This is a genomic window from Streptomyces sp. NPDC030165 (genome assembly GCF_055573595.1).
Window position 1 is genome coordinate 1 of record NZ_JBVIBD010000017.1, and the last position, 57,671, is coordinate 57,671.

The 57,671-nt window shown below is 70.7% G+C and carries 47 protein-coding genes and 2 pseudogenes (1 of these 49 running past the window's edge); 22 read left to right on the top strand and 27 right to left on the bottom strand.

Annotated features, from left to right (window positions below; genetic code table 11):
• Together ACZ4Z1_RS28335 and ACZ4Z1_RS28340 are read right to left on the bottom strand one after the other, a co-directional pair.
• Positions 1–1,729 (bottom strand): condensation domain-containing protein (locus tag ACZ4Z1_RS28335; protein WP_468489471.1); only part of this gene is annotated, 1,729 nt, incomplete at its 3' end.
• A gap of 16 nt (positions 1,730–1,745) precedes the next feature.
• Positions 1,746–10,562 (bottom strand): SDR family NAD(P)-dependent oxidoreductase, encoded by an 8,817-nt coding sequence (locus tag ACZ4Z1_RS28340; RefSeq protein WP_468489472.1) that lies wholly within the window; start codon positions 10,560–10,562, stop codon positions 1,746–1,748.
• A gap of 978 nt (positions 10,563–11,540) precedes the next feature.
• Here ACZ4Z1_RS28340 and ACZ4Z1_RS28345 point away from each other — a divergent pair.
• Positions 11,541–12,302 carry a 3-hydroxyacyl-CoA dehydrogenase gene (locus tag ACZ4Z1_RS28345; RefSeq protein ID WP_468489473.1) on the top strand — a complete coding sequence of 254 codons (762 nt, stop codon included), beginning with the start codon at positions 11,541–11,543 and terminating at the stop codon, positions 12,300–12,302.
• A 198-nt stretch (positions 12,303–12,500) separates the two neighbouring features.
• On the opposite strand, the gene ACZ4Z1_RS28350 is transcribed toward ACZ4Z1_RS28345, so the two are convergent.
• The 4 genes from ACZ4Z1_RS28350 to ACZ4Z1_RS28365 all read right to left on the bottom strand — a co-directional run bounded on the left by ACZ4Z1_RS28350 (position 12,501) and on the right by ACZ4Z1_RS28365 (position 15,724).
• Positions 12,501–13,544 carry a ketoacyl-ACP synthase III family protein gene (locus ACZ4Z1_RS28350; protein ID WP_468489474.1) on the bottom strand — a complete coding sequence of 348 codons (1,044 nt, stop codon included), beginning with the start codon at positions 13,542–13,544 and terminating at the stop codon, positions 12,501–12,503.
• A gap of 545 nt (positions 13,545–14,089) precedes the next feature.
• Positions 14,090–14,467: a hypothetical protein gene (locus tag ACZ4Z1_RS28355; protein ID WP_468489475.1), complete on the bottom strand. Its 378-nt coding sequence runs from the start codon at positions 14,465–14,467 to the stop codon at positions 14,090–14,092.
• A 684-nt stretch (positions 14,468–15,151) separates the two neighbouring features.
• Complete coding sequence (locus ACZ4Z1_RS28360; protein ID WP_468489476.1) at positions 15,152–15,391, bottom strand: hypothetical protein; 240 nt, start codon at positions 15,389–15,391, stop codon at positions 15,152–15,154.
• 108 nt (positions 15,392–15,499) lie between these two features.
• Positions 15,500–15,724 carry a hypothetical protein gene (locus ACZ4Z1_RS28365; protein ID WP_468489477.1) on the bottom strand — a complete coding sequence of 75 codons (225 nt, stop codon included), beginning with the start codon at positions 15,722–15,724 and terminating at the stop codon, positions 15,500–15,502.
• Between the two features lie 766 nt (positions 15,725–16,490).
• Here ACZ4Z1_RS28365 and ACZ4Z1_RS28370 point away from each other — a divergent pair.
• Complete coding sequence (locus ACZ4Z1_RS28370; RefSeq protein WP_468489478.1) at positions 16,491–17,408, top strand: hypothetical protein; 918 nt, start codon at positions 16,491–16,493, stop codon at positions 17,406–17,408.
• Between the two features lie 539 nt (positions 17,409–17,947).
• Here ACZ4Z1_RS28370 and ACZ4Z1_RS28375 read toward each other — a convergent pair.
• A complete protein-coding gene (locus ACZ4Z1_RS28375; RefSeq protein ID WP_468489479.1) occupies positions 17,948–20,230 on the bottom strand; it encodes a catalase in 2,283 nt (760 codons plus the stop codon).
• 696 nt (positions 20,231–20,926) lie between these two features.
• Between ACZ4Z1_RS28375 and ACZ4Z1_RS28380 the strand changes: the two genes are divergently transcribed.
• The 3 genes from ACZ4Z1_RS28380 (at position 20,927) to ACZ4Z1_RS28390 (ending at position 23,979) form a co-directional block, all read left to right on the top strand.
• Positions 20,927–21,256: a hypothetical protein gene (locus tag ACZ4Z1_RS28380; RefSeq protein WP_468489480.1), complete on the top strand. Its 330-nt coding sequence runs from the start codon at positions 20,927–20,929 to the stop codon at positions 21,254–21,256.
• A gap of 276 nt (positions 21,257–21,532) precedes the next feature.
• Positions 21,533–23,062, top strand: a complete 1,530-nt coding sequence (locus tag ACZ4Z1_RS28385; RefSeq protein WP_468489481.1) for an amino acid permease — start codon at positions 21,533–21,535, stop codon at positions 23,060–23,062.
• A gap of 116 nt (positions 23,063–23,178) precedes the next feature.
• A complete protein-coding gene (locus ACZ4Z1_RS28390; protein WP_468489482.1) occupies positions 23,179–23,979 on the top strand; it encodes a GNAT family N-acetyltransferase in 801 nt (266 codons plus the stop codon).
• A gap of 64 nt (positions 23,980–24,043) precedes the next feature.
• On the opposite strand, the gene ACZ4Z1_RS28395 is transcribed toward ACZ4Z1_RS28390, so the two are convergent.
• The 8 genes and pseudogenes from ACZ4Z1_RS28395 to ACZ4Z1_RS28430 form a co-directional block, all read right to left on the bottom strand.
• Positions 24,044–24,604 (bottom strand): cysteine hydrolase family protein, encoded by a 561-nt coding sequence (locus ACZ4Z1_RS28395; RefSeq protein WP_468489483.1) that lies wholly within the window; start codon positions 24,602–24,604, stop codon positions 24,044–24,046.
• 164 nt (positions 24,605–24,768) lie between these two features.
• Positions 24,769–25,344 (bottom strand): annotated as a pseudogene (locus tag ACZ4Z1_RS28400) (transcriptional regulator).
• Positions 25,344–25,607, bottom strand: a complete 264-nt coding sequence (locus ACZ4Z1_RS28405) for an acyltransferase (RefSeq protein WP_468489484.1) — start codon at positions 25,605–25,607, stop codon at positions 25,344–25,346. Before ACZ4Z1_RS28405 ends, ACZ4Z1_RS28400 begins: the two are co-directional and overlap by 1 nt.
• Positions 25,608–26,060: 453 nt before the next feature.
• Positions 26,061–26,858: a glycosyltransferase family 2 protein gene (locus tag ACZ4Z1_RS28410; RefSeq protein ID WP_468489485.1), complete on the bottom strand. Its 798-nt coding sequence runs from the start codon at positions 26,856–26,858 to the stop codon at positions 26,061–26,063.
• Entirely contained in the window at positions 26,855–27,484 is a 630-nt protein-coding gene (locus ACZ4Z1_RS28415; RefSeq protein ID WP_468489486.1) for an SAM-dependent methyltransferase, read from the bottom strand. Before ACZ4Z1_RS28415 ends, ACZ4Z1_RS28410 begins: the two co-directional genes overlap by 4 nt.
• Positions 27,481–28,254 carry a PIG-L deacetylase family protein gene (locus tag ACZ4Z1_RS28420; RefSeq protein WP_468489487.1) on the bottom strand — a complete coding sequence of 258 codons (774 nt, stop codon included), beginning with the start codon at positions 28,252–28,254 and terminating at the stop codon, positions 27,481–27,483. The genes ACZ4Z1_RS28415 and ACZ4Z1_RS28420 overlap by 4 nt, the downstream gene beginning before the upstream one ends.
• Positions 28,251–29,252, bottom strand: coding sequence for an acyl-CoA dehydrogenase family protein (locus tag ACZ4Z1_RS28425; RefSeq protein ID WP_468489488.1), 1,002 nt, complete (start codon positions 29,250–29,252; stop codon positions 28,251–28,253). Before ACZ4Z1_RS28425 ends, ACZ4Z1_RS28420 begins: the two co-directional genes overlap by 4 nt.
• 338 nt (positions 29,253–29,590) lie before the next feature.
• Complete coding sequence (locus tag ACZ4Z1_RS28430; RefSeq protein ID WP_468489489.1) at positions 29,591–31,099, bottom strand: SulP family inorganic anion transporter; 1,509 nt, start codon at positions 31,097–31,099, stop codon at positions 29,591–29,593.
• Between the two features lie 556 nt (positions 31,100–31,655).
• Here ACZ4Z1_RS28430 and ACZ4Z1_RS28435 point away from each other — a divergent pair.
• On the top strand, positions 31,656–32,060 hold the full coding sequence (locus ACZ4Z1_RS28435) for a MerR family transcriptional regulator (RefSeq protein WP_468489490.1): 405 nt from the start codon (positions 31,656–31,658) through the stop codon (positions 32,058–32,060).
• 147 nt (positions 32,061–32,207) lie between these two features.
• On the opposite strand, the gene ACZ4Z1_RS28440 is transcribed toward ACZ4Z1_RS28435, so the two are convergent.
• Positions 32,208–33,092 (bottom strand): helix-turn-helix domain-containing protein, encoded by an 885-nt coding sequence (locus tag ACZ4Z1_RS28440; protein ID WP_468489491.1) that lies wholly within the window; start codon positions 33,090–33,092, stop codon positions 32,208–32,210.
• Between the two features lie 114 nt (positions 33,093–33,206).
• On the opposite strand from ACZ4Z1_RS28440, the gene ACZ4Z1_RS28445 reads away from it, so the two are divergent.
• Positions 33,207–33,998, top strand: a complete 792-nt coding sequence (locus ACZ4Z1_RS28445) for an alpha/beta fold hydrolase (protein WP_468489492.1) — start codon at positions 33,207–33,209, stop codon at positions 33,996–33,998.
• A 66-nt stretch (positions 33,999–34,064) separates the two neighbouring features.
• On the opposite strand, the gene ACZ4Z1_RS28450 is transcribed toward ACZ4Z1_RS28445, so the two are convergent.
• Together ACZ4Z1_RS28450 and ACZ4Z1_RS28455 are read right to left on the bottom strand one after the other, a co-directional pair.
• A complete protein-coding gene (locus tag ACZ4Z1_RS28450; protein WP_468489639.1) occupies positions 34,065–34,655 on the bottom strand; it encodes a TetR/AcrR family transcriptional regulator in 591 nt (196 codons plus the stop codon).
• Between the two features lie 60 nt (positions 34,656–34,715).
• Positions 34,716–35,489: an MBL fold metallo-hydrolase gene (locus tag ACZ4Z1_RS28455; RefSeq protein WP_468489493.1), complete on the bottom strand. Its 774-nt coding sequence runs from the start codon at positions 35,487–35,489 to the stop codon at positions 34,716–34,718.
• Between the two features lie 386 nt (positions 35,490–35,875).
• Here ACZ4Z1_RS28455 and ACZ4Z1_RS28460 point away from each other — a divergent pair, with 386 nt between their 5' ends.
• Positions 35,876–36,616, top strand: coding sequence for a class I SAM-dependent methyltransferase (locus ACZ4Z1_RS28460; RefSeq protein ID WP_468489494.1), 741 nt, complete (start codon positions 35,876–35,878; stop codon positions 36,614–36,616).
• A 425-nt stretch (positions 36,617–37,041) separates the two neighbouring features.
• Here ACZ4Z1_RS28460 and ACZ4Z1_RS28465 read toward each other — a convergent pair whose 3' ends face one another.
• The gene (locus ACZ4Z1_RS28465; protein WP_468489495.1) at positions 37,042–37,791 is read right to left on the bottom strand and encodes an SDR family oxidoreductase; all 750 of its coding nucleotides are present in this window, start codon (positions 37,789–37,791) and stop codon (positions 37,042–37,044) included.
• Positions 37,792–38,040: 249 nt separating this feature from the next.
• Between ACZ4Z1_RS28465 and ACZ4Z1_RS28470 the strand changes: the two genes are divergently transcribed.
• The 5 genes from ACZ4Z1_RS28470 (at position 38,041) to ACZ4Z1_RS28490 (ending at position 42,081) form a co-directional block, all read left to right on the top strand.
• Positions 38,041–38,853, top strand: coding sequence for a helix-turn-helix transcriptional regulator (locus ACZ4Z1_RS28470; protein ID WP_468489496.1), 813 nt, complete (start codon positions 38,041–38,043; stop codon positions 38,851–38,853).
• A 275-nt stretch (positions 38,854–39,128) separates the two neighbouring features.
• Positions 39,129–39,380 (top strand): BBE domain-containing protein, encoded by a 252-nt coding sequence (locus ACZ4Z1_RS28475; RefSeq protein WP_468489497.1) that lies wholly within the window; start codon positions 39,129–39,131, stop codon positions 39,378–39,380.
• Between the two features lie 446 nt (positions 39,381–39,826).
• A complete protein-coding gene (locus tag ACZ4Z1_RS28480; protein ID WP_468489640.1) occupies positions 39,827–40,324 on the top strand; it encodes a SigE family RNA polymerase sigma factor in 498 nt (165 codons plus the stop codon).
• Positions 40,317–40,742, top strand: coding sequence for a hypothetical protein (locus tag ACZ4Z1_RS28485; RefSeq protein WP_468489498.1), 426 nt, complete (start codon positions 40,317–40,319; stop codon positions 40,740–40,742). Before ACZ4Z1_RS28480 ends, ACZ4Z1_RS28485 begins: the two co-directional genes overlap by 8 nt.
• Before the next feature lie 79 nt (positions 40,743–40,821).
• Positions 40,822–42,081 carry a mannosyltransferase family protein gene (locus ACZ4Z1_RS28490; RefSeq protein WP_468489499.1) on the top strand — a complete coding sequence of 420 codons (1,260 nt, stop codon included), beginning with the start codon at positions 40,822–40,824 and terminating at the stop codon, positions 42,079–42,081.
• A 63-nt stretch (positions 42,082–42,144) separates the two neighbouring features.
• Here ACZ4Z1_RS28490 and ACZ4Z1_RS28495 read toward each other — a convergent pair whose 3' ends face one another.
• A complete protein-coding gene (locus ACZ4Z1_RS28495; RefSeq protein ID WP_468489500.1) occupies positions 42,145–43,668 on the bottom strand; it encodes a carboxylesterase/lipase family protein in 1,524 nt (507 codons plus the stop codon).
• 335 nt (positions 43,669–44,003) lie between these two features.
• On the opposite strand from ACZ4Z1_RS28495, the gene ACZ4Z1_RS28500 reads away from it, so the two are divergent.
• From ACZ4Z1_RS28500 to ACZ4Z1_RS28510, 3 genes and pseudogenes are all read left to right on the top strand, one after another.
• Positions 44,004–44,549, top strand: a complete 546-nt coding sequence (locus tag ACZ4Z1_RS28500) for an STAS domain-containing protein (RefSeq protein ID WP_468489501.1) — start codon at positions 44,004–44,006, stop codon at positions 44,547–44,549.
• Between the two features lie 61 nt (positions 44,550–44,610).
• Positions 44,611–45,020: pseudogene (locus ACZ4Z1_RS28505) on the top strand (DNA alkylation repair protein); the annotation flags it as partial.
• 184 nt (positions 45,021–45,204) lie between these two features.
• Positions 45,205–45,606 carry an STAS domain-containing protein gene (locus ACZ4Z1_RS28510; RefSeq protein ID WP_468489502.1) on the top strand — a complete coding sequence of 134 codons (402 nt, stop codon included), beginning with the start codon at positions 45,205–45,207 and terminating at the stop codon, positions 45,604–45,606.
• 235 nt (positions 45,607–45,841) lie between these two features.
• Here the strand turns inward: ACZ4Z1_RS28510 and ACZ4Z1_RS28515 are convergent, their stop codons facing one another.
• Positions 45,842–46,327 (bottom strand): carboxymuconolactone decarboxylase family protein, encoded by a 486-nt coding sequence (locus tag ACZ4Z1_RS28515; RefSeq protein ID WP_468489503.1) that lies wholly within the window; start codon positions 46,325–46,327, stop codon positions 45,842–45,844.
• A gap of 246 nt (positions 46,328–46,573) precedes the next feature.
• Between ACZ4Z1_RS28515 and ACZ4Z1_RS28520 the strand changes: the two genes are divergently transcribed.
• The 3 genes from ACZ4Z1_RS28520 (at position 46,574) to ACZ4Z1_RS28530 (ending at position 48,381) form a co-directional block, all read left to right on the top strand.
• Positions 46,574–47,512, top strand: a complete 939-nt coding sequence (locus ACZ4Z1_RS28520) for an RNA polymerase sigma-70 factor (RefSeq protein ID WP_468489504.1) — start codon at positions 46,574–46,576, stop codon at positions 47,510–47,512.
• 90 nt (positions 47,513–47,602) lie between these two features.
• Positions 47,603–48,019, top strand: a complete 417-nt coding sequence (locus tag ACZ4Z1_RS28525; protein WP_468489505.1) for a VOC family protein — start codon at positions 47,603–47,605, stop codon at positions 48,017–48,019.
• Between the two features lie 203 nt (positions 48,020–48,222).
• Positions 48,223–48,381, top strand: coding sequence for a hypothetical protein (locus ACZ4Z1_RS28530; protein ID WP_468489506.1), 159 nt, complete (start codon positions 48,223–48,225; stop codon positions 48,379–48,381).
• A gap of 61 nt (positions 48,382–48,442) precedes the next feature.
• On the opposite strand, the gene ACZ4Z1_RS28535 is transcribed toward ACZ4Z1_RS28530, so the two are convergent.
• The 5 genes from ACZ4Z1_RS28535 to ACZ4Z1_RS28555 all read right to left on the bottom strand — a co-directional run bounded on the left by ACZ4Z1_RS28535 (position 48,443) and on the right by ACZ4Z1_RS28555 (position 53,086).
• Positions 48,443–49,000 (bottom strand): aKG-HExxH-type peptide beta-hydroxylase, encoded by a 558-nt coding sequence (locus ACZ4Z1_RS28535; protein ID WP_468489507.1) that lies wholly within the window; start codon positions 48,998–49,000, stop codon positions 48,443–48,445.
• 395 nt (positions 49,001–49,395) lie between these two features.
• Positions 49,396–50,367: a JmjC domain-containing protein gene (locus ACZ4Z1_RS28540; protein WP_468489508.1), complete on the bottom strand. Its 972-nt coding sequence runs from the start codon at positions 50,365–50,367 to the stop codon at positions 49,396–49,398.
• Positions 50,342–51,628, bottom strand: a complete 1,287-nt coding sequence (locus ACZ4Z1_RS28545; RefSeq protein WP_468489509.1) for an MFS transporter — start codon at positions 51,626–51,628, stop codon at positions 50,342–50,344. Before ACZ4Z1_RS28545 ends, ACZ4Z1_RS28540 begins: the two co-directional genes overlap by 26 nt.
• 2 nt (positions 51,629–51,630) lie before the next feature.
• Entirely contained in the window at positions 51,631–52,803 is a 1,173-nt protein-coding gene (locus ACZ4Z1_RS28550) for a 2,5-dihydroxypyridine 5,6-dioxygenase NicX family protein (protein ID WP_468489641.1), read from the bottom strand.
• Between the two features lie 118 nt (positions 52,804–52,921).
• Positions 52,922–53,086, bottom strand: coding sequence for a hypothetical protein (locus ACZ4Z1_RS28555; RefSeq protein ID WP_468489510.1), 165 nt, complete (start codon positions 53,084–53,086; stop codon positions 52,922–52,924).
• 393 nt (positions 53,087–53,479) lie between these two features.
• On the opposite strand from ACZ4Z1_RS28555, the gene ACZ4Z1_RS28560 reads away from it, so the two are divergent.
• Positions 53,480–54,412, top strand: coding sequence for an LPXTG cell wall anchor domain-containing protein (locus tag ACZ4Z1_RS28560; RefSeq protein ID WP_468489511.1), 933 nt, complete (start codon positions 53,480–53,482; stop codon positions 54,410–54,412).
• A 196-nt stretch (positions 54,413–54,608) separates the two neighbouring features.
• On the top strand, positions 54,609–55,811 hold the full coding sequence (locus ACZ4Z1_RS28565) for an FAD-dependent oxidoreductase (RefSeq protein ID WP_468489512.1): 1,203 nt from the start codon (positions 54,609–54,611) through the stop codon (positions 55,809–55,811).
• A 244-nt stretch (positions 55,812–56,055) separates the two neighbouring features.
• Here ACZ4Z1_RS28565 and ACZ4Z1_RS28570 read toward each other — a convergent pair whose 3' ends face one another.
• Complete coding sequence (locus ACZ4Z1_RS28570) at positions 56,056–56,805, bottom strand: TioE family transcriptional regulator (protein WP_468489513.1); 750 nt, start codon at positions 56,803–56,805, stop codon at positions 56,056–56,058.
• 58 nt (positions 56,806–56,863) lie between these two features.
• Between ACZ4Z1_RS28570 and ACZ4Z1_RS28575 the strand changes: the two genes are divergently transcribed.
• On the top strand, positions 56,864–57,671 hold the 5' portion of the coding sequence (locus ACZ4Z1_RS28575; RefSeq protein ID WP_468489514.1) for an erythromycin esterase family protein. Its footprint extends 395 nt past the window's final position; only the first 808 of its 1,203 coding nucleotides appear in the window; its start codon is at positions 56,864–56,866; the stop codon falls past the right edge of the window.

Sequence of the window (57,671 nt, forward strand, 5' to 3'; positions counted from 1 at the left end):
ACTCACTCCGCGCCACACACAAACCCACCAGCACACCCGGCCCCACACCCAACCCACGCAAAAACCGCGCCAGACGATTCGCCCGACCGTTCAACCCCCCATACGTCAACGAAACACCCTCGAACTCCACCGCCACCGCACCCGGAGAACCCGCCACCACCTCCTCGAACCACCCATGCACACACCGCTCCCCCGACACCCCGGACACACCGGACGCATTCCACTCCACCAACACCCGCCGACGCTCCGCAGCGTCGAGCAAACTCAGTCGGGAGATCTTCGTCTCCGGTTCGGCGGTGACGGCGGTGAGGAGGGTGGTGTAGTGGCCTATGAAGCGCTGGATCGTTTCCCGGTCGTAGAGATCGGTGTTGTATTCGATGACACCTGTCAGGCCTTCGGGTGCCTCCCGGAGTTCGAGGGTGACGTCGAATTTGGTGATGTCGAAGTCGAAGTCGACGAGGGACACGTCGACCTCGCCGAGCTTCGACTCACGCCCGGTGCGCTCCTCCTGGAGAACGAACATCGTCTGGAATACAGGTGAGTGGGCCAGGCTGCGTTCCGCCTGGAGGGATTCCACCACGGCCTCGAAGGGCACGTCCTGGTGGGCGAACGCCTCCAGTGCGGTCTTCTTCACCCGGGCCAGGAGTTCGGGGAATGCCGGGTCGTCCGAGACGTCGGTACGCATCACGAGGGTGTTGGCGAACAGGCCGATGAGATTCTCGACCTCGATACGGTTGCGGTTCGCGACGACCGTGCCGACCGCGATGTCGGTCTGCTGGGTGTAGCGGTGCAGGACGACGGTGTAGGCGGCGAGCAGCGTCATGTACAGGGTGACGTCGTACCGCTCGCTGAGACCGCGCAGGCTCTTCAACAGCTCCGGCGGGCAGGTGAAGGTCTCGTGGGAGCCCTGGTACGTCTTGACCGCAGGACGCTCGCGGTCGGTGGGCAGGCTCAGCCGCGGGTCGACGCCGGCGAGTTGCCGCTTCCAGTAGGCGACCTGGCGTGCCTGCACCTCGTTGCCGAGCCACTGGCGCTGCCAGTCGGCGTAGTCCGCGTACTGGACGGGCAGCGGTTCCAGCGGCGCGGCGCCGCCTGCACCGCCCGTGCCGCCCTCGCGGTACGCCTCGTAGAACGCGGCCGTGTCACGGAAGAACACACCGACCGACCAGCCGTCGGACACGCTGTGGTGCATCGTCACCAGTAGGACGTGCTCCTGCTCGGACCGGCGCAGCAGCCGGACCCGGATCAGCGGGTCGTGTTCGAGGTCGAAGGGGGCGACCGCTTCCCGTTCGCAGATCAGGGGCAGTTGCGCCGGGTCCGCCAGGTCCTCCTCGCGGACCGTGAAGTCCGAGCCGTCGCCGATGTGCTGGTACGGCACGCCGTCGTGGCTCACCAGGCGGGTGCGCAGCACCTCGTGGCGCTGGACCACCGCTTCGAGCGCGCGGATCAGCGCGTCGCGGTCCAGGCGGCCGCGCAGCCGCACCGCCATGGGGATGTTGTAGTACGCGCTCGTTCCGTCCAGTTGCGCCAGGAACCACAGGCGCCGCTGGGCGAAGGACAGGTGCAGCGGGGTGTCCGCCGAGCGGGGCAGCCGCGGGACGACGTCGAAGGCGGAGACGTCGACGCCCTGCTTCTTGAGCAGTGCGAGCAGGGCGCGCTGCCGCTTGGCGGGCATGGACCGGAACTTCCGGACCGGGTCCAGCTCGCCGCCCTGATGGAGGGTGTCCATCATCCGTCCCCTTTGCCTAGTTCTCGGTGACCAGAGCGTCGAGCTCTTCGTCGTCCATGCTTTCGACGAGGGCGATGCTCTTGAGGATGTCGTCCGCCGGCCGCGTGCCGGCGGGTCCGGCCGGTGTACGGCGCTCCAGTTCCGCTGCCATCTCGGCGAGCCGGGGAGCGTCGAAGACGGCCCGGACGGGCAGTTCCACGCCGGTCTGCTGCTTCAGCAGATTGATCAGACGGCCCGCCAGGAGGGAGTTGCCGCCGAAGGAGAAGAAGCTGCTCTTCCCGTCGAGCTGGTCGGCCGCGACGCCCAGCACTTCCGCCCAGGCCGCGGCCACGGTGTGCCGGGCGCCGGTGTGCCGGGGGTCTGTCTGTGCTCGCCCGGGCTGCGCGGTGCTGCCCGGCAGGCCGGAGACGGCTCCGGACGGGGCGGTGGTGTCGCTGCCCGAAGGGGCCGGGTGGGCGGCCGGTACGGGTCCGGCCCAGTGGCTCTCCGCCGCGAAGGCGGTGGCCGGGACCGGCGCCAGGCGCCGGCGCGCCGGGTGGAGCCCGTGCCACGGCACCTTGGCGCCGCACACCCACAGCTCGGCGAGGCGTTCCAGGTCACCGTCCTCGATGAGCGCGGCGAGGAACGCCTCGCCCCGGCGCCCGTGGAGCACCGCGCCCAGCGGACCTGCGTTGTCCTCGGCGTTGCCGCGGTGCGCCGGGACGGCCGCCGTGGTGACCGCTCCGTCCGGGGCCGCGGATCCGCAGTCCTGGGCGAGCTGGTACGCCAGCGCCTCCCGCAGTTCCTCCCGGGTGCGCGCGACCACGGCGAGCCGTTCGGGTTGTGCCTCACGGCCCAGCTGTGTGGTGTACGCGATGTCCGCCAGGGAGGTCGTGTCGTCGCGCTCCAGGAAGCCGTGCAGGCGCTGTACTGCCGTACGCAGCCGCTCGGAGTCCCTGGCGGACAGCAGCACCAGTTGGGGCCGGGTGTCCTGGACGTCGGGCGGGGCCGCCGCGGCCTGCGGCGGCTCCTCGATGACCAGGCTGACGTGGCTCCCGCCGGCCGCCACCGAGTTGACGAGCGCCCGGCGCGGCACCGGGCGGCCGTCCGTGCCGGCCGTACCGCCGGGCTCCCAGGCCGTCGGCCGGTCGCACAGCCGCAGGGGCGTGCCGTCGAGGTCCAGGTCGGGGTTGGGGCTGCCGGCCGCGACGAGGGGCGCCAGCTGCCCGTGCCGCAGCTGCAGGACGACCTTGGTGAGCTGGGCGATGCCGGAGGCCGCCTCGGGGTGCCCCAGGTTCGACTTCACGCTGCCGAGCGCCACCGGCCCGGCCACGCCGCCGAACACCTCCCGCAGGGCACGGAACTCGACCGCGTCGGCCAGCGGGGAGCCGTTGGCCGCGGCCTCGACGTATCCGACGGACCCGGGTTCGACGCCTGCCCGCTCCAGCGCCTGCCGCATGACCTTCACCTGCGTGCGGTGGCTCGGTGACATGAACCCGCTGGCCCGGCCGCTGTGCGTCGAGGCGGTGCCCTTGATGACGGCGTGCACCGTGTCGCCGTCGCGCAGCGCCGCGTCCAGGGGCTTGAGCAGCACGGCACCGACGGCCTCGGCGGGCAGGTAGCCGTCGCCGTCGCGGAAACTGCGGCTGCCCGGGTGGCTGCCGAGCAGCTGCAGCTCGGACAGGGCCAGGTACTTGTCCGGGTGGACGTTGAGGTTCACGCCGCCGGCGACGGCCAGTTCGGTCTCCCCGCGCCGCAGGTCGGCGCAGGCGAGGTGCACGGCCATGGCGGACGACGTGCACATGCTGTCCACGGCCAGGCTGGGCCCTTCCAGCCCGAAGAAGTACGAGACGCCGTTGGCGATCAGGTTGTACGACGCCGCCGCGGTGACCGCCGCGAGCGCCGGGTCCGACGCGTCCGCCCGGTACATCTGGTAGGCCGCCCCGACGTACACACCGACGCGCCGCCCGTAGCGCCGCTCGATGGCGTCCTGGGTCACGCCGCTCTGCTCCAGAAGGTGCCAGACGGTCTCCAGGAAGAGGCGCTGCTGCGGGTCCATCGCCTTGGCGTCGCGGGGCGAGATCCCGAAGTGCAGCGGGTCGAACCGGTCGATACCGTCGAGGAACCCGCCCCACTGGCGGGCACCCGCGCCGGAGGTGTCCCAGCGGTCGGCCGGCACCTCGGTCACACAGTCCTTGCCGTCCCGCAGGTGCGTCCAGAGCGTGTCGAGGTCGTCGGCCTGCGGGTACCGCCCGCTGACGCCGATGATCGCGATGTCCCCGACGGTACGGTGCGCGGCGGCCTGCTCCGTGGCCATGGGACGAGAGGCCGCACGAGGCGGGGCAGGGGCGGGTGAAGCGGTCGGGGCCGGGGGCTGTGTGACGGGGGCGAGCGGGGGCACGGGGGCTTCAGCCTTTGCGGTACCTCCGGGCGTTCCGGTCGATCCGGTCGGCTCGGCCGCTGCCCGCTCCGCGGGCTCGCCGAGCAGCGTGCGCAGGGCCTGCGGGTGTTCGGCCGCGAAGTGCTCGGCCAGCTCACGGACCGTCTGCACCTCGAAGAGCAGGGTGCGGGACAACGGGCCGAACGTCTCCTCCAGCTGGGCGGTCACGCTCACCGCAAGAACGGAGTCCATGCCGTACCGGTCCAGCGGCGTTTCGACGTCCAGGCGCTCGGGCCCCACCTTCAGGACCGCCGCCAGCAGCCGGCGCAGGTGCCCTACCGACCGGTCCGCCAGCTCCCGGTCCGGTCCGGGACGGGAAACCGGTACGGATGCGGGGGCGGATACCGCGGCAGGTGCTGACGCGGCATCGCTTCCTCGCTCCGAGCTTCCGCGCTCGGAGCTTCCGTACTCGAAGCGTCCGTGCTCGAAGCGTCCGTGCTCGGAAGTGTGCGCGCCGAGCCGGGACAGCACGGTGCCGCGGCCGCCCACGACGACGAGCAGCCTGCCCTCCGTGAGGTCGTTGTCGCGCGGGGCCAGGGCACAGCGCAGGGCCGTCAGCCCGCGTGCGGTGTCCAGGGTGGCGAGACCCGCTTCGCGCAGGTTCTCCCTGACCGTCTCGTCCCCCATGCCGCCCTCGTCCCAGAGCGGCCAGTTGACGGACACGGTCCGGCCGCTGCGCAGGCCCGTGTCGACGAGGAGGTTGCGGTGGGCCGCGTAGGCGTCCATGAACGCGTTGGCCGCGGCGTAGTCCGCCTGCCCTGCGCTGCCGAACGCGCCGGAGATCGAGGAGAAGCAGACGAACGTGTCCAGCGGCTGGTCCCGGCTCAGCTCGTCGAGATGGACCAGCCCGGCCACCTTGGGCGCGAGGACCCGCCGCAGTTCCTCGGAGGTCTTGCGGAGGATGAGTTTGTCATCGACGATGCCGGCGCTGTGCACGATGCCGGTCAGCGGGCCGTGGTTGTCGGCGATGTGCGCCAGTACGCGGGCGACCGAAGCGCGATCGGCCACGTCGGCGCGCTGGTAGTCCACGGTCAGCCCGGCCGCGCGCAGCGCCTGCAATGCGTTCCGCTTCGCGCCGTCGAGCGGTGACCGGCCGGTCAGCACCACGGTGGCGTGTCCGGTGGACGCGGCGATCTCCTGCGCCACGATCCGGCCGAGACCTCCGGCGCCTCCGGTGACGAGGTAGACGCCGTCCTCCTTCCACGGCACGGCGGCGGGCCGGCCCGCGGGGATCTCCTCCAGGCGGCCGACATGCCGCCGGCCGTTTCGGTGCCGTACCTCCGGTTCGGCGCCGGATTCCGCCTCGGACATCAGCCGGGCGGCGACCGTGACCGGTGAGCTGCCGTCGAGGCACTCCACGTACTGCGTGTGCAGGAGCGGGTTCTCCAGGCGGGCCGTCTTGAGCAGTCCCGCCAGGCCGCCGAAGCAGGCGAGACGGTCCCGCTCGGCGGCGTCCACGCCGGTGCCGCCGACCACCGCGACCTGGAGCAGCGTGGGCCGTCGCGGACCGCCTTCGAGTACATCGCGTACGAGCGTGAACAGGCGCGCCGCGGCCTCGGTGTACCGGGCGTCCAGCGAACCGTCGGCCGGTACCGCGACGTGCAGGTGAACGCCGTCCGGCAGTGCCGCACGCAGGGCGTCCTGATCCTCCGCCGTGAGGTGCCCGACGGCCATCACATGGTGTTCCGCGAAACCGTCCGCGGGGATCCGCTTCTCACCGTGCGCGGACTCCTGCCCGACCCACACGGGGCGCAGCAGGATGAGTTCGTCGGGCTCTTCCCCGACTCCGCCCGGCCGGTGGGCAGCCGTGACCGGTTCGTCCGGCGCCGGGGACGGTGCGAGCGGCAGCACGGCCGCGTCGTCCGCGTCGAGGTCGATCCAGCACCGGTCACCGGCGAAGGGGTAGCCGGGCAGGCTGATGCGCCGGGCGGGCGGGCCCGCGGGGTGCAGCGTCTCCCACTCCACGGCGGCGCCGTCGGCCCACAGGTCCAGGAGCCCGCCGTACACGCCGCGCCCGGTCCAGTCCGCCACGGCCGCCCGCACGGTGTCGTCCGCGCCGGCCGGCTGCTCCCGGCGCCTGCGGGCCGTGCCCCGTGCCCACGCGCCCGGCCGTCGCGGGTCGGCGAGGAAGGACTCCAGCCGCTGCCTGGCGTCGTCGAGCGAGGTCGCGGCGAAGGCCAGCCGCTCCTCCAGCGCCATCCGGCCGACCTGGAGGGTCCATGCGACGTCGTGCAGTACGTCGTCGGTCAGCTCCGCAAGGCGGACGAGCAGCCGTCGGGCCTGTTCCGCGAGCTGGCCCTCGCTCTGCGCGGAGAGCACGAACAGCGCGGGGCGACCGCTCCGGGCGGACGGAAGCGCGGCAGACGGCAGCGCGGCCGGGGCCGGGAGCGAGTCCGGGATCCCGGCGTGGGCCCGGGCCTCGTATTCCGCGATGATCACATGGGCGTTGGAACCCCCCGCGCCGAAACCGGACACCCCCGCGATCCGGGGAACGGTCCGGCGCTCGCCGTCGATCTCCAGTGTGGGCCGGTGCCATGGTTCCAGGCGCCGCTGCACCCGCACAGGGGCGCGGTCGAAGTCGATGCGCGGGTTGAGCGTGTCCGCGTGCAGACTGGGCACCAGCTCGCCGTGCCGCATCTGGAGGAGCACCTTGGTCAGGCCCGCGATGCCGGCCGCGCTCTCGCAGTGCCCGATGTTCGACTTCACCGAGCCGACCGGGCAGTTCTCCGGAAGTGCGCCCCGCCCCTGGAAGGCCCGCGTCAGACCGGCGATCTCCAGCGGGTCCCCGAGCGCCGTGCCGGTGCCGTGCGCCTCCAGGTAGCTCAGTGCCCGCGGATCGACACCGGCGCTCCTGAGCGCCTCGGCGATGACCTCGCCCTGTGCCGCCGCCGAAGGCACCGAGTAACCGGATGTCCGGCCGCCGTGATTGAGCGCGGTTCCCTTGATCACACCGTGGATGTGATCGCCGTCGGCCTCCGCCCGCGCCAGCGGCTTGAGTACCACGGCGCCGACGCCCTCACCGGGCACATAACCGTCGCCGCCCTCACCGAAGCTGCGGCAGCGCCCGTCGCTGGACAGGAATCGGCGCTGACTGAGCAGCACGTACTTGTTCGGGTGCGAGCTGATGTTGACCCCACCGACGAGCGCCGTCCCGCACTGGCCGCTCTTGATGGCCTCGCAGGCCAGGTGCAGGGCGGTCAGCGAGGACGAGCACATGGTGTCCACGGCGATGCTGGGGCCGTTGAAGTCGTAGAAGTACGACACCCGGTTGGCGATGGTGGAGGCGCTGCCCGACAGCGCGAGCGCCCGGCCGCGCTCCTGCGCCTGCGCGCCGTACAGCTGGTAGTCCTGGTACATCACGCCGACGAAGACGCCCACCTTGCCCGACGGCGCGACGGAGGCGGCGGCACCGTCCGGATCGGCCGCGGCGCGGGCCAGCAGTTCGCCGGTGTACCCGGCGTCCTCCAGCGCGTGGTGGGCGCATTGGAGGAACAGCCGCTCCTGGGGGTCGAGGTACTCCGCCTCGTGGTGCGAGATGTGGAAGAACAGCGGGTCGAAACGGTCGATGCCGTCGAGAAAGCCGCCCCACCGGCCCGTGGAGGAGCCGCCGATGTCGGCGTACCGGCGGTGGTCCCAGCGTTCCGCCGGCACCTCGCGGATGCAGTCACGGCCCGAGCGGAGGTTCTGCCAGAACTCGCCGAGATCCGCCGCTTCGGGGTAGCGGCCGCTCATGCCGACGATCGCGATGTCGGTGACGGGGGTGGACGGGGTGGCGGCGCCGGGGTGGGCGGTCGCGGGCCGGGGCGCGGCCGACGCGTTCTGTGGCGGCGTGGCCGGGGCGGCGGCCGCCGGGCTCGCGTGCGGGGTACGGTCCGCGGTCTCCGGGGTGTCCGCCAAGGCCCGCGTGCTCAGTCCGGTCAGGTCGGCGCACAGCCGGCCACGCTCGTCGAACACGGTGACGTCCAGCCGTGCGGAGGCCGCCCGGGCATCGCTCCCCTGCTGATGCCGGACCCAGGCGTACGCCCGTTCCCCGGTGGCGGCGAGCGCTTCCACATGGCGCAGGGCGAACGGCAGGGCAGCGCGCGCCGGCCGGCCGGCCGCCCCTTCCGGCGTCAGCCACAGCCCGATGGTGGCCTGCAGAGCACCGTCCATGACGCTCGGGTGCAGCGGACAGTCGTCCAGCCGCTCCGCCGCGCCGGGCAGCCGGAGCTCCGCGAGCACCTGCGCCCGCCCTGCCTCGTCCGTGCCCATGTGCAAGGCGGCCAGGGACCGCTGTGCCGGGCCGTAGTCCATGCCGACCCGGGCGTACAGCTCGTACACGTCCGCGGCGGGGACGACCCGTTCGGCACAGAACGCGCGCAACTCCTCCAGCGGCGGCAGGACGCGTACGCCGGTGTCCTGGAGGCTCGCACGTCCTTGGCTGCACAGTGTGCGCTCCCCGTCGTCACCGACGCGGTGGATCGCGTACTCCCAGCCGTACCCGGGCAGCGCACGAACGTTCACGCGCACGTCCAGCCCGTCCGGACCGCAGGTCGCCGGGCGCAGCCACACCACGTCGTCGAGCCGGACACGTCCCGGGGCCCCCGCGTCCAGGGTGCTCGCGACTGCCGCCCGCGCCATCTCCAGCTGTACGACGGCGGGGAGAACGCGGTCGCCGCGGACCTGGTGGTCCCGCAGGAAGGGTTCGTCGCCGGTGAACCGTGTTCGGTAAGCGGTGCCGTCGTCGTCCGGTACGGCGCTGTGCAGCATCGGGTGCGGGCGGGTCTCCGGGGAGCGCGCGGCGGAGGTGTCGGGGTCCGCCGGCTGCTCGTGCGCGGTGCCGGCCAGGTGCGCGGCGAGCGCCTGCACCGTGCGGTACTCGGCGAAGACAGCGGGGGTGAGCGCCGTCGCGTACCGGTCGTTCAGCCGGGCTGCCAGGTGAGCGAGGCCGGTCCGGTCGAAGCCGAACTCCTCGAACTCGGCGTACGGGTCCACCTCCGCGACCGGCACCTCCAGTACGGCGGACACGTCGTCGGCCAGCGCGGCGCGGACGGTCGCCACGGACGGCCCCTCCTCCGTGGTACGTGCCACCGCCTCCGGAGTCGCGGCAGCGCGTACGGCCGTCCCGCGCCGCTCGGCCACGTACTCCGCGAGCCACGCCGCGACATCGGCGATGGACCGGTACTCGAACATCAGCGTCGGGGACAGCGGCACCGCCAGCCTGTCCTCCAGGTCAGGCACCAGGGACACCAGGTCCGCCGAGGCAAGCCCCAGCTCGTAGAAGCCGCCGTGCAGGTCGATCTGCGCCGCGGGGACCTCCAGGCGCGCCGCGATCAGTTCCCGCAGCAGGTCCGCGAGGGCGGAGCCGGTGGCGGGGGTGGTCGGCGCGGTGCTGGTGGGGGTGGCGGTCATGGCTGGTGCGGTGGCCGAAGACGCCGTGCCGGCGTCAGCACCGGCCCGGGGCTGCGTCCCGGCCGCAATGCCCGGGCCAGGCTCCGTCTCCGGCACCGCACCCGGAACCCTGCCCGCGCCCGCGTCCCCGAGCCCACCGCCCCTGCCCGGCCCGCCCGCGTCCGGTCCACTGCGGACATCGAGGGCCGACTCGGCCCGTACCCGTTTGGCCACGAGCCGGCCCACCTCGGCGATCTTGGCCCCGGTCTCGTCGTAGAACTCCACCGCCAGCCGCATCAGTTCGTCGTCCCGGTGTGCCGACGCCGCCGGCACCCTGACGTAGCAGCGCCTGCCGAGGGGCGCTGCCGCCCGGAACGACTCGAACACCAGCGGCAGGTAGAGCTCCTGGCGGCCCTCGCCCTCGCTGCTTTCGCGCAGCATGTGCATCCCCATGCTGCCGCCGAGCAGTCCGGCCTCGAAGAGCGCCGGGTGGAAGAGGAAACCGTCCGCGCTGTCGTGGTGGGCCGGGTCGAGCTCCAGCTCGGTGATCCGGTCGTCGCGGCGCTGGTGTACGACGCCGCAGGCCTTCATCAGGCCGGAGTGCACCAGTTCGTGCTCCCGGAGCCAGGTGTGGAGGTCGGCCAGCGGGGTGCGCCGCTCCACCGCGCCGAGCGGGAGCGGAAGGCGGTCGTGGAACAGCGGCGGGTCGTGCCGGTGCGCTGCGGCGACCGCGTGCAGGACGTCCACGGTGTCCTGCGGGCGTCGGCTGCGCACTTCGATCCGCAGGCCTCCCGTCGGTGCGGGGCGCCCGGTCACGGTGGTCAGCACCCGCTCGCCGGGGGCGGCGACCAGCGGCGCGAGGATGGTGAGATTGCGCAGCTCGACGTCGCGTACGGCGTGGCCGTGCCGGGCGAGGACCTGGAGCACGAGGTCCACGTAGCCGACGCCGGGCATGAGGTGGCGCCCGTACACGACGTGCCCGTGCAGGAGCGGGTTGTCGGCGGTGACGGTGAAGGTCTCTTCGAACGTCGGCGATTCGGTCATCTCTATCCATCCAGAACAGCGTGGAACCGGCGGTGGAGCCCGGCACCGGCCCGACACCGGGCCAGCCTGGGAAAACTGCCGGAGCCATGGGAAAACTCCGGGTGCAGAAGAAATGGTTCAGCGCGCGGATGGACATACAAAACGAATCTGCCGACTCGCTGTGAGACACGCATGGCTATGCGCCCTCGTCGAGAAGGAGATCACGCGCGCAGGGCACCGCGAAGCCCTGGACGCCACAGAAGTAAAGGGAAAGCGGCACGACAGTGAAGAACCGTCGGCAAACCGCTATAACTCACCGAAAAGCATTGCGTCTCCCCCCGCAACTCCCCCGTCGCAGGCGGGCCCCGGCTCACATCGCCGCTGGACCGCCGCGGCTGGGACCGGTGCTCATCCGCACTCGTCCCTGCCGCCGTCGGTCACGCTATCGAAGATCAATAGACGGATCAATACACAGAGCGTGATGCCGTCGTCACACTCCAAGGATTGCCTGGAAGTGAGCCTCTGACGGCACGGCAATCACCCGATTTCTACGCCTTCCGCGCCGTACGCACACACGGACAAATGCCACCGGCGCTGTTCTGTGGACGCATGGTGTGGGAAAGTCTGACCGTGTTCGCCGAAATGCGGGTCGCCCGACGGTGGCCCGCACAAAGCGGGGAACCACGGACCGCCGTATCGTTCGGTTCGGCCCCGCGGCGCCCGCTTCTGCCGGGCCACTCGCCGTCACGTCCCCGATTCACCGCGGTGCGGTCATCCGCGTACGCCTCGGCCCACCGTACGAGCCGAAAAACCGGGCGGCCGGAGATTCCCGACGGGACCGGATGAGCGCCGGTCACCCGGCTCACCCCGCTCCCGTGACGGCGTGACACCAAGCACCCCGCCCCGGCTCACTCCCCCTCCCGGCCCGTCTCGCACATCCTCACGCCTCACACCACCCCACACACCCCACCTCGCCACCACACACGACAGGAGCAACACGTGCGGATCGAAGGAAGCGTCGCGCTGGTCACCGGCGGATCGTCCGGCCTCGGCCTGGCGACGGTGCGCGAACTACGCGACCGGGGCGCGAGCGTGGTCATCCTCGGCCGTTCGGCACGCGGCAAGGACGTCGCCGCGGAACTGGGCGAGCGCGTCGTCTTCTCCCCCGGGGACGTGACCAGCGAGGAGGACGTCACCGCGGCGATCGGGATCGCCGGGGACCTCGGCACACTCCGCATCGCCGTGAACTGCGCCGGCATCGGCAACGCGTTCAAGACCACCGGCAAGAACGGCCCTTTCCCCCTGGAAGCGTTCAGCAAGGTCGTCCAGGTCAACCTGATCGGCAGCTTCAACGTCACCCGCCTCGCCGCGACGGCCATGAGCCGTACGGAGGCGGCGGACGGCGGGGAACGGGGCGTCATCGTCAACACCGCGTCCATCGCCGCCTTCGACGGGCAGGTCGGCCAAGCCGCCTACGCGGCCTCCAAGGGAGGCATCGTGGGCATGACCCTGCCGATCGCCCGGGACCTGGCCTCGTCGGGAATCCGCGTGATGACCGTCGCACCGGGGCTGTTCCACACCCCGATGTTCGACGTGTTCCCCGACTCCGCCGTCGAGGCGCTCGGCCGGCAGGTACCCCACCCGTCACGGCTCGGCGACCCCGCGGAATTCGCCTCGCTCGTCGCCCACATCGCGGAGAACCCGATGCTCAACGGCGAGACCATCCGCCTCGACGGCGCCCTGCGGATGCCTCCCCGGTGACCGGAACGGCGGGACCGGGCCCCGGCCTGGGCCGGGACGGAGCCCTTCGAACCCGGGCGAGGCCCGTCAAGGTCGGGTCGGAGCGGGTCCTGGCCGGGGGCCGGTCCGGGCTCAGGGAGCCGGTCCGGGCCCGCCCCGGCCCCTTCACACCCGACGACTCCGGCAAGCGCCTTCGCCCCCGTACGACCGCCGGCGCTCCTACCCCTTTGCCCACTCAGGCTCAGCCACAACCTCCAGCACCGCGCAGCCGAAGGTGAACCCCTGCCCGAGACCGGACAGCACGACCTTGTCACCCGGCCCGACGGCCTTGGTCTCCAGCAGGTGCGCGAGTCCGGCGATCTGGTCGCCGGCGCCCAGGTGGCCGAGTTCACGCCCGTACTCCCACGTCGTCTGTGCGATGTCGACGCCGAAGTCCCGCTTGACCGCGTCCCAGTCGACCACCGACCGCCCGGCGACCGGATACACGAACCGGGCGACGTCCTGGAGCCGGACGCCCGCTTCGCCCATCGCCTCCTCCATCGCCGCGCGCTGGCCGGCGGCGATGGAAGCGGCCAGCTCCGGCACGTTCGCACCGGTGCTGAGGTACTCCCTGAGGCGCTGGCGCATGTCGATCGGCCACCCGTGCTCTCCCGAGACGGTGGCCCACGGCCGTGTGCCCCGGTAGGCGCCCTCGTGGGTGGTGTCGGCGATCACCACCGAGGACAGCAGCCGGGCCACGCCCGAGCCACGCGTCAGCACCAGCGCGGTGGCACCGTCACCCCGCGGTCCTCCCTTGTCCGAACGGAACCGGTCGAACATCGGCAGGTGGTACTTGTCGCTGGTGGTGATCAGCGCGGCGCCGGGCGCCGGCCGGGCCGCCACGTGCGCCGCGACCAGGTCGATCGCGCCCATGCCACCGTTGGACGCCTGGTGCAGCTGCAGCGCTGAGGCCCGCCCGCCGACCGTACGTGCCTGGACGTACGCCGCCGGGGACCAGTGGTCCAGCCCCTGGAATCCGGAGCTGGTGACGTGCGCGACGAGCGTGAAGTCCTCATGGGCGACGCGGCTACGGCTCAGGGCGAGCCGCGCGGCCTCCACCGCCATGTCCGCGTGACTGGTGTCGTCCACGACGCTGACGCTGAGCAGGTCGTCGGCCTCGCACTCCGCGGCGTCGTAACGCCCTTCGGCCACGGCCTGCCGTACGGACTCCCGGCGCCCCGGCCGCACCGCTGCCGCATCGACGTAGACGTCGTTCCAACGCATCTTCGCTTCTCCCTGCTCGCCCCGGCCGGGGACTGCGGCCGCGGAAACGAAGGAAGCGCGAAGCGGACGGCCCGTCGACGCGGTACGTACCGCACGGCGGACGCGTCACCCAGCCGATCTATTGATCAGCGAACTCCCCCGACCCGCGGCGTCCTCGGCGCACATACGCCTCAACCCAGGCATGTATCAGGTGTGTTCGGACACCTCGCCCCGCCACACCCCTTGATCGTTCCGTAACGTAACACGCGCCCCGGCGGGTTGGCAGCCCACCGCGATCACGAGCGGCGCACGCCCGCAAGGGCCTGAACGGGCCAGATCCGGACGTCAGGGACACCCCAGTTCCTCGTGCCGCGAAGCAATCGCCCAACCACTGTCACTGCCCGTCGTCGGTGGGCCGGCGTAGCGGCATCCGCACTCACACATGCACCGGCCAGGACCCCGGAGCCCCGGAATGGACCGGCCACCCGGCCGAAGAACTTCCAGCCGGGCAGTCAGGCCGAGGGCGGCCCCCGTAAGTACGCCCGCCGATGACGACCCATCACCCACTACTTGGCATTTCTGGCACTTGCCCCCTTGAGCAGGAATACCGTGCGCAGCGAAGGAAAGAATCCCCTGCCGCCGCTGCCGGTATCGCCGGACGCACCGGTACCGCCGTGGGCCTCGTCAGCGGCGACGAGAGCGTACGCGCCGGCGAGGGTTTTCAGCGCCTTGCAGGACCGGCCCCCGTGTTTGGCCTTGCCGATCGCGGTGGCCTCGCGGGCGATGGCCCTGAGGAGTTCCTCACGCGCGACCGCCGCGGGCGCCTGGCGAGCGGTAGTCACCACCAGACCCGCTTCGGCCGGCTCGGTCTGCCGGCCGGCGAAGGTTTCACCGGCCTCTTCCGTGAGCGGCTTGGCCTTGGAGTCGGACTTCTTCTTGGCCATGCTGGTTCCTTCTCTTCTCACCTGGCGATGCTCGGCTCGTCGGCAGTCGCGTTACTGCGGAGGTTCAGGGCCCGCCTGCGGGTCCTGTCAGCGGGGCTTGTCGTTTCCCGGCGCGGCAGCGACGGCGGCAGCGTCGGTTACGAGGAGGAAATGCGTGGCGTTCCAGTCAGTCACGGTCGCGTATCCGGCCGTTCACCGGCCCACGGCTCGGACGCGCCCTCCACCCCAGGGATTCGCGGAGGTCACCAGCAGTTTTCCCAACCACCGGGATACCTATGCCTTCTCGCGCATTCCGTCCCCACCGAGAACGCACATCGGCCCGACGCATAGGGACACAGCGACGGACATGTTCGAGGCGACGAATGCTCCACCTGGGACGTACCTTTCGGATCGACCTGAAGCAATCCGAACAACACGCCCAGGGACTCTTGTTCGGCCGCCCCTTGACCTCAGGAAGAGAAGCCCGTGATGTATGGACGGCCCGCAGGCGTCCGGCCTGTCATGCCTCAGCACGACGGCGGCTCCCCGCCCCCTGACAGAGGGGGCGGGGAGCCGCCATTCGGCGTTCATCCAGCAAGAACACCGCGATCCGGCCCCTGAGGGGCCACCGCCCGGCTTCCCCGGTGGGCGGGCCGGCGGAAAAGCCGGAACGGACAGGGCCTCACTCAGTGCGGGCCCGGGACGTCAGAGCTTGGTGATGGTGAGCGTCCACGAACCGTCCGCGTGCGGGCCGACGCACGTGAACTCCTTGATGGGCCACGAGTGGCCGTCCTTCATGCACTCGTCCGAGCTGGGCTCCTTGTACTGATCATCGATCATGAACCCCGCGGGACGGGGAACATCGGCCTGGGCGGCTCCGGCAGCGAGACCGGAGAAGGCCAGCAGTCCGGCACCGACCATTGCTGCGCGCTGGAACTTGCGCATGTATCTCTCCCTTGCGTACGTGCATGGCGAGCAGGCGGAAAAGAGTGCATCCGCGCCTGCTCCGGTGATCATCTTCGGAAACCGGAGTCACGTTCCACTAACAGACGGCTAACGCGACGCACAGCAGCGCACTTGTCGCCGGCGGCCGTGGGCCAGGTCCGCACCGCGCTCGGCGAGGAGCTTGCGGAAGCCGTGGCGGAGCTTGTCGGCAGGCCGATGGGCGTAGGCGTCGTTGTACAGATCCACAGCATCCTTGCCGTAGACCGGTGAACAGGTCACCCAGTGGACGTTCTGGTCGTTGCCACCGCCGTTGTATCCGCCGGTGTTTCCCACGAGCTTCGGTCACCGGGAAGATGCCGTGGGGCTGCTGGGCAGCTGATGTCTTGTGACGGTACTGCGGCACGAATATGCGGTACTTCGACTTCACCTCCAGGGCACAGTGTCCGGCGGTCAGGACAATGTCCCGGGCCACGGGATCGGACGACGCTGCCCGTGCAGGAAGTGGCCGTGTGACCCACCGCCGACTCGCTGGAGAAGAATGTCCCCACCATCGGGTAGCCGTCGAAGTGCCGGCCCTCCTTGGTGCCGCCGCGGCGGACAGCGTCGCGTCAGGGGCCTCACCTCGCACGGCGTCGACAGGAATGGCCCGATCCATACGTTCCGCCGTCCAGAACTTCTCTTCCTCGCTCAGGCTCGGAACCGGTGAGGGAGGCTCAGAGGGCGTCGGCACCGATGTGGTGGGTGATGCAGTGGAGGTCCCGGAGGGCGTGGACTGGTCAGCAGTCGTGCGCGTGACGACCGGTGCCGCAGGTCTCGACGTGGCGGTGGACGACGGAGCGACCGTGCGTCTCTCCGGCACGGTTGGCGAGGCGGAGTGAGTGAGAGCAATGGCTGGGCCTGCGCCGGACATGCCCGCGCACAGCCCGAGTGCGAGAGCCGGGATCCATCTGGAACGGAACACGTGGCGTTCTTCTCTTGTCAGCCGGACGGGTCCGAAGCCCCCGGGAACCACACATCTGTCCGACTCGTGGAGCGATATCGTAAACGCCACAGCAGCGCCCGACAGGTACGGGAAGCCGGAAGAGAGACAGGCCAGGCGATGAAGCGACACCATGCGGCAGCCACCGCGGCACTCACCCTGCTGTGCGCTCTGGCGGCCGCTCCGGCTTCGGCAGCTTCCGCGACCGGTCCCCGGCCGCTGCCGTACGGCAGCACTCAGACCGTGCGCCCCGGTGACACATTGAAGGTCACCCTGAACTACGGATGGTCCGCCAACGGCGATCGCGTCATGTCCAAGGCGTTCACCGGGCTCGGAACCCTGCGGATGCATACGCCCGTAGCCACTGCCACCGTCACCGTCGCCTGCGGGACGAAACCAGGGGTGTATCCCGTCGGCATCGTCGGCCCCAAGGGGGACCCGAACCAGAAACCCGACCCCTGGGCCAAGGTCCGCGTGGAGCAGGTCGACGCCGTCGCACTGCGCGCCTGTCGCGCCAAGGTGAAACACCTGCCGCCGGTGAACCCCGAGGAGAAGTGGGGTGCTGACACGACGTGGCCCCAGTCGCCGTGGGATGTCCGCACCTTCCGGCCCGGTAGCCGGATCACGGTGACCGACAACGGCAACGAGGGGGCCGACGGGCTGATCACCCTGCACTCCCCGGCCTTCACCGGCAAGCCGGTGCTACGAGGAGCCCGCGCCGTGCTGACAGCGCCCGCGACGATCAAGTGCGGTCTCAAGCCCGGCGTGTACCCCGTGTACCAGCACAAGGCGATCACCGAGAAGGTCGAGGTCGAGCTGTGGGCCCGGTTGCGTATCGCCACCGACAGCCGGCAGGAAGCGGACGGCTGCCGTACGAGCGCCGGGAAGAAGACCGAGCGGGAAGCGCTCGCCTCGGCCGGTACTTCCGTCGGCGGCAGCGCTGTCGCCTGGGGTGGGGGTGGTGCCGGGCTCGCCGCGGCGGGCGGCGCCTTCTACGCCTTCCGGAAGCGCGGCGCACGGCGTACCGGAAGCTCCTGAGGTACCCAGCAGGGCCGATCGACCTCCGTTCCGGACCTGTCGCCGACCCGGTCAGCCGACGCTGCGCGAGGTCCGCGCCGATCGCGGCCCCGGCAGGCACGGAGCGGACGGAGGCAGGGGCTCTGGCTCGCCCCGGCCGATCAGGCGGGCTCAGGGAGACGTCGGCCTGTCCCCTCGGGGGCGCGCGGGCTGAGCGCGGACGGCAGGTACGGTCTCTTCACCTCCCTGGCGTCCAACCTGGTGCCGGGCGACACCAACCGCCTGTACGACGCCTTCGTCCGGGACCGGGCACACCGAGCTGATCACCACCGTCCAGAACACCGAGAGCCTGTCATCAGTGTGGGGCGGACCCATTTCCTCTCCGTGGACGGTCTCGGCACCACCGCGCTCTTCGACGGAGCCGGCAGGGTGTACGCGGTGCCCCTGCCGGCTGGTCCGTGACCTCGCACCAGCCCGCTCTCACCGGCCTCGACCAGCTCCCACCAGCCTCAACCACCCACAACTGGTCCCGACAATCTCAACCGGCCTCAATCCGGCCCTCAGACAGCAGTCCCGAATCGTTCCCACACGCGATGGCTGCCCAAGAGCCGCGTAATGCCCTCCAGGGTGGCGGGCCCGCTGTCACCGACCACGACGCCGGGTGCGTCCGTCGGGACGCCGGCCGTTGTGAGGACGGCATCGGCGCCTGACCAGCCGCCGATGGCCTTGCCGTGCCGGAAGGCCTCGGCCACCAGGAGTGCGACCCGCGGGTCGGTGGCGGCGGCCCGCTCGCCGGCCGGGCCGGCAGCCGCCTTGGCGTCCCGGGCGCCGAGGGCGTCCTTGCCCATGCCGGGTGTCCCGGCCACCAGGACGGCGTCGAACTCCACGGAGCGGGCGGTGACGTACGTACGCTGCACCGTGACGGCGCCGCCGCCGGAACCGAGCTGCCCGCCGGTCGGGGCGATGACCAGCGGGACCATGCCCGCGTCGAGCACGGTCTGCCGTACCGCGCGGACGCCGTCGAGGTCGCCGGCCGCGTCGGTGACGATGCCGATGATCCGGCCGTCCGTCGGCCAGACGGCGCCGACCTGGGACAGCGCGGGGCTGGGCTCCACCGGGGCGGCCGTCCCGGTCGGTTCGGGTGTCGGCAGGCCCAGGCCCGCGGCGACCTGTGCGCACAGCTCGGTGTCGATGTTGGCCAGGACCTTCAGGCCCCGTTCCTTGACGGCCTGCTCGTAGCACTTGCCGAGTTCGAAGGTGTACGCGCCGATGATGTGCTCGCGCTCCACCGGCGTCATGCTGAGCCAGAAACGGCGGGGCTGGCTGAAGTGGTCGTCGAAGGACTCCGGGGCCTGCCTGCCCTTTCTGCCCGCCGGCACCTCGACCGGCGTCTCGATGTACGCGCCGGTGTCCGCACCCGCCACGAACGGGCAGCCGCCGTCCAGCGAGTTGGGCCGGTACGGAGCGACGCCCCGGTGCACCGCCGTCTGGTGGAAGCCGTCCCGCAGCATGTCGTTGACGGGGGCGTGGGGACGGTTGATGGGCAGCTGGGGGAAGTTCGGCCCGCCCAGCCGGGTGATCTGGGTGTCCAGGTACGAGAAGAGCCGGCCGGCCAGCAGCGGGTCGTCGGTGACGTCGATACCGGGTACGAGGTGGCCGACGTGGAAGGCCACCTGCTCGGTCTCGGCGAAGAAGTTCGAAGGGTTGGCGTTGAGGGTCAGCAGGCCGATCGGCTGCACCGGGGCCAGTTCCTCGGGGACGATGTTCGTCGGGTCCAGCAGATCGATACCCTCGAACATCTGATCGGACGTGTCGGGGAAGGACTGGATGGCCAGCTCCCACTGCGGGAAGGCGCCGGCCTCGATCGCGTCGGCGAGGTCCCGGCGGTGGAAATCGGGGTCCACCCCGTTGATGATCTGCGCCTCTTCCCAGACCAGCGAGTGCACGCCCAGCTTCGGCTTCCAGTGGAACTTCACCAGGGTCGTCGCACCTGCGGCGTTGACCAGCCGGAAGGTGTGGACGCCGAAGCCCTCCATCATCCGGTAGGAGCGCGGGATGCCGCGGTCTGACATGTTCCACAGCGTGTGGTGGGTCGCCTCGGTGTGCAGGGTGACGAAGTCCCAGAACGTGTCGTGCGCGCTCTGCGCCTGGGGGATCTCCCGGTCGGGGTGCGGTTTGCCGGCGTGGATGATGTCCGGGAACTTGATCGCGTCCTGGATGAAGAAGACCGGGATGTTGTTGCCGACCAGGTCGAAGACGCCTTCGGAGGTGTAGAACTTCGTCGCGAAGCCGCGGGTGTCGCGCACGGTGTCGGACGAGCCCCGGGAGCCGAGGACCGTCGAGAACCGTACGAACACCGGCGTCTCCACGCCCTCGGCGAGGAACGCCGCCTTGGTGACGCCCGTCGCCGACCCGTACCCCTGGAACACGCCGTGCGCCGCCGCGCCGCGGGCATGCACCACACGCTCCGGGATGCGCTCGTGGTCGAAGTGCATGACCTTTTCCCGCAGGTGGTGGTCCTGCAGCAGCACCGGTCCACGAGGGCCGACCTTCAGGGAGTGGTCGGTGTCGTACAGCCGGGCGCCCTGGGCGGTCGTCAGGCGGTTGTCCCGCTGCGCGACGTCGGCCTGGTCCACCCCGGTGGCCTGCCCGGTCGGCGAGAACGTCTCGGGGCCACGCTGGTCCGGTTTGGGCGGCAGCGGGCCGCGTGGCTCGACCGGTTCGTCCACCGGTGGCGACTCCGGGCCGGGCTTCCCCGGGATGCCCTCTTCCGGCCCGTTCGTGCCCCGCAGGGCGCCGGTGACCTTGTCCGCGGCGTGTTTGAGCGGGTTGTCAGCGTCCATCGGCGGTTCTCCTTCGCGTCGAGCGGGCCGTCGGTGACGCCGGCACGTGGCCCGCGACGCGCGCAAACCGCTCGGCGGTGCAGCCGACGGCCGGCTGCCCAGCGCCCGCAGGGACCACGGAACGGAGCCTCACCGGACGGCACGCAAGCCGAGCACAGTCGAGCAGTGAACTTTTGTTCCACGCGTCGCCATGTGTGCCACGTACGCGCGGGATGTATCCCTGCCGTACGGCCAGTCGTGCGGCGGGGCGGTTGCATGGCGTGGACGGTCGTACGGTGCGGGACGTCGTGCGCTGCGGGCAGTCGTCCGGCGTGGACAGTCCCATGGCGCGGGCCTTCGTACGTATGTGGACAGACGTACGTTTACGGGCGGTCGTACAGCGAGGGCATCCCCCGGACGGCACCCGCTCCCCTACGGTCGGCGGCACCGACGGTCGGCGGCGCTACCCTGCCTCGCCCCGCCCGCACCGGCCGCCAGGCAGCCCACCGCCGCCGGGCTGTCCCCACCCAGCGGACTACTCCGACGGTTTACCCCGCCCGCTGGCTGCCGCGCCCGTCGTACCGCAGGGTCAACCCGGTGCTGGACGACAACGTCCCGCGCCCGCCGTAGGTTCTCCGTCGAAAGCCTCACCCGTGCCGGGAACCGACTCCCCGGCGGCTGCGGGTGCGGGTTGTACCGATCAAGGGGGAATGCCTGATGCGTGTGCGACATGCGGTGCTGACCATCGTCACGGCGGCGGCCGTCGCCGTCCCGGCGCTGCCGGCAGCGGCGAGCGAAGCGGCTCCGTCCCGGGCGACGCTGAAGATCAAGTGCCACACCAACTGGAAGAACCGCACCTCGGCGAACGTCTGGTGCGACGGTCACGGTCCGGCCCGGTACGGGGCGAGCATCCAGTGCAAGAAGGGCTCCCACGTCCGCCAGCTCAACTACGGGCCGGGCCCTTGGCAGGGTGATCGCCGAGGCATCAGCATGTACTGCCCCGGAGGCGGCTACAAGCGCGTCAAGCAGTGGGGCTGGCCCGCCTGACGGAGAACCGGTCGGCACCGACGAGAACAGCGGGTCCGTACACCGTGGCGGTGTACGGACCCGTCCGTCATGCACAAGCGCTGCGCGAACGACCGGCCGAGCGCATGCCACATGGCCGAAATCCGCGTCTGAGCGCCCGGGACAACCATGGGCCCTCTGGTCAAGCGCCTCGCCCGGCACTTAAGTACCTGACAGGCATGCACTACCGGCCAAGAACGGCAACCACGGCCTCTACGGGCCGGGCTGTACGCCGGCGGAGAATCCTGTGGAGACCCGATGCGTACTTCGGCAAGGACCCGGCGCCGACGGCCGGGGCCGCTGAACGACGGCGCGGAGGACGCACGCACCCTCCAGTCGCTGGGCTACACCCAGCAACTGAACCGCCGCATGGGCGCTTTCGGCAATTTCTCCGCCTCCCTTTCAGCGATCTCCATCATGTCGGGGACCTTGCTGCTGTTCGGCTACGGCCTGAACTCCGGCGGCCCCGCGGTGATCATGTGGGGATGGCTCGCCGTCGGGCCGCTGGTGCTGTGCCTGGCGGCGGCCCTGGCGGAGATCACTTCCCGCTACCCCACCAGCGGCGGCCTGTACTACATGGCGCGTCAGCTCGGCGGTGAGCGGTGGAGCTGGTACACCGGCTGGCTCAACCTCCTGGGCCTGCTCGGCGGGATCGCCGCCCAGGACTACGGCATCGCGACCTTCACCACCGCCTGGGCGAACCTGCAGTTCGGTTACACGCCGACTCCGGGCTCTCTCCTGGCCCTGTACGCGGTCGTCCTCGCACTGCACGCGGTCCTGAACCTCTTCGGCGCCCGGCTGCTGAACTTCTTGACGTCCCTGAGCGCGTGGTGGCACCTGGCGGGCGCCGTCGTCATCACCGGTGCCCTGACGCTGCTGCCCGCGCACCACCAGCCGGCCGGTTTCGTGTTCTCCGAGTTCACCGACAACACCGGCTGGGGCGCCCCGATTTACGTGATTCTGCTGGGTACGCTGCTCCCGGTCTTCGCCCTGGCCGGCTATGACACCTCGGCCCACCTGAGCGAGGAGACCAGCCGGGCCTCTGCCGCCGCGGCCCGCGGGATCGTCCGCTCGGTGGCGGTGTCCTGGATCGCCGGCGGCATCCTGCTGACGGCGCTGCTGTTCGCCGTCCAGAACTACGCCGCGACCCTGGCCGGGCCGACCGGCGTACCCGTCGCCCAGATCTTCCTGGACGCTCTCGGCGTGGCCATGGCCAAGGTTCTGCTGTTGGTGGTCATCGTGGCACAGTTCCTGTGCGGTTACACGGTGACCGCCTCCGCCAGCCGAATAATCTACGCCTTCGCCCGGGACGGCGCCCTGCCCGGATCGGCGCGCTGGCGGAAGGTCAGCCGCCGCACCGCCGTCCCGGCCGACGCCGTCTGGCTGGCAGTCGGTGTCGCCTTCGTCCTCGCACTGCCGTCCCTGTATTCCGCCACGGCATTCTCGGCGGTGACCGCCATCTCCGTCGTGGGTTTCACCCCGGCGTACGCCATCCCGGTGCTGCTGCGGCTGCGCCACCGCGACCGGTTCACCCCCGGACCCTGGCACCTGGGCCGCTGGAGCCGGCCGATCGGCTGGGTGGCGGTGGTGTGGGCGGCCGCGGTCACGGTGCTGTTCTTGCTGCCGCAGGCCAGCCCGATCACCGCCACGAGCTTCAACTACACCCCCGTCGCCGTGGCAGTGGCTCTCGTCATGGCCGCCCTGTGGTGGCGCATCGGGCGCCACTCCTACCGTGTTCCCAGCTCGGACACCCCCGCAGCAGCCGACCGGTTCGAAGCCGGCATCTGACGGCGGAGAACCCGCATGTCGCACGTCGCAAGTAGAGTCCTCACTGACCCGGCGGCGCCCGGGCAGTTGACCACCTGCTCAGGGGCGCCCGCGAACTCGACGTTTCAGGGGGTACGGTGACCGGTCTCGCGGAGTCCGTCGAATCGGTACAGCAACTCGCCGTGGCCTGGCGTGCCATGGTGCTCGACCGCGACGCGGGCGCGGATGTACGTGACCTCCCGGGCATCGCCGTTCGCTGGGCCGACTGCCGGTTCGCGTTCTGGAACTGCGTCACCTTGACCGACGTGGGCGCAGGGGCAGAGACCCTCAGGCACCGTCTGGGCCAGGCGGCGGACATCATGCGGACGAAGAAGCACCCGGGCTTTCTGTGGCTCTTCGAGGGCCTTCTCGACGACGAGGCTCGCTCCACGGTGCAGGCAGCGGCCGAACAGGCGGGCTTCCAGTACGCCTTCCCCGGTAGGGGCATGGCCGGAGACCTGCTCCCGGTTCCCGAGCCGGCCCACCCCGACCTGACGATCACGCGCGTGAGCACCGAGGAGCAGTTGCAGGCCTACGCGGACCTCAACTCGCGCGCGTACGGCTTCCCGTTGGAGGAGGGCCGCGACGGTCTCACCGGTTCCGCGCTCTGGAAGAACGAGGTGTACGCCTACCTGGGCATGCGAGGCGGCATACCGGTGGCGTGCGCCGCTACGGTCGAGGCGGAAGGCCGCCTCTTCGTCGTACTCGTCGCCACCGACCCGCAGTGGCAGCGCAGGGGTTACGGCGAGGCGGTCACGCGCAAGGCGCTGTACGAGGGCGCCCGGGCCACCGGGCTGACCCGCGCCACCTTGCACGCGACCGCCGCCGGGGCTCCCGTATACCCGCGTATCGGATTCAAGCCGAATTCACCGATCCGCTTCTACAGCCTGGCGAACTGAGCTCGTTCCTCGGCCTCTGCGACTCGGAGCCGGCCGCCCGTGCGGGCGTCCGGCTGGTCTCCCGCTACCGAGGTGCGACCGCCTCGACCCAGTCGTCGACGGGGAGGACATCCGCCCACTGCGGGAAGAGGCGCTCGGTGAGGACCCGGTGCACCTCCGGGTCGGTGTCCAGGCAGGCGTCGGAGAGGACGGTGAGGCCGAAGTCCATGTCGTTCGCCTGGCACAGGGTGGACAGCACCACAGCGCTGGTGGCGATGCCGGTGAGTACGAGGCTGTCGATACCGCGTGCCCGCAACACCACGTCGAGGTCGCTGCCCGAGAACGCGCTCGCCCGTCTCTTGGTGACCACCACGTCGCCCGGACGAGGCGCGACCTCGGGGTGGATCTCGGTGCCGGGGGCGCCCTCGACGTAGAGGCCGGCCCGTGCGATGGCGGCGAGCGGCTTGTTACGCGTGCCGACTTCCGGGAAGCCGGGGCGTAGCGCGATGACCACGTAGATCACGGGTATGCCCGCCGCCCGGGCGCCGTCGATCGCCCTGCGCAGGCGTGGCAGGTATCCGGAGCCGTCGTCGGCGATGTCCACGATGGCCCGTTGGACGTCCATCACGAGAAGGGCGCTGCTCATGTCGCCTCCAGGAACGAAGTAATCCGACGTCTGTGCGGGCCGGATGCTGGCGTTCGAATCCTATGTGGGCATGGCGCGGTGACGGCGCGTCCGCCTTGGCAAGGGGAGAGCACAGAGGACACAGCCGGCAGTTCGCGCGACACGTAGTGAACGGTGGCCGGCGGTCAGGCGGCCCAGCCGAGGGAGGAGACGTTGCTGTACGCGTCGTAGTCCGAACCGAGATCGGGGATCAGGTCGTCCCAGATCCGGTCAGGGACTCGGCGTCGTCGGCCGGCCACGCGTCCGCGGCCGCGTCCCAGTAGCGCGGGCGTACGGTCAGGCGGCGGGTGGCCAGGTCGCGTCGGTAGCGGGCCTCGACACGGGCCCGGTCGACCGGGTTGATCTCGATGCGGGTCCCGCCGCGTGACATCAGGCGGCGTTTGAGGCCGGTGGCGACGTTGCGGCGGCGCAAGTCCCAGTAAGCGTCGTCCAGCTTCTTGCGGTTGGCCGTGTCGGGGGAGCGTTCCTCGGCAAGCCAGGCGTAGAGAGTGCGGACACTGACGTTGATGCCGGCGCGTTCCATGGCCGCGTAGCCGGCTTCGGAAGTGGTCAGGTAGCGCAGGCGGGCCGCGATACCGCGCTCGGAGTGGGGGGGAGGACTGCAGGCCGGTGACCATGCGCTCGATGCCGTGACCGAGGGCGTCGCCGCCGCCGATGCCCTCGGCCGCATACCGGCCCAGCTCCATCCACCGCCCCGCCATCAGCGCACCCCGTCAGGCATGACGGCGGTGTACCGGACGGGTTCGCCGTCGCGGTCGGTCTTGACCTTCATCTCCCCCAGCCCTCGGCCTTCGGTGAAGACGGTGCGCCAGTCACCGGTGACGTGCAGTTCGTCGGTGCCCATGACGCTGATGACGGTCAGCCCGGCCTGGCGGGCCTTGTAGGCGCGGTTCCACAGGTTGGCGAAGGCCTGGGAGCGAACGATGTGCATCCAGTCGGGGCGTTCGATCTCCCGGTTGTGCACCGACTCCCCCAAACAGGGCCATCACATCAGGGATCGCCCGTTGGGTCAGCGCGGCCGTCGCGGCATCCGCGTCACCCTCGGCCTGGTCGAGTTCGGTGCGCACCGCACGCGTGATGAGCTGCTCGGTGTCGGCCTGGGACCGGGCGGCGGAGCGGGCGCGGCGCTGGGACTGGTGACGCTGCGCGTTCCCCGCCGCCAGCGCGGCCGGGCTCGTCGCCGGCTCCGGCTCAGCTGCCGGTGCTGGAACAGGGGCTACGGGGCCGGCACGGCCGGGGAGGCCACGCTGGGGGCGGTAGGCGCCGGAACAGGGGCGGGGTGGATCCGGGCCAGGCCCTCCGGCAGTTGCAGGTACTTCAACCGCGCCGGCGGTGCCGGGTCGAACGCCTCTCTACGCTCGGACGCTCACCCTCGGACATCCCCTCACCGTTTCAACATTGGGCGTCCATTGGGCGTTCATTTGGCGCAGGTTACGGACTCCGATTCACCGAGCCCGTGGCGGGACAGCTGATGCGCCGGAGCCGGTGTCGGAGCCAGGTGCTGCAGGTAAGTGCCGAAGCCGTGAGGAGCGCGAGGGGTGGTACGTCCGGAGGTGAGGACGGGGCAGTGGTCGGTTCTGAGGATGCGGGCACCGGTGCGCCGCAGTGCGGTCACCAGGGCGTGGTCCTCGCTGTGGGTGCGGGCGGGGAAGCCGTGGGCCCGGTGGTAGGCAGGGGCCGCCACGCCGAAGTTGGCACCGTGCACGTGGGGATGGTTCCAGTTGCGACCGTGTTCGGGGCGGTCGGCGAAGTAGTGGGTGTCGTGGTGTCGGGCGACGGTGGTGCTGAGGGTGGGGTGAGGGGCGATGCGTATGGTGCCCAGGACGCAGTCCCACCCGGCGCCGGCCTGCTGCGTCTGATAGGCCAGCCAGTCGGCGGGGACGAGGGTGTCGGCGTCGGTGGTGGCGATCCAGGCCCGGTCGGCGGCGGGCCCCAGAAGATCGAGGCCGTGTGCGACGGCGGCGGCCCGGGCCGCGCCGACGTTGCGCCGGGCGAGCTGGACGACGTGGGCACCGTACCTGCGGGCGAGGGAGGCGGTGTCGTCGAAGCAGGCGTCGGCGGCGACGACGGTGACCACCGGCAGATTCTGTGCGAGCAGCTCGGGATGGTGGGTGGCGTTGTGCAGGGCTCGGAGGGTGGCGGGCAGGGTCGCTGCTTCGTTGTGGGCGGGTACGGCGACCACGAGGGCGGTGGGAGGGGCGGGCGGGTGGTTCACACCAGCCCCTCGGCTGCCGCGGGAGTGGGGGTGGCGCCGCCGTCGGGCAGGCGTCGGGTGAAGGTCTGCAGCACGAAGTCGGTGTCGTCGAGCCGGGTGACGGGGGCGAGTTCGGGTACGGCGGTGAGCAGCGGAGCGAGCTGCGCTCCGGTACGCGAGTGCTCTGCGGCCGGGTGGTTCCAGTGCACGGTGATCAAGGTCGCGCCGGGCTGGAGGCTGTCGACGGTGCGGGAGACAACCGTGTGCAGGGTGGCGTCGTCGAAGTAGTACAGCAGCTCGGAGAGAACGACGAGGTCGAAGGTGCCTTCGGGCCACTGGTCCGGAATCGCCAGGGGGCGCACTTGGACGTGCGCCTGGTCGCGGTTGCGGGCGGCGGCTGCCTGGACGGCTGCCGGCACCCGGTCGGTGGCCAGCACTTGGTCGCACCGTTCGGCCAGGAGCCGGGTCAGCACGCCGACGGAACAGCCCGGCTCGAAGGCCCTGCGGTAGCGGCGGCGGGGCAGTGCGGCGACGGTCAGGGCGTATTTGCGCTGCTCGTACCACCGGTCCGCCAGGTGCCAGGGGTCGGCGGAGCCGGCGTACATGGTGTCGAAGTAGGACGGGGGTGTGGCCTGGCTGGTGCTCATATGAAGACCGTCTCGAAGGGGCGGGTGTGGTGGGCGAGTTCGGCGGGCGGCAGGATCACGGACGCGGGGCCGGGAGTGGGGGCGGCCCCGGGGCCGGGGCTGAAGGGGGTGATCTGGCTGGTGAACCGGCGGATCGCTGCCTGCTTGCGGGCCTGGGCCCAGGCGGGCAGGGGCAGGCGGCGGGCGGTGGACCAGGGCACTCGCGGGTCGCCGGGCGAGGCCCAGTGCCACATCCACACCGGGTAGTGCCAGCAGGGCGTGCCGGTCTGCCGGGCGGCGGCCGCCGCGGCCCGCCCGGCCGCCTCGTGGTCGGCGTGCAGGTCGCCCGTGAACGGTGCGACGCACAGCCGGGCGCCGGTCTGCCGCAGCACCGCGCCGAGCTGCCGTGTCAGCTGCCTCTCGTGGGCGCCGACGTCCGTGTCCGGGATGTGCAGCCGGTACGTACGGTGATCGCGCAGGTCGAGGTCGCCGAGGGCGCGTTCCAGCTCGGCCGCTCGCAGCGCGGCGATCCGGCCCGCGGGAAGGTGCGGGTGCGAGCCTTCCCCGTCGGTGACGGTCACGAGCCGGACCGCGCCGGTGAGCCGCGCCATCGTGCCGCCGAAGCCGAGGACCTCGTCGTCGGGGTGGGCGGCGACCACCACGACGGGCCCGGACGGCGGCCGTACGGCGGGCAGCTGTGCCAGGCCGGCCCAGGCGGCCCAGTGCTCTTCCGGGGTGCCGGGGGCGTCGATGGCTTCGGCGGCCGCCTCGCGGTCGAAGGTCTCGGTCATCGCCGCGGCCGGGCTTCCTGCGCCACCAGGGCGCCGAGCTCGGCGAGGTCGCGGTCGGCGTGGTGCTGGCGGATGTAGACCGCCAGGTCGGCGGCGTTACGGGCGTGACGCGGGTCGTGGCACAGGGGTCCGGCACCGGTCGCCCGCCCGACGCGGTCCAGGACGTCGCGGCAGGCGCGCTCTGCTACCGCCCTGACGCGCAGACTGCGCAGCCGGGCGGTGCCCTCGGTATCGAGCGGGTCGGCATCGATGGCCTGCGCCGCCTCCCTCAGCACGCTGTGCGCGGCGTGCAGCGCCACGTCCACCGCGCCCAGGTGCGCGGCGGTCAGCGGGTCCGTGGTGCGGGCGCCGTTCTGGAGGGTGTCGGCGACGGCCCGTGCCCCGCCGAGCCAGCAGGCGGCGACCCCGATCCCGCCGTGCTGGAAGCCCGGCCGGTCCACGTAGGCCCCCACCGCGCCGACGGGCCCGGCCGGTACCGCCGTGAACCGCACGTCGGGTGTGTCGCTGCCGGCCATGCCGATGGCCTGCCAGGTCCCCTCCACCGGCGCGTATCCGGGGTGGTCGGTGCGTACGGCGAAGAGCCGGCGCCCGTGCGGGGTGTCGGCGGTGACCAGGGCGTGGGTGCACGAGTGCGCCCCTGAGCAGTACGCCTTGATCCCGTCCAGCAGCCACTGGCCGCCCTCCTGGCGCGCCCGGAGGCCCGTACCCGGTGGCTGCGCGGCCCACACGCCCCAGCGCTCACCCGGGCCGGGCGGGGCCGCGCCCAGTTCCTGGAGGATGGCCGTGGCGTCGGCGTGGCCCTCCGCCAGGCGGGCCAGCGACAGGTCGGTGCGCCCGAGCGCGTACAGGGCGGCGAAGCGCTCCTGGGTACGGCCCGCTCCCGGCAGGGGCAGGTCGTGGGCTTCGGTCTCCACCCAGGTACGGAACCGTTCAGCCACCGAACGCCGCACTTCTTCGGCGTCCGGGACGACGCGTCCGATGTCTGCTCCCACAGTCACTTCTGGTCTCACCTTTCGCACAGCGTGCCGGTTCGGCGGTCGCCTCCGGGGAACGGCCGCCTCCGGGAAATGGGTACGGCCTGCACTGTGTGACCGGCCGGTCTGATCCCGCTTACCCGGCGAGTGGTCTCTTATCCGGTGCTTTCGCTCAGGGCTCGGAAGTATCAGGGAACTGCCGAAGCGGAGACGGACGCGATGGCGGCGGTGGAGGCGAAATCAGTGACGGTGGCGAAAGCGGGGGCGGTGGCGGTGGCGGTGGCGAAAGGGGTGGTGGTGGACCATACGAAAGGCCGCCGCGGGGGGCGTGTTCCTGCGCGGCGGCCTTACGGAGCGGGCGATCAGTGGCCGGTGAGTTCGCCGCTGAGTTTGCCGTGGAGGCGGGCGCTCGGGGCGTTCAGGCCGGTGATTTCGACGGTCTTGCCGCGCTGTTTGTACTTGGTTTCGATGGCGTCGAGGGCGGCGACCGAAGAGGCGTCCCAGATGTGGGCGGCGGAGAGGTCGATGACGATGCGGTCGGGGTCGGTGGCGTAGCGGAACTGGCCGACGAGGTCGTTGGAGGAGGCGAAGAAGAGTTCACCGGTGACCGCGTACACGACCGTGCCGTCGTCGGGACCGGGACTCGGGGTGACTTCGGCCAGGTGGGCGACGCGCCTGGCGAAGATGACCATCGCGGTGACGGAGCCGACGACCACGCCGACGGCGAGGTTGTGGGTGGTGACCACGGCCGCGACGGTGATCAGCATGACGGCGATCTCGCCGGCGGGCATCCGCTTGAGGGTCTTCGGCGCGATGGAGTGCCAGTCGAACGTCGCGCAGGACACCATCACCATGACGGCGACCAGGGCGGCCATGGGGATGTCGGAGACGATCGGGCCGAAGACGACGCACAGCACCATCAGGAACGAGCCGGCCAGGAACGTGGACAGGCGGGTGCGGGCGCCGGAGACCTTCACGTTGATCATCGTCTGGCCGATCACGGCGCAGCCGCCCATGCCGCCGAGGAAGCCGGTGACGATGTTGGCGATGCCCTGGCCGATCGATTCGCGGGTCTTGGAGGAGCGGGTGTCGGTGATGTCGTCGACGAGCTTGGCGGTCATCAGCGACTCCATCAGGCCGACCAGCGCCATGGCGAGCGCGTAGGGGGCGATGGTGGTCAGGGTGTCCGCGGTGAAGGGCACGTCCGGCAGGCCGGGCACGGGGAGGGAGGAGGGCAGATCCCCCTTGTCGCCGACGGTGGGCACGGCGATCCCGGCGGCGACCGTGATCGCGGTGAGGATGCCGATGGACACCAGCGGAGCCGGGATCACCTTGGTGACCTTGGGGAAGAGCACCATGAGCGCGAGCCCGCCGACGATCAGCGGGTAGACGGCCCAGGGCACGTCGTGCATCTCGGGCACCTGCGCCATGAAGACCAGGATGGCCAGCGCGTTGACGAAGCCGACCATCACCGAGCGCGGGACGAACCGCATCAGCTTGGCCACGCCGAGAGCGCCCAGGGCGATCTGGAAGACGCCGGCCAGGATGACGGTGGCGATCAGATGGCCCAGGCCGTGTTCGCGGTTCATGGGGGCGATCACGAGGGCGACGGCGCCGGTCGCCGCAGAGATCATCGCCCGGCGCCCGCCGACGACCGAGATCGTCACGGCCATGGTGAAGGAGGCGAACAGGCCGATCGCCGGGTCGACCCCGGCGATGACCGAGAACGAGATCGCCTCGGGGATCAGGGCCAGGGCCACGACCAGGCCGCCCAGGATCTCGGTACGCCAGACCTTCGGGTCGGACAGCCAGTCGGGCTTCAGGCCGCGCAGGCACGCGGCCGGGGAGGGTGCGGAGGCAGCGGAAGGCAAGGGCAAGGAACCTGTCGTGCTCGGGCACGTCCCCGCAGACCTGGCGGCCGGGGCGCGCGGAAGGAGGAGGAAGGGGAAGGAGGGGGACGAGGGGAAGGAGAAGGGTGCGTAGGGGCCGGCCGGTCGGCGCCCCGCCGGGGGCCCTGCGGTCGCGGGGCCTGAAGTCCGGGCAGGGACGCAGCCGGATTGCCCGGCAGCGCCGGCTCACACCTTGAAGCGAGCCGGCCCTCGGCAGTGCCGGCTCACGCCCTGGGGCGAAAGGGTCACGGCGGGCAGGCAGCGGCGCGGGGCGTCATGGACATGCGCACGCTCTCTCCTGCACAGGTTACGGTCTTCGCCGGGGCATCGTCCGCATCGTCCCGGGGACATCATCGGCCCCGACCCGGCTGACGGGCACGGAGCCGCCGCCCCGCGTCGCCGAGGCGATGCGGCAGGCAGCCGATGCCGACGCCCCCCACTCTACCCTGACGTTAGGGTAGAGATCGATGTGATGAGGGATCGAAGACCGGCGTGGGCCGCCTGTGGCCTCGAAGGTGCGGAAAGGACGGGCGCCCGCGTGAGCAGCGAGCACATGCAGATCGGCGAGGTCGCCGCACGGACCGAGCTGTCCCTGCGCACCATCCGGCACTACGAGGAGACCGGCCTGGTCATCCCCTCGGCCCGCTCCCAGGGCGGCTTCCGCCTCTACACCGAGGCCGATGTCGCCCGCCTGATGGTCATCCGCCGCATGAAACCGCTCGGCTTCACCCTCGACCAGATGCGCGACCTGCTGGCGGCCACCGACCGCCTCGATGCCGACGGGGAACTGACCGGCACCGAACGGGAAGCCCTGCTGGAGCGGGTCCGCGGATACGAGCGGGACGCGGCCGAGCAGGTGGAAAAGCTCCGCACCCAGCTGGCGCGGGCCGAGGAATTCGCCGCCACACTCCGCGAGCGCCTCACGTCCTCCCCCCGTCCGTGACGGGCCCCTGCCCCGGTCCGTGACGGCCCCTCCCCCGGCCCGCGAGCGCCGCTCACGGCCACCGCTGTGCCGCCTCGGCACTCTCCGTACGGGTCGTTCCGCGCGGCGTACCGCTCCGCCATAGCCGGCGCGGACGCGTCCCGCGGTTCACACAGGCCGTGTCCCGTCGGCGGTGGCAGTGCGCCACGCGCTCGGCGGCTGTCCGGTGCCGCGCTGGAAGAAGGTGGTGAAATTCGCGGCGTCCCGGAACCCCAGGCGGGCAGCGCACCTGCTCACCGGCAAGTCGGTGTGGGCGAGCAGTCGTTTGGCCTCCAGCAGGATGCGCTGGTCCAGGAATGCCTTGGCGCCGACGCCCGTGGCGGCGCGGGCAGCCCGGGTCAGTGTCCGCCGGTCGTAGCCCAACGCCACGCCGTACTCCGCGACCTGGTGCCACTCGCCGAAGTGCTCTTCGACCGCAGCTCGGTAGCGGAGGAAGACATCACCGTGCTTCCCGCCGCCTACGGGGGCGGTGGCGCCCTCAGGGGGCAGCACGCGTGCGACCAGGGCCGCCAGGAGGTGGGCCAACAGCGGGCGGGAGGCCAGCCGCGGTACCCGTACTGCCAGGTCGTGCTCGCGCCGCAGGTGGTCGGCCGCAAGCAGGGCGAGCGGTTGCACCTGCGGTTCCAGGTGCCAGGAGGCGGGTGCGGCGAGGTCCTGTGCGGGAGTCGGGCCCAGGTCGGACAGGAAGCCGGGGCGGAAGAGGATCAGCGGGCCGTCAACGCCGTCGACGTCGCTCCAGCGGTGCACCGTCCCCGGCCGGATCCACACCACGCTCCCTTCTCGCACGGCATACGTCTCGAAGTCCGCCATGTGCTCGCCCCGCCCGGAGGCGACCAAGGCGAGCACATGGAAATCCGGCCGCTGCGGCCGGGTACGGCGGCGTGCGCCGTCCATCTCCCGCAGCCGCGCGAAGCTGAGGACCTCTACACCGTATGCCGCCCCGGGGGCCGGTACGTAGTGCAGTTGGCGCACGGCGGTGAGTCCGCTTTTCACAAGGGCCGCGTCGCTTTCCACCGGGAGACATCTGCCCAACGACTGTAGCTTCGGGCGCACCCCACCGGGGCCGAGAAAAGGCGCGGGAATGAGAAAGGCGCGGGAATGGCGGAAATGACAAGTACAGTGCAGGTGGCGGGCGGCACGATCGAGGTCCGTTCCAAGGGGCGCACCGGGCCGGCGCTGGTGTTCGTCCACTACTGGGGCGGCTCCGCCGCCACTTGGGACACGGTCGTCGAACGGCTTCCGGCCGAACGGGCCACGGTCCGCTTCGACCAGCGCGGCTGGGGCGCGTCACAGAGGCTGCCCGGCCCCTACGCGCTGAACCAGCTCGCCGATGACCTCATATGCGTGGTCGACGCCTTGGACCTCGGCCCGTTCGTGCTCGTCGGCCATTCGATGGGCGGAAAGGTGAGCCAGCTCGTCGCGGCGCGCCGGCCCGCGGGGCTGGCGGGCCTGGTCCTGGTCGCGCCCGCGCCGCCGGAGCCGCCCGCCCTGGTGACCGCGGAGTACCGGGAGGCGCTCTCTCACGCGTACGACTCGCCGGAGGCCGTCGGGCAGGCGCTCGACCACGTACTGACCGCCGTGACGCTGCCGGAGTCGCTGCGGGCCGCAGTCGTACGCGACAGCGTCGCCGCCCGCCCCGAGGCCCGGCGGGAGTGGCCCCTGCGGGGCATCGCGGAGGACATCACGAACGCGGCCAAGGCGATCGACGTGCCGGTGACGGTGGTGGCCGGGGAGAACGATGCCGTGGAACCGCCGCAGCTACTCCGGGAGCACCTGCTGCCGTACATTCCACACGCTCAGCTCAGCACTGTCCCTGGCGCCGGCCATCTGCTGCCCCTGGAAGCGCCCGAGGCACTCGTAGCGGTTCTGCGCAGCGCCACCGCCTCTCTGGGCAGCTGACCGCCCCCCTGCGCGCGACGGCGCCGACGCGACGGGGCGGCGCAGCCGGACGGAGGACGCCGCGCCTCACTTCGCGCGTGCGGTGCCGGCCGCGGCGAGCACCGCCAAGGCGCTGTCGCGGGCCGGGCGGGCGGCGTTCGCCCCCAGGAGGGAGGAGGTCACCATGGCCCCTTCGACCAGTATGTGGATCTGTTCGCCGACGCCGCGTGCGTCGGTGTAGTCCTCGGCGAGCTCGGTGAAGTAGTCACGGAGCAGGGCCTTGTGCTCCTGCACCGCTTCGGCCACGAGCGGGTGGCGCTCGTGGCCCTGCCCGCCGAGCTCGGCCCAGGCGTTGACGAAGGCGCACCCCCGGAATCCGGGCGTCTCGACGGTTTCCTGCAGGCAGTCGAACGCCGCGAGCAGGCGTGCCCGTGAGCCGGCCGGGGACGGGGCGGCCTGCTCGACGGACTCGGCCAGCTGAGCGCGGAGTCGCTGCCCGTACGCCTGCAGATAGGCGGCGACCAGGTGGTGCTTGGAGGGGTAGAGCTTGTAGAGCCGCGCGAGCGACACCCCGGCCTGGTCCCGGACCTGGGTCATCCGCACCGCGTGGATGCCGTACTCGGAGTAGAGCCCTTCCGCGGCCCGCAGCACGCGCGATCGCCCCTCGTCACACTCCACCGCCGTCAACTCCGGGCCTCCTTCTCCGCTAGAACGCTGGTTCTAGTGTAGCGGTGCGGTCTACGGGGTGAACCATTCGCCGGGAGGCGTGACCAAGGAGGTGACGCCCAGCTCCTTCGCGCGCTTCTCGAAACGTTCGACCGCCTGCGGGGTCTCGACGTAGATGGGGGGCTTGTGCAGCGTGCCGTAATGAATGGGAACGGCGACGCGGGCGCCCAGGATATGGGCCGCGACCGCGGCCTCCTCCGGAAGCATGACGGCATGGAAGGGGCTCGGCGGCTGCAAGTGCGGAAGTTCGACCACCGGACCGTTGATGGGGACGAACGCGATGTCCACCGGACCGAACCGGCGGGCGATCGACCACCAGTGGCCATGGAAGACGGTGTCTCCGCCATGGAAGACGCGCAGGCCGTCGCAGTCGACGACCCAGCACAGCTGCGGATCCCCCAGCTCGTCGACGGAGGGTCCCGCGCCGATACGGAACGGGCCGACGCTGCGCTCCTCCCACGGCCGCACGACCTCGGTCGCGACACCGTGCTCACGGAATGAACCCTCCGCCTGACAGGTCCATTTGAGGTCGTCATCCGGTCCGGTGACCGGCTCGGGCCGGTACACGGGCGCACCGGCGGCGAGCGCCTTACGGATCGCCACCGGGTCGGCGTGGTCGGAGTGCAGGTGCGTCACCAACGCCGCCGCCGTCTCCCCGGGGCGGGAGGCCGCGGGGAACCTCTCGTCCGAGAACAGCGGCGAGGCGTCTTCGATGAGGTCGATGACCAGCGTCCGGCCGGCGTGTTCGAGCTCCGCGCCGGCCCATCCCAAGCGTCGCAGTCGCACAGCCTCGTCTCCTTGCGTCACGGTTCGGTCCGGCGCGGCTCGCCCGGCCCGGGCATGCCGGGTCCGGGCGGACTCCGCTGGAACCAGCGTTCCTAGAACGGTCGTTCTTACGGTAGCAGAATGGCCGTTCTAGCGGGTGGGGGCGGCCTGTTCGCGGCGCCAGGGTGGTCGGCTGCCCCTGCGGCACCGCCACCCGGCCGGAGCGATCTGGGCGGCGTACGACGTCCGCCCGCACCCGCCCGCCCGTACGGGACACCGGAACGACGTCCGCATCTTTGTGGCTTCTGCCAGTACGAAGGCCCGCCGCCGGACGGGGAGACTGCCCGCCACGGGCCGGCCGAGGCAGAACGCGACGCAGCACGGCGAAGCACAAGGAGGACAACACGGTGAGCGTGCAGCAGTATGACGAGATCGGTGAGGCGTTCGAGGGCTTCAAGGCCCTGCCACTGGCGCACTACGCGGAGGTGCCCGGCTTCCTGGCCATGGTCGGGGACGTGCGCGGCAAGTCGGTCCTCGACCTGGCCTCCGGCACCGGCTTCTACAGCCGGGAGTTCAAGCGACGCGGCGCCGCGGAGGTGCTCGGAGTCGACATCTCCGGCGAAATGGTCCGCGTGGCGCGGGAAATGGAGGAGCGCCGGCCGCTGGGTGTGCGCTACGAGGTGGGCGATGTCTGTGACCTGCGGCCCTTGGAGCAGCGGTTCGAGGTCGCCACGGCGGTCCAGCTGCTCAACTACGCGCAGGACACCGCCGCCATGGAGCGCATGTGCCGCAACGTGCACCGGAGCCTGGCGCCCGGTTCCGAGTTCTTCCTGCTCAACCAGTCACCCGACTACCGGTTCGACGGGCCGTCCATGCGCAAGTACGGCTTCCTCACCGAGTTGACCGGCGAGCATGCCGAGACCGGACCGCAGGTGAGGACCACGGCGCTGCTCGACCCGCCGGTCTCGTTCACCTCCACCTGCCCGCGCCGCGAGGTCTACGAGCAGTGCCTGCGGGCAGCCGGGTTCGACGAGGTGGCCTGGGTCCCACTGGAGGTGTCCGGCGCCGGTGTACGCAGGTTCGGTGCGGACTTCTGGGCGGACTTCCTCGCCAATCCCCCGCTGGAGATGCTGCGCTGCCGCGCCTGACGACGGCTCCCCTGCTCAGGCTTGAGCCCGGCTCTGTCGACAGGGCGGATACGGCTGCATGGTCCGGAGCGCGGGAATCCCGGATACTGCGGCCATGAATCTGCCCAACCCCTCGTGCGATTACTGTGGCTGCCTGGACTGCGTCGACTGCTTTCCCAGCCTGCGGAGCGTACCGAGCGTGCAGCCCGAGGACATGCCGTGTGCGTCATGCCGGCGACTGGAATGCGCCTCCTGCGGGGACTGCTCCTGTAGTGCCGCATCCGCGAGTGCCGCATCCGCGCGTATCCACGGGCCTCGGCAACGCCCCGATGGCGGATGCCTTCCAGCGCGCTGAGTACATCAATGTCGAGCGCGAGATCAAGGTGGCCTGGTGCTGGTACCGGAGCTGATACCGGATCGGGTTCTGTTCCGATCGGGCCAGGCCGTCACCGCTGGGCGGTGGGCCTCACCACGATCTCGTTGACGTCGACCTGGTCCGGCTGGGCGACGGCGTAGGCGATGGCGTCCGCGATCGTTGTGGGGGCCAGCGCCATCGCGTCGCGGCGGGCCAGCAGCGCGGCGCGGGCGTCGGGGTCGGTGACCGCGTTGACGAAGTCGGTGTGGACGAAGCCCGGGGAGACGATGGTGACGCGCAGGTCGCCGACCTCTTGTCGCAGGCCTTCGCAGACCGTGCGCACGGCCGTCTTCGTCGCGGAGTAGACCGCCTGTCCGGGGACGGTGCGGTACGCGGCGGTCGACGCGACCGTGACGAGGTGCCCGGCCCCCTGACGGCGGAAGACCGGCAGCGCGGCGGCGATTCCGTACAGCACACCGCGCAGGTTGACGTCGATCATGTCGTCCCATTCGTCGACACGCAGGTCCTCCAGAGGGGATACCGGTCCGATGCCGGCGTTGTTGACCAGCACGTCGAGCCGGCCGAATTCGGTGACCGCCGCATCGAGGAGGCGGACGAGGTCCGTACGCCGCCGCACGTCGGTCGGCACTCCGACGGCACGGCCACCTGTTTCCCGGATCTCGGCGGCGAGCTGCTCGACGCGGTCGCCGCGCCGGGCGCCGAGGACGACTTTCGCCCCGCGCCGCGCCAGGGCGAGCGCGGTGGCCCGTCCTATGCCGCTGCTGGCACCGGTGACGGCGATGACCTTGTCGCAGGTCGGTGTCTTGGCTGTTTCTGCCATGGGTGTGGTCTTCTTCCTCGGTGTCTCGTGAGCCGTCCCGCCGCCGGCGGACAGCTCGGTGCCGCACGGGCGGAATGGCGTGGAAGCGGCCAAGGGCGGGTCGTCGGCAGGCTGTGCGGCCGGCATGTCCCGTACGGCGCCCGTCGGCGCTCAGGTGAGAGATCCGTCCCTGACGCGAAATCAAGTGTGCGTTACCTTCAGCCTGGTATACAGAGCCTGTTCATTCTGGAATCGAGGGTGCCACCCACCATGTCTCCCACCACGCGGCAGCAGCAGGATCAACACGACGAGCTGGGCGCGTTCCTTCGCAGCCGCAGGGAGCGGATCACCCCTGACCAGGTAGGGCTGCCGCACACCGGCCGCCGTCGGACGCCGGGGCTGCGCCGGGAGGAACTCGCGCTGCTCGCCGGGATCAGCGCGACCTGGTACACGTACCTTGAGCAGGGCCGGGACATCCGCGCCTCGGAGCAGGTGCTCGGCGCCCTCGCCTCGGCGCTGCGGCTCGACCGCCACGAGCGCGATCACCTCTTCCGGCTCGCCGGCCACACCCCCGCGCCCCGGACCGGGGAGCCCGAACCGCTCGCCCCCGAGGTGGCGGCCGTACCGCTGCTGCTCCAGCCGCAGCCGGCCTACATCATCGGCAGCACCTACGACGTGCTCAGCCACAACCAGGCGGCCGCGGAACTGTTCCCGAAACTCACCGCCGCGGCGGGACGGCCGGCGAACTTCGTCCGCTGGATGTTCCTCGAACCCGTGGCCCGCGACGTCGTGGTCGACTGGGAGCCGGAGGCGCGCGGCCTGCTCGCCCGGCTGCGGACGCTGGCCGGGCACCACCCGGGTGATCCCCGGTACACGCGGCTGATCGACGAGCTGAACGCGGGCAGCGCGCACGTACGTGCCTGGTGGCCGCAGTACGACGTGCAGGTCCGGCGCAGCGGACGCAAGCGGCTGCGGCGCCAGGGCCGCGCGGCGGCCGAGTTCGTCCACACCGCGTTCCACCTGGCCGACCAACCGGAACTGACGCTGGTGATCTACACCGAGGACCGGGAGCTGGCCGACTGACGCCGGCAACACCGTCCGAGCGTCCCCGACGGTCGAACCACCGGATCGCTAACCCACTTCCGGCGCATGCGGCGGCGCATCGGCAGTCGCTGTGTGGCCGGTCGGCCGCCGCATGCGCCGGACGCGTGACCGAGCCGGTCGTGGCGGTTCGGCGTTCGTCGGGCGGACTGATCCGTACGTGATGTGAGGGGTCCGGTCGGTGTGCGGCAGGCAGAGCCGGGCGCCTTGACTGGACCCGGGACGTCTTCCAGGACCTGTTCGCGGGCACCGGCGGCGTGCCCGTACCGGACACCGCCACCGACGGCTGCTACATCAACCACGCGGACGCCGGCATGACCGACCCGGAGTTCAACGGGTCCGGCGTCCCCTGGCCGACTCTCGATCACGAGGACAATCACCCGCGCCTGCGCAAGGTCAAGTGGCGGTGGGATCCGCGCAACGTGTTCCGGCACCGGAGGAGTGTCGAGCCGCTGGCGTCGGCCCCGGAGGGCGCGGCCGCCGGTTCGCAGCCGGGAAGCGCCCGGTAGGTCTGCGCCAAGGCAGTCGAGCAGCCCCCCGGGCTTCGGCTTCCGGGGGGCGGCTGCTCGTGCGAAGCCCGTCAGCGCGAAGCCCCCTCGGCAGGTAGCTCCCGGCAAGAGCCGAGGTCCTGCCGGACGCGGGGGCGGGCCCGACCGGCAGCGGTGGCCGGTGCGCGGCCGCCCCGGGCCACCGGCGCGGTCTGCACCGCCGGCCGGCAGGTCTCGCATGCGCCGGTCGATGCCCGCGCTGTCGTCCAGCGCGTCGGCCTCGATGTCCACGGCGAGCCGGCTGATGTCGTACATCGTGATGACCTTGCCGGGACCCCGGTGGCCGGCAAGGCGCGCCGCACCGATGTGCTGGTGACCGGCGTCACGATGTTTTTTCGTCCTGCATGTCGACCGAACGCCGCGTGGGGGGCGTATGGCAGGTGAAGCGAGAGATCCGGGAGTGGCTGTTGACCGTCGAGGAGTTCGAAGAGTTCTACGCCCAGACGGTCGCGCGGCTCACGGGACAGCTGTACGTGATGCTCGGCGACCTGCACGAGGCGCAGGACGTGGTGCAGGAGGCGTTCGTCCGGGGCTGGGACCGGCGCCGGCAGCTCGACCGGAGCGGGCAGCCGGAGGCGTGGGTCCGCACGGTCGCCTGGCGGCTGGCGGTCAGCCGGTGGCGGCGCCTGCGCCGCAGCGCCGACGCGTGGCGGCGCAGCGGCGCCCCGCCCCATGTCGAGGGGCCGGATCCTGGGCAGGTCGCGCTGGTCGAGGCGCTGCGCGAGCTGCCCGTCCAGCAGCGCCGCACGCTCACCCTGCACTACCTGTGCGACCTGACCGTCGACCAGATCACGGGTGAGACGGGACTGTCGGCGAGCACCGTCAAGACCCACCTGAGCCGTGGCCGCAAGGCGCTCGCTGACCGTCTGCACGACCCGCGCATCGAGGAGGCGCCCGGTGTCTGAGCCCCAGGACCCGCTGCGGTCCCTGTTCCAGCAAGCGGCCGACGCCGGCCGCGACGGCGCCACGGCCGCACCGGCGGCCGAGATCTCCGCGCGCGGGCGGCGGGCGCGCCGGCGGCGTATCGCCGCGCTGGCGACGGCGGCGTGCCTGGCCCTCGGGGGCGGCGCCGTGACCACTGCCGCGCTGCTCTCCCGTACCCCGGCCCCTGTGGGCCCGGCCGGCACACCCCCGCCCGGCCGGCCGTCCCCGGACCGGCAGCTGTCTCCCACCCCTACCGCGCCCCGTTCCACCGCCCCGCCCACGCCCACCTCCACCTCCACACCCACGGCGCTGCGCTCCACCGCCCCGCCCGCTCCGGAGAACACGGTCGACGCCTCTCCCCCGGACTCCACGCAAGGCACGGCCACCTCACCGCCCTGAGCCGACTCGTCCTTCCGCGACCCGGCGGGCCGTCGCCGGGTGGTCCGCCCTGCCTGCCCATACCCCCAAGGAAGCCGTTATGCCCGTTTCGTCCGTCTCCGCGCGCGAGCACCCCCACCTCCCGGCAACGCCCCGGCACAGCCCGCACCCCCCGGAACCCGCCGTACGGACCGGCCGTGTGCGCCGGAGACTGCCCGGCCGTACGACCTGGCGCCTCGGTCCGGCGGACCGGGACATCCTGTGGCTGTACCTGTCGACCCGAATAGGCATCTGGCTCACGGCCTACTGCGCCCGGTGGCTGTTCCCCGCCGACCCCGCCACCCACGACCCCGGCCCGCCTCTCGCACCGTTCCAGCGCTGGGACTGGGACCACTTCCTGCACATCGCGCAGCAGGGATACTTCCCCGGCCAGGCCGGACCGTGGCTGCCCGACTGGGACAACCGGGAAGCCTTCTTCCCCGGCTTCCCCCTCGTGCTGCGCGCCGTCCACGTCGTCGTACCGGACTGGGCCCTCGCCGGACTGTCGATCTCCTTCGTCTCCGGAGCCGTCGCCGTCCTGGCCCTGGCCCGCATCACCCGGCACCACCTGCACGGCAGCGCGGCGGGACGGCGTACCGTCCTGTTCTTCCTGCTCTCCCCGTGCGCCGTCTTCCTGGCCGTCGGCTACACCGAGGCCCTCTTCCTGGCCCTGGCCCTGCCCTCCTGGCTCGCGGCCCGACGCCACAACTGGCCCCTGGCCATGGCACTGACCGCCGCGGCCACCGCCGTACGCGTCAGCGGCCTCTTCCTCGCCGCGGCCCTGGCCACCCACTTCTTCCTCAGCCTCCGCGACACCCGCAACTGGCGCGCGCTGCCCTGGCTGGCCCTTCCCGCGCTGCCTCCCGCCCTTTTCAGCTGGTACCTCCAGACCCGCACCGGCGACTGGATGGCGTGGAAGAGCGCGCAGGAACGCGGCTGGTACCGCACCTTCCACACCCCTTGGGAAGCCTGGGCCAACACCTGGCACAACGCTTTCGACCAGGCCCAGAGCACCGGCTACGCCTTCATGTTCCAGGCCGAACTCGTCGTCATGCTCGTCGGCTTGGCGCTGCTCGTCGTCCTGGCACGCAAGCGCCGCTGGCCCGAGGCGGTCTACGTCGCCCTCAGCCTGTGCGCTCTGGGCACCTCGTACTGGTACGTCTCCATCCCGCGCGCCGCCCTCCTGTGGTGGCCCCTGTGGGTCGCCATGGCCGGATGGAGCCTGCGCAGCCCCCGGTTCAAGACCGCGTACCTCTGCATGATCGCGCCGCTGAGCACCGTCTTCGCCCTAACCTTCCTCAGCGGCCGCTGGACGGGGTGAGCGCACCGATCGGGCGGGGAGGCCGCTTCCGGCAGCACGGCGGTCGCCCCGTGGCCGCCCCCGTCACTCGCCGTCCGCGAGCTCCAGCGCGGCAAATCCCCAGTCCGCCCAGATCAGACGTGACACCTCCTCCGGGTACGGCACCGTGGCGGTGTCCGCGGCGAACACACGGGCGAGCCGTTCCCCGGACCCGTACGGGGCCCAGCCAGGCGAACCGGTTCCGGCGAAGGCGGTCCAGGCCGCCATCATCGACTCCGAGAGCGCTCTGGCCTCGACGGAAGGCTCCTTCCCCAGGAGCATTTCCGCGATTTCGCTCCCGAAGGCGCCGAAGACCAGCGGGACGTCGAGCCCGTGGCAGGCGCCGAGCGCGCCGCCCATCGCCGGGCTCGGCCAGGCCAGCTCGTACAGGTACGCGGTGCCGCCGCCGGCGGCGTGGGCCTCGGCCAGGTGGAGGCTGGGCATACGGAACAGCCAGTCGGACAGCACCAGGTCCTGGAGGTCGGTGGGGTTCGCGTCCGGGTAGCCGGTTCGGTAGGCGCGCGCCCCCACGGTACTGGGCGCGCACCACTCGAGGGTGGCGGCGGCTTCCTCCTCGGTGACCTTTCCGAGCCGCCCCGAGAGCGCGGTGAACCCGCGGCATTCGTCCCGGGTGTGTCCCACGACGAGGTCGATGCCGGCGCTATGCCCCGCACGCAGTGCCTCCCAGGGAGTTCGCGGCAGTACGTCGCCGTCGATCACGGGCGCGAACGGCATCCGGGCCCGGGCTGCCCGCCCCCACCGCGTCTCGCGCTCCGTCATCGTGTTCAGTACGGAGTCCGCCGCGTCCCGCAGGGCGTCGGGCGTCACCGGCGCCAGACTCGCGCGCGTGGGAGCCGCCCCCAGTTCGGCGGCGACAGCGGTACCGATGTCCGCGGCCAGCGGCACGCTGAAGAAGGTGCCCGGCACGCTCTGCACCACGGCCCGGTGGAAGAGCCCGGCCGCGCGGGGCATCACCATCAGCGACGCCACCGCGCCCGCGCCCGCGGACTCACCGAAGACGGTCACCCGGCCCGGGTCGCCGCCGAAGGCCGCGATGTTGTCCCGGACCCACTCCAGCGCGGCGACCTGGTCCAGCAGGGCCCGGTTGGGCGGCGCACCCTCGAACTGCCCGTATCCCTCCGCGCCCACCCGGTGGTTGAACGTCACCAGGACGGTGTCCCGCCGCGCCAGGCCCGTACCGTCGTATCCGGACCCGTCGGACGAGCCAATCATGCACATGCCGCCATAGATCCAGACCAGGACCGCCAGCCCCGCCCCGCCGGGATCGGGACTGAAGACATTGACGGTCAGCCAGTCGTCAGCGCCTTCCACGCTCTGCCGCCCGGTGCCGTACCCGACCGCGAGGGACTGCGGTGGCGCCGGCCCGAAGGCACCGGCATCGCGTACGCCGTCCCAGGGCAGCGCGGGCACGGGCGCGGCCAGGTGCAGGTCACCGACGGGCGGCCGGGCATACGGGATGCCCCGGAAGACGGCCACGCCGTCCTGCCACCGGCCCCGGACGGCGCCGGACGCGGTGCGGACTTCGGGTGCTCGGTCGGATCGGGTCATACGGTCTCCTTCTCCCGGAACGTCACCCGCCACACCGCTCGGTCGCGCCCGGCCACGCCACGGCAACCGCGCACCGCCTTCCTCTGCTCACCGGGTTGGGCCCGGGGTTCGAAAGGGGAGGTGCGCCATCGGAGATGAACAGTGACGGACGGTGTCGGTCGCCCCAGGGGCGCAGACGGCGGCCATGATCCAGACCATGCGTGCGCTGGTTGTACTGACCGGCAATTCACGCACCCAGAAGCACGTACCACCCTTCACGTATCGGTTGACGTGTAATGAGCCCAGGGGCGAGCCTGGTTGCGGAGGCAGGTGAGCCGACAAGGAAGAGGAAGGCCATGCCGGAGCCTGCGCGCTGCGCACCCCCCTGCATCGAGCAAGACACCGAACGCGCCAAAGGCCGCCGCACCACGGAGCCGCCCTCGACCCCCGTACCGTGCCTGCTGGCCCTCGAAGTCACTCCCGACGGCGACCGCACGCGCGCCACGCTCCGAGGAGAACTCGACCTGGACACCGGCCGGCACGTCGAACCGGGCCTGCACGCGGCCCTCGGCCACTCCGTCCACGGCCTCGACCTGCATCTCGACGCCGTGCACTTCTGCGACTGCGCCGGCCTGGGCTCACTGCTGCGCCTGCGTACCCGGGCACTTCAGCAGAACAAGACCGTCACCATCCGTACCGTCAACCACGCCATCGACCAGGTCCTGGCCCTGACCGGCACCCGAGGCCTGTTCGACGCCCCCTCCCCGGACGGCCACCCGGCAGCGCTCTCACCTCCCGAGACGTACGAGGGCAACGGCCACGACCGGCGTACCGGGGCGCCCCGCCTGCGCCACACCACGCAGACCCGTCCAGCTACCGAACTGGGCCGACCCCCGTCATAGGCTGACATCCTCACGTGACGGACAGGAGGCCGAGGTGGCCGAGACGGTGGCGGCCGAGGTGATGGCCGAACGGGCCGAACTCGCGGGCCGAAGGCACGCGAGGTGAACGAGAAACACGGTGACGATCACGGTGTGCATCTCGGCAAGCTGCGCGCGCTCGCGAAGCGCCTCGAAACGCAGCAGGAACTCGCGTGTCACCTGTGGGAGCCCGGCGACACCGCGGCGAAGCTGCTGGCGATCCTGATCTGTCGTCCGAAGGCCTTCAGCCGCGAACAACTGGACACCATGGTGCGCGAGGCCCGCACGCCCAAGGTGCACGACTGGCTCGTGAATTACGTGGTGAAGAAGAGCCCGCACTCCGAAGAGCTGCGCCTGGCCTGGTGCGCCGGCCCGGACCCCACGGTCGCGAGTGCCGGCTGGGCGCTGACCACCGAACGCGTGGCGAGGAAACCCGAGGGCCTGGAACACCCGTGAGCCGCACTGAAGTCCGGCTGCTGCACCTCCCGAGGCCCTTTCACCAGCTCTGCTTCCGTGCCCGGGCCGTGACCGTTACGGTGGCACCAATGCGCCCTGCGTGGTGCAGGGTGTGCCGGGAAGTCTGGTCGGCGTTCAAAGGGCTGTCGCGAGCCCGTCCGCCGGCCTTCTGGAGGGCCCGATGCGCAGCAGCCCGCCCTTCATGCCCGCTCTGTTCCGGCTTCCGCTGGTCGAGCCGCCCGATCCCCGGCTGACCGTTCGCACCCGTAGCGATGCTCCCGGCGGCGCCACGGAACTGGGGCTCGTCGGCGAACTCGACGTGCGTACGGTGCGCCTGGTGTGCGATGCCACCGTCGCCCACCTGAGATCCGGCCAGCGGCTGCTGCGGCTCGATCTCTCCGGCATCACCTGGTGCGACAACGCCAGCCTCTACACCCTTCTGGGCATACGGGGCGCTGTGCATGCCGCCCAGGGAAGCCTGGAACTGACGGTGGCCAGTCAGACGGTTGAGCGCGCCCTGGTCCGCACCGGCGTGGGACCCCGGCTGGCCCCTGCCCCGGCATGTCAGCGTGCTCCCGTATGACAGCGCACCACCCCACGGAGAACCAGTGTCCGGTTCCTGCCGGACCGCACCCGCACCGGACGTTCTGGCGGGGCTCGTGCGGTGATCTGCTGTGCTGGGAGCCGCAGGGGTACGGGCCTGTCGGTCCTCTTCCTTGTTGAACGCGTGTACGCAGCTCATCGTCTCCCGGTGGGCGGACCGGCCCGGACGTACCCCCGTACGGCCCGGGCCGGGCCTCCTCGCGTCGGTACGCCGATCAGTTGACCGCGGCGGCGAGCATGCCGGGCTCGTACGAACCTCCGCGCTGGTGGGTGATCACGGCGAGCCGGTTGGCCGCGTTGATCAGGGCGACCAGGCAGACCAGCGCGGCGGTCTGGTCGTCGTCGTAGTGCTTGCGGACCTGGGCCCAGGTCTCGTCGGAGACGCCCTGCTGGGCGTCGGCGATCCGGGTGCCTTCCTCGACGAGCGCCAGCGCGGCCTGCTCGGCCTCGGTGAACACGGTGGACTCGCGCCAGGCGGCAACCAGGTTGAGCCGGACCGCGGTCTCACCGGAGGCCGCGGCCTCCTTGGTGTGCATGTCGATGCACCAGCCGCAGCCGTTGATCTGGCTGGCGCGCAGTGCCATCAGTTCCTGCGTGGACTTCGGCAGCGACGACTGCTGGATGACCAGGCCGGTGTTGGCGAACCGCTTGGCGAACTTGGAGCCGAGCTCGTTCTCGAACAGGTTGAATCGGGCGTCCATGATTTCGTCCTCACTCGTAGTGTGCACAGACCCAGTGGTGTGCACGGATCGCGTGGCGCGCACTGGAATCCCGTGGTGTGCGCCGATCTCGTGGTGTGCGCTGAACGAACACAAGACGCCGGCGCCCCGCTCCCTGTGACAGGGCGGCCGTGTGACGCACGCCACCGTGCGCGGCTGTCACAAAACGGCGGGGGCCGGCGTCTTGTGCGCGTAGCACCGTCGAAAGCGAAGAGGCAGGAGTACCCGGTGAAGAGCGAGCACAGCGAGCGCACGGCGGACACGACAGGGCAGCTCGCCGGCGGTGGACGCACGGATCCCGCCACCGAGGTGTTCGTCGCCCATCGCAACCTGCTGTTCACCGTCGCCTACGAGATGCTCGGCTCGGCCGCCGACGCGGAGGACATCCTCCAGGAGGCGTGGCTGCGCTGGGTGGGGGTCGATCTCGGCACGGTGCGGGACCAGCGTGCGTACCTGGTTCGGATCGCCACCCGACAGGCTCTGAGCCGACTGCGTACGCTCGGCCGCCGCAAGGAGTCCTACGTCGGCTCCTGGCTGCCCGAGCCGCTGCTCACCACGCCGGATGTGGCGGAGGACGTCGAGCTGGCGGACAGTGTGTCGACGGCGATGCTGCTGGTGCTGGAGACACTCACACCGACCGAGCGGGCGGTGTTCGTGCTGCGTGAGGTGTTCGACTTCGGGTACGACGAGATCGCCGAAGCCGTCGACAAGAGCCCGGCCGCGATCCGTCAGATCGCGCACCGGGCACGGGCACACGTCGCGTCGCGCCGGCCGCGCGGGATCGTTTCCCCGAGTGAGACCCGCGACGCGCTCGACGCGTTCCGACGGGCCGTCGAAACGGGCGACGTGCAGAGCCTGGTCGACATCCTCGCGCCGGACGTCGTCCTCCTGGGGGACGGCGGCGGAGTCAAGCAGGCCGTCCTGCGGCCCGTCGTCGGGGCCGACAAGGTGGCCCGGCTGCTGGCCGGCGGGCTGCGCAAGCAGGCGTCGGTGTCACTGCGGCCGGCCCAGGTCAACGCCGGCCCGGCACTGATCATCCGGCTCGGCGGCGAGATCGACACCGTCGTGACGGCACGCGTCGACCACGGGCTCATCACCGGCCTCTACGCCGTACGCAATCCCGAGAAGCTGACGCACATGGGGCGGGAAGTCGTACTGCGCCGCTGAGTTGAGCCGGAGCCCGCCCGCCGCGCACACTTTTGATGCCTTGACGGGCGGGCCGTTGCGCGCGCCGGGCTTCAGGAGGGAGAGCAGCTCATGATGGGGAGCAAGCAGCTCAAGGTCGGCTTACGGGTCCGCGACCTGAGGGCCTCCGGTGACTTGTACCTGCGGCTGGGGTTCCGGGAGTTGCCCAACCAGGAACAGCCGCACCTGCGGTACCTCACGTACGGGCATACGTGGTTGATCCTGTCGGACCTGAACGCGCACGGGTATCACGACACGGAGCGCGAACGGGCGGTCAAGGCGGGCCCGTTGGGGCTCGGCTTCGTACTGGCCATACCGACGCGTGACCTGGAGGGCACGTACGCGCTGTGGCAGCGGGAGGGGCTCACCGTGACACTCGAACCCGAGGAGGCCGGGTGGGCGCGGGTGTTCATGGGGCTGGACCCGGATGGTTACGAGGTGCTGTTCGAGCAGTTCGAGGCGACGGAGCCGCCGGCGAAGGGACGGTAGGCAGGCCGCCGACGGGCTGCTGCCTGTCCCGGAACGGTGACGCCCGGGTGAGTCGTGTGGTGCCGATCGGGGCGACCGCACCTACCGGCACGTTCTGATCCATTGCAGCGCCCAGGACAGCCCGTCGCGCCGCGTTCTTTCCCCACCCACATGAGTACGAGTACGGATGGTCTGTCGGCACCCGCGATCAGCAAGCTGGTTCCGTGACAGAACACAAGGAGTGCCCCCACGACACCACCCGCCATGACCGCCAGGCGGCAGAGAAGGTGATGAAGCTGGTCTTTCTTGTGGCGGCCGTAGTGGGAGCAGCCCTGCTGTTGTACATCGTCTTCTTCATCGGCATCTTCGCCGTCTCCGGTTGAGCGTCGCGCATTCCACCCCCGTGAAACCCCTCCGCGCGTCACGTGGAAGGCCGGCCAGCCGTCAGCCAGGATGCCCAGCCGTCAGTTCCTTCTCCCACCTGAGGAGGTCGTCGAAGTACAGGCGGCCTCCGTCCGTCCATTCGGCGACCGGCTCCAGTGCCTCGATGGTTCCCCTGAGACGTTGCAGAGCACCGTCGCGCCGTTCGGTGACCTCAGGTGGCGCGTCGGGCTCCGCTGCCCAGCGGGTGAGTCCGTACGCCATACGGGCCAGGACGTGGGCGGCGTGCACGGCGCCGGCGACGGGGCGTGGATCGGGGCGCAGCGGGTGGCTCACCATGACGTCGCCGTTCGTCACGTACGTCTCGAAGTGGTTGCGCAGATAGAGGGCGTGGTGGCCGGTTTCGTGCAGAATCGCTTCGAAAGCGGCGGCGGGATTTTCGACGCTGGTGGCGCCGAGGTAGATGGCCCCGAAGGTCTGGCGGAGGGTGGCCGAACGGAATGCGCCGCCTCGCACGTACACAATGACGCGGATCAGTAGATCCGATTCCAGGGCGGCCTCCGGCCATACTCTGCGCAGGGTTTCCCGGGCGGATTCCAGGTGCGCGATTCCCTCTGTCATGTCCGGTGTGCCGAAATCGGCGCCACCCGTGCCGCTTGTCCGCTGGATGTCCGTCAGGAGTTGCTTCGCGCCCCACCGGCACCAGGCGGGGCGCGCCGACTCGTCAAGTGTGACGTGTTCAAGTGGGGGCATGAGGCCGGCCGTGGCCAGAATTCTGGCCAGCTCTGCGATACGTGCGGGATCGGCCGTGGCCCCGGAAGTATCGGCTGCACCGATTCCGCCGGACGGCTGTGTTGCCTCCCAGACCAGGCCGGGGTGCAGACAGGAGGGGGCCCGCTCCGCCGGGAGGTGGGGTTCGAGGCGCCGGAAGACATCCCGTCGGTAGCTCCGGACCAAGCTCATGGTGCCGGTCGTGGTGATGCCGACCCGTCTTGCTTCCTCCCGTCCGGTGCTCATCAGGCGTCACCGTCACCGGACGGAGCGTCCACCGCCAGAATCCTGGCAAGCGTGCCAGCTTCCGCTTCCGCTTTCGTGAGCTGTTCCTCACGGGCCTGGAGGCGCCGCACGATCAAGGCGGATATCACCTCATCGCCGATATTGTCCAGTGTGTGGAACAGGTCCTTCCGGACCGCTTGCCAGATTTCCCTCGCCTGGCCGTTCAACGCCTCGGACTTACCGGGCAGACGGTCCCGCAGGGATGCGCTCCGCTCGGCTGCCAGGTCCAGCACGTCGTGCAGGATCTGGGCCCAGGTGTCCTCCACTCCGTCGGAGAACGCGATGTGAACGGAGCCGAGGTCTCCCGTGGTCCCCTCGTGGTAAAAGCCACGCGGCAGGTAGAGGCAGTCGCCGGCCCCGAGGGTGACTTCGAGACACAGCGGGGTCTGCGGTGTGACGCCCGGCTTCGACCGCTTGACCGGCCACTGCTTCGGCGGTTCGTACAGTCGCCAGGTCTTGGAGCCGGCCAGCTGCCGGATGAAGATGCTGGACAGGTCGTAGTGCACCTCGGCACCACGTGCGTGCGCAGGGGACAGAAAGGCGTTGGCGGCGACCGGACAGCCGATGTCTTCGGCCAGGTCCGAGCAGAACGATTCCACCTCGGGGCAGTACGTGGACATCGCCTGGAAAACGAGGGTCGCGCCCGCCCGTATCTGGGACACGACGTACCGCGGATCGGCGAGCCCGGAAAGTACCCGGCGCTCGCTGGATCCGCCTTCTCCGGCCTTGGCGGCGTTCCGGACTCCGATGTCCTCCCCCCTGCGCCACAGTCTGATGTAAGGGGTACGCAGTCCACGGTCGAAAAGGAGCTGCTGTGCGAGGTCCGTCGAGAATACGTGGTCCAGCTCGCCCATGTTCCGACTGACGTATGGCTCCTTGTCCCGGATGGAAACCAGCTTGGACGGATCATCGAGGAGCTTTTCCACCGCCATCTAAAACCTCCGATTGTTCGGCATCCGGCTGTTCCTCCTGATGGAAATCGCGTACTCCGGGCACCGTCAGCACCAGCAGTGAGGCGGCGAGCTGTACGACCGCGGCGACGGCCAGTACGGTCGTGCGGCCCAGTGCGTCCGCCAGCGGCCCGGCGCACGCGAGGCCGAGCGGCAGCAGGGCGAGGCTGCACAGCCAGTCGACCGAGCTGACCCGGCCGAGAATCGACGGGGAGAACTGGCGTTGCAGTGCCGTGTGCAGGAGGGCGTTGAAGGGCATCATCGCGAGTCCCGCGATGATGTATCCGCCCACCACCCATCCCAGTGAGAAGGGCGTGAGCAGTACGAGTGGAACGGTGGTGAAGAGCGCGTTGAACACCATCGCACTCGTCCCGGGGTGCCTCAGCTTGATCCGCCCGATGACGATCGTGCCGATGAGCCCGCTGAGGCTGAACATGGCGAGCACCAGGCCGTAAGCAGAGGGCCCGGAAAACTTCTCCTGCGTGATGACCGGCAGAAGGACCATATGAGGCGCGACGACGAACATGGTCTGCAGCGCGGTCATGGCGAGAATGGCCGACGCCCAGCGGACGCCGCGTACCGCCGACAGCCCTTCCCGGGTCTCCTGAATGACGGAGGAGCGGGATGCCGGCCGTTCCCTGGGCGGTTCGGCGACCGCGAGGACACATACCAGGCTGACCGCGAACGAGGCCGCGTTGATGACGAAAGCCGCCCGGGTCCCGGCGGTGGCCACCAGCAGCCCGCCGAGCGCCGGCCCCACGACGGCTGCCGCGCTCTCCATGCCGCTGCGCCACACGTTGGCGCTGAGCAGCCGCTCTTGGGGGACAAGTGAGGGCACCAGACCGCCGTACGCGGGGCGGAAGAACGCCTCACCGCTGCCCACCAGGAAGGTCATCACGGCGAGCGACAGTGTCGCCGTGTCGAACGCGCCCAGCACGACCACCGTGAGGGCCGCCAGCCGGAATCCGTCGGCGAGCATCATCGCCCGTCGCCGGGGCACGCGGTCCGCCCAGACTCCGCCGAGGAGCGCGAACAGGACCATGGCGAGCATCCGGCCGCCGATCACCAGCCCGACATCGCCGGCGTCACCGCCGACCTCGATCACCCGGAGCGACACGGCTATGGTGAAAAGCTGGTCCCCCACGGCACTGACCGCTTGCCCGGCCCAGAGGAACCGGAAATCGCGCAGTCCCATGGCGCTGCTGTCCAGGCGCCCGGTGAACCGTGTCTTACGGTCGGGCATGCTCAGCCGATCGTGGCCGTGGACGCCGAATCGTCCTCGGACCCAGCCCTGGAGTCGGCCCCGGACTCAGGATCTGTCAACTGTCCGTAGCCGTACCCGCAGCAGTCGCCCGTGATGTCCTCGTCCCTCACCAGCTCGGGGTGCTCGTCACCGGTCAGCTGAAGGTTGTCCAGATCGATGGGGTCGGACGCGTCGTCGAGGAAGAGTTCCGCGCCGTCGGTGATGAGATCGAGGTGCACTTTCTCCTCGTAGCCGACCACGGAACGGTCCTGGTTGTGCTGTCCGAATCCGATGTGAACTCCGACTCGGCGTTCATTGATGTGCGAGTTGGCCGGGATGAACCGGTCGATACCCGAATTCGTACCGAACCCCAGCTCGCCCACCCGGGTGCCGTGCGGCTGCTTGAAACACAGTTCCACCAGCTCACGGACATCGTCGTCGCCGCCCGAAAAGCCGGTGGCGCGCCCGTTTGTGATGTCGACCGTCAGCGGGTGAGCCGCCAGCCGGGTATCGATCCGGGTGATGACGTTGCAATTGAGCGCTCCGTCCGCCACCAGGCGGCCGTCGATCCTGGCGGGATACGTCGCGATCTCCCCCGCCGGGAGAATGGTGAAGCCGCCCGGCCGCCATACGCCGCGATTGCTGATCCAGTCGAATCGGCCGGAATCGAGACGGATACGGAGATCGGTACCGCCTCGGCTGCGGACCCTGACACTGCGCGCCTCGGTCAGTCGCGTCAGCAGCGCGGCATTGCGGGCGCTGAGTTCGTCCGGTCCGAGGTTGAGGGCCTGCTCGAAGAACTCTCGCGACGCGCTGATGATACGTACCACCATGCACCGGTCGCCGCCGAACCGTTGCAGCACTTCGAGGAGGGGCGAGAAGTGAGACATGGTGTCTCGCTCAAGGGTGAAGATGACGAGCCGGCCCGTGAAGGAGCCGGCGTCCGGTACGGCGGAATTCAAGCGTCCGGCGAACTCGTAATCGACGAGTGGCCGCATGCCGACGACCTGCGTGCCGAGCTTTCGCTGCTTCAGACCGGCCACCAGCCAGGCGGCCGCCTCCCGGCTGTCCGGGGAGAAGGCGACGACGCAGTGGTCACGGTCGGAGATGCCGACGTACCGGTCGAGGAGTGCGTCGACTCCATCCCGCAGTTCGCGGCTGAGACTGGTCTGCACAACGGTCAAGACTTGCTCCCCTGGCCTTGGTCGCGTCAATGAGAGTTCCAGCCGAATGGGAGTTCCAGCCGCGGGAATGCTGATGCGGCTGGAACTCCCAAGGGCCTCATCGGAACAATCAGGTGGCTATGAACCACGCCATGAGGGGGCCTTCGTCGCCACTCCCGACCGGTTCGAGGACCTCTTCCGACTCGGCCGCGGAAAGTTCCCGCAGGGCGTCCTCGACCAGCGATTCGTAGGAGGTCGGTTCAGCGATGGTGCCGGTTGCGTGACTCGGTGTCATCTTGACTCCTCTCAGCCGACAGACTCTGCGTGATGCTATGTGGCATGGCCATGCAAGGTCAACGTTTCTGCTCCACTCAACTCCCCCCGCGTGCACGGGCCTTGGAACAGGGACGGAAGGGATTGGACCGACCGCGGCCCGGCCACGCAGAGACCGCCGCCCGGATCATCGCCCAGTCCCGGCCCGCTGCACCGACCGGACCGTACGGGACCTCCTCCGTCACCGCATCTCTGCGTCCCTGCGTCACATCGGGGCGGACGCCGAGTGCCTTCCGCTGACCGCCCGGCGACGTCCGCCGAAGTAGTTGGCTCAGGAACACAACCCTTTGCGCAGCTCAGGCGTCTCATGAACGTTACTCGGCGCCATCGCGCGCCCTTACGGAAGAGGAACCTGATGAAGCTTCGCCGAACCGTGGCCGCGGCCGCCACCGTGGCCGCTGTCGTACCGGCGGCCCTGCTGGCAGCTCCCGCCGCTTACGCCACCGAAGGCACCGGGGAGAAGCTGTACAACTGCTCCGACGTCTCCACCACGTACGGCGATTACGAGCAGAAGTCCATCAGACTCGTACAGACCGACGCCGACGGCCCGGTCGTGCGGGGCGGGGACTGGCGGCCGTTCCGTGCGACGGTGACCAACATCAGCGCCAAGGACGTGTCGACGCTCAGCGTCCGCGTGTACGCCTGGCGACAGGTGGAGGACGAGGACCCGGTGGTGGGCCGGTTCATACAGTTCGAGTACAAATCCGCCCAGACCGGTAAGTGGACCCCGGTGGACACCAGCGCGTCCGGCGCCTTCGTGACCAACGGTGTCGTGAAGGCCGGGAAGTCGGTGACCTACGAGCTGCGCCTGCGCGCCACTGCGGACCTGCCCAAGCACATGACCTGGGGCGATGTCAGCGTAGAGACGTCATTTGTGGATCACTACCGCTTCCCCGACGGCAAGGTGGTGCCCTGCACGGCCGGCCCCACCGGGCAGAACGCGATCACCATCGTGGACCCGGCGGCCAAGCCCACCCCCAGCGCGACGAAGCCGGGGCCGGCGACGGGAGGGGGCACGAAGCCCAAGCCCACCAAGCCGACCCCCGCCCCGACCGCCACCCGGCCCACCGGCTCCCCGACGCCGACGGCCGCACCGTCCGCGTCCCGCGCCGGCACCTCGTCGAATGTCGCACAGGTGTCCGCCCAGACCTCCTCCTCCCACGCGACCGGCAGCCTCGCGCAGACCGGCTCCTCCGATGCGCTGCCCACCGTGGCCCTGATCGGCGGAGCTGCCGTTGTCGCGGGCGGAGCGGCCGTACTGGTCACGCGTCGGCGCCGCACCAACTGACGGGGCGCACCCGCCCGGCAGGCGGCAAGGCGGGGCGGGACTGCCGCTCGGCCGCCGCCTGAACGCACGTACAGCTCTCCGTCTGCCACATCGACGGAGGGCTGTGCGGAACAACTGCTCCCTGCCTCGTAAGGTGGCGGAGCGCGACTTGTCGAGGGGCGCAGAACAGAACCCGCACAGCGGAGCGGAGCGGAACGTGAAACGCATACTGGTCATCGGTGGCGGGATCGCCGGCACAGCGACCGCGCTGGCCCTGCACAAGGCGGGATTCGACGTCACCGTGCACGAGGCGCACCCCGACACGGCCGAGGACATCGGGGCATTCCTGACCTTGGCCGGCAACGGTATGCGCGCCCTGGCGCAACTCGGCGCTTCGGACGCGGTCACCGCCCTCGGCTTTCCGCTGCGCTCACTGCGCCTCCTCGACGACCAAGGCGCTGAAGTGGCGCACGCACCGATGGGAGAGGCCGACGACGCTCTCCTGCGGTATCGGTGTCTGCGCCGCGGCGAGTTGAACGCCGCCCTGCAGACCGAGGCCGCCCGCCGGGGCATCAGGATTTCGCACGGGTCCCGACTGGCATCCTTCGAGAACGGCCCGGACCAGGTGACCGCGCGTTTCGCGGACGGCAGCATCGCCACCGGTGATCTGCTCGTCGGTGCGGACGGCCTGAATTCGGCCATTCGCCGAGCGATCGCCCCCGACACAGAACCCGTATACGCGGGGCAGCGCGTCTTCTACGGATACACCCGCGGCGCCCAAGTGACGGACGGCACCGGCCACATCACCATGGTCCGAGGCAGCAAAGCGTCCTTCGGTTACGCGGTCTCGCCGGACAGGGAAACGTACTGGTTCGCCCGCGTCGCCGCCGAAGCCATTCCCGGCAAGGAACTCGCGCACCCCGACACCGCCCGCTGGCGTGAACAACTCATCGAGCTGCTACGCGAGGACGCCACACCCGCAGCGGACATCGTCGCGGCCTCCACGGACAGCATCATGGCCACGAACGCCACCGAATTGCCCCCCGGCACCCCCTGGCGCTCCGGACGGACACTGATCATCGGTGACGCCGCGCACGCGGCGTCACCAGCGACGGGCCAAGGAGCATCCATGGCCCTGGAAGACGCCGTCATCCTCGCCAAATCCCTACGGGACGCACCCGACACGGAAAGCGCGCTCACCCTCTACGAGACATTCCGTCGCCCCCGCGTGGAACACAACATCACCGTCAGCGGACAGATCTCACGCGGCACCCGCACACCGTCACGCACCGGCTCGGCACCGTCACCGCAACGCCCTGGCGAAGACACCCTGAATTCCCAACTGGAATGGGACGTCGACCTGCGCACGGTCTCCGGCGGTACCGATGGCGCCGATACGTCAGCACACGCCGGGAGTTGAGTGGTCGCCGGCCTGGTGCACCGGGCGGCAAAGTGCTCACCAGCACTGCCACGATCAGCGATGTTTCCCCGCGCAGCGTCAGGCGCGGCAGCGTCACTTGCTTCAATCACTCATAGGCCCCCGGTACGAGAAGACTTGCTGAGCGCGCGCCGGCGAGTTCGCCTGTCCGATCTCACACATCCGCGAAGCCGGCTGCGTGGCCGGCCTGTCTCGTCCATGAGCCGGTCGACGCCGCGTCAGTGGCTCATTCGCGTTCGCGGAGGTATGTCTCCAGTTCGGCTGCCCCGGCCAGCATCGCGCGTCCGCGGGCGGACAGGCGGGTGTGCCAGTCGCGTAGGGCGGCCTCCAGTGGCTCCAGGCCGCCTGCCGACCGTACCTGGGTGATCACTGGGGCGATCTGGTCCAGTAGGTAGCCGCCTCGCCTGAGCTGGTGGACCAGGCGGGCGTCGCGTACGGCGGTCTCGTCGTAGACCCGGTATCCGGTCAGCTGGTCGCGGCGCGGGCGTACCAGTCCGGCGTTTTCCCATTTGCGCAGTGTCGCGGGCCGGATGCCCAGCTTCGCGGCCAGTGGACCGATGAACACAAGGCCGGCCTCTGACGCCGTGTCGGGTACCGGCTCCGTGTCAGCCTCGGGCGCCGGGGCGAGCGCCAGGCCGCGGATGGCGCTTTCGACGGCCCTGAGGGTGCTCCGGTCTTCGAGGAGCTGGGCGTGGCTCGCGTCGATGAGGCGGAACGCTTCGTCGGCCTCGCCCTGGTTCACCGCCCGCAGGATCGAGGCCGCCGTCCGGTGGCCGTGGCCGGGCACGAGGGCGAGGAACGCGCGGAGGGCCCGGGCGTGCAGCGGGGTGTAGGTGCGGTAGCCGTGGGGTGTCCGGTCGGCGGCCGGGAGGATGCCGGCCTCCTCGTAGTTCCTGACGGCCTGTGTGGACAGACCGTGTCCGCGCGCCAGGTCGATCGGCCTGAGCCGTTCCCCGTTTTTAAGGTTCTTCCCCATTGTCCTGCCAATATCGCGGAAAAGTTTCAACCGAAGGTTCAACGATAGCGTTGAAGGTATGGAAATCGACACCAAGGACATCGCTCATGCCGTCGAAGCCTGCGCGGTCATGGAGCTCCTTCCGGCCCGGCCACGGCTGCTCGCCCTTGGCGAGCCCACCCACGGGGAGGACGCGTTGCTCGAACTGCGCAACGGACTCTTCCGGCAGCTCGTCGAGCAGGAGGGCTACCGGACGATCACGATCGAGAGCGACTGCATGATGGGCCTGGTGGTGGACGACTACGTCACCTCGGGCACGGGCACGCTCGATGAGGTCATGGAGCGCGGCTTCAGCCACGGGTTCGGCGCGTCAGCGGCCAACCGTGAACTCGTACGCTGGATGCGCGACCACAACGACGGCCGCCCCCCGGCCGAGCACGTCCGCTTCGCCGGTTTCGACGGCCCACTGGAGATCACCGGCGCCGCCGCCCCCCACCAGGCCCTCACCGCGCTCCACGCCTACCTCGCGGCCCGGGTGGACCCGGACCTGCTCCCCTGCACGTCGGAAGCGCTCGACCACCTCCTCGGCGCCGACGACCGGTGGACCAATCCCGCCGCGATGATGGACCCGACCCAGTCGGTGGGGCGGACGGCCGAGGCCAAGCAGCTGCGGCTGCTCGCCGACGACCTGGTGGCGCTGCTGAACGCGCAGACGCCGCACCTGATCGCGGCGACCTCACGGGAGGACTGGGACCGGGCGCGCCTGTACGGGCGCACCGCCACCGGGCTGCTGCGGTACCACTTCTGGATGGCCGACACGTCACCGGGCCGCATGACGCAACTGATGGGCATACGGGATCAGATGATGGCCGACAACCTCCTCGCCC

Excerpts from the sequence above, each read along its gene's own strand:
- ACZ4Z1_RS28340 (WP_468489472.1), bottom strand. The coding sequence starts at position 10,562 with ATGACCGAATCGCCGACGTTCGAAGAGACCTTCACCGTCACCGCCGAC.
- ACZ4Z1_RS28350 (WP_468489474.1), bottom strand. The coding sequence starts at position 13,544 with ATGCGTTGGAACGACGTCTACGTCGATGCGGCAGCGGTGCGGCCGGGG.
- ACZ4Z1_RS28355 (WP_468489475.1), bottom strand. The coding sequence starts at position 14,467 with ATGGCCAAGAAGAAGTCCGACTCCAAGGCCAAGCCGCTCACGGAAGAG.
- ACZ4Z1_RS28360 (WP_468489476.1), bottom strand. The coding sequence starts at position 15,391 with ATGCGCAAGTTCCAGCGCGCAGCAATGGTCGGTGCCGGACTGCTGGCC.
- ACZ4Z1_RS28370 (WP_468489478.1), top strand. The coding sequence starts at position 16,491 with ATGAAGCGACACCATGCGGCAGCCACCGCGGCACTCACCCTGCTGTGC.
- ACZ4Z1_RS28375 (WP_468489479.1), bottom strand. The coding sequence starts at position 20,230 with ATGGACGCTGACAACCCGCTCAAACACGCCGCGGACAAGGTCACCGGC.
- ACZ4Z1_RS28380 (WP_468489480.1), top strand. The coding sequence starts at position 20,927 with ATGCGTGTGCGACATGCGGTGCTGACCATCGTCACGGCGGCGGCCGTC.
- ACZ4Z1_RS28385 (WP_468489481.1), top strand. The coding sequence starts at position 21,533 with ATGCGTACTTCGGCAAGGACCCGGCGCCGACGGCCGGGGCCGCTGAAC.
- ACZ4Z1_RS28395 (WP_468489483.1), bottom strand. The coding sequence starts at position 24,604 with ATGAGCAGCGCCCTTCTCGTGATGGACGTCCAACGGGCCATCGTGGAC.
- ACZ4Z1_RS28415 (WP_468489486.1), bottom strand. The coding sequence starts at position 27,484 with ATGAGCACCAGCCAGGCCACACCCCCGTCCTACTTCGACACCATGTAC.
- ACZ4Z1_RS28420 (WP_468489487.1), bottom strand. The coding sequence starts at position 28,254 with ATGACCGAGACCTTCGACCGCGAGGCGGCCGCCGAAGCCATCGACGCC.
- ACZ4Z1_RS28445 (WP_468489492.1), top strand. The coding sequence starts at position 33,207 with ATGACAAGTACAGTGCAGGTGGCGGGCGGCACGATCGAGGTCCGTTCC.
- ACZ4Z1_RS28465 (WP_468489495.1), bottom strand. The coding sequence starts at position 37,791 with ATGGCAGAAACAGCCAAGACACCGACCTGCGACAAGGTCATCGCCGTC.
- ACZ4Z1_RS28470 (WP_468489496.1), top strand. The coding sequence starts at position 38,041 with ATGTCTCCCACCACGCGGCAGCAGCAGGATCAACACGACGAGCTGGGC.
- ACZ4Z1_RS28490 (WP_468489499.1), top strand. The coding sequence starts at position 40,822 with ATGCCCGTTTCGTCCGTCTCCGCGCGCGAGCACCCCCACCTCCCGGCA.
- ACZ4Z1_RS28495 (WP_468489500.1), bottom strand. The coding sequence starts at position 43,668 with ATGACCCGATCCGACCGAGCACCCGAAGTCCGCACCGCGTCCGGCGCC.
- ACZ4Z1_RS28500 (WP_468489501.1), top strand. The coding sequence starts at position 44,004 with ATGCCGGAGCCTGCGCGCTGCGCACCCCCCTGCATCGAGCAAGACACC.
- ACZ4Z1_RS28510 (WP_468489502.1), top strand. The coding sequence starts at position 45,205 with ATGCGCAGCAGCCCGCCCTTCATGCCCGCTCTGTTCCGGCTTCCGCTG.
- ACZ4Z1_RS28515 (WP_468489503.1), bottom strand. The coding sequence starts at position 46,327 with ATGGACGCCCGATTCAACCTGTTCGAGAACGAGCTCGGCTCCAAGTTC.
- ACZ4Z1_RS28525 (WP_468489505.1), top strand. The coding sequence starts at position 47,603 with ATGATGGGGAGCAAGCAGCTCAAGGTCGGCTTACGGGTCCGCGACCTG.
- ACZ4Z1_RS28535 (WP_468489507.1), bottom strand. The coding sequence starts at position 49,000 with ATGACAGAGGGAATCGCGCACCTGGAATCCGCCCGGGAAACCCTGCGC.
- ACZ4Z1_RS28540 (WP_468489508.1), bottom strand. The coding sequence starts at position 50,367 with ATGGCGGTGGAAAAGCTCCTCGATGATCCGTCCAAGCTGGTTTCCATC.
- ACZ4Z1_RS28545 (WP_468489509.1), bottom strand. The coding sequence starts at position 51,628 with ATGCCCGACCGTAAGACACGGTTCACCGGGCGCCTGGACAGCAGCGCC.
- ACZ4Z1_RS28555 (WP_468489510.1), bottom strand. The coding sequence starts at position 53,086 with ATGACACCGAGTCACGCAACCGGCACCATCGCTGAACCGACCTCCTAC.
- ACZ4Z1_RS28560 (WP_468489511.1), top strand. The coding sequence starts at position 53,480 with ATGAAGCTTCGCCGAACCGTGGCCGCGGCCGCCACCGTGGCCGCTGTC.
- ACZ4Z1_RS28570 (WP_468489513.1), bottom strand. The coding sequence starts at position 56,805 with ATGGGGAAGAACCTTAAAAACGGGGAACGGCTCAGGCCGATCGACCTG.